The sequence below is a fragment of the Streptomyces sp. NPDC049879 genome, assembly GCF_044461265.1.
Taxonomy (GTDB): domain Bacteria; phylum Actinomycetota; class Actinomycetes; order Streptomycetales; family Streptomycetaceae; genus Streptomyces.
The window spans coordinates 1-56260 of sequence record NZ_JBITKT010000005.1 but is presented as its reverse complement, the minus strand read 5'-3'; the positions used below and the strand labels follow the sequence as shown (position 1 = coordinate 56260).

Below are 56260 nucleotides of genomic sequence, written 5' to 3'. Positions count from 1 at the left end.
TCTCCGGGTTCTGCTTGCGGTGGCGGCGGCCGAAGATCCGCTTGCCGATCATGCCGAGCGCGGCGGGCACCAGCGTCAGGGCGATCAGCACGGCCAGCGCGACGGCGGCACCCGCGGTGATGCCCATCTTCGTGAGCAGCGGCACGTTGACGATCGCCAGGCCGCACAGCGCGATGATGACGGTCAGACCGGCGAAGACCACGGCCGAACCGGCCGTGCCCACGGCGCGTCCCGCCGCCTCCTCGCGGCTGTGCCCCTCGACCAGCTCCGCGCGGTAGCGGGAGACGATGAACAGGGCGTAGTCGATGCCGACCGCGAGGCCGATCATCGTGGCGAGGATGCCGGTGGTGGCGGACAGGCCGAGGGTGGCGGACAGCGCCGCGATGCCCATCGTGCCGACGCCGACGCCGATCAGCGCGGTGAGCAGCGACAGACCGGCGGCGACCAGCGAGCCGAAGGTGATGACGAGCACGACCGCGGCGACCAGGATGCCGACGGCCTCGCCGCCGCCCATCTCCGTCGGGCCCATCGCGACCAGGCCGGACGCCTCGACCTCAAGGCCCTGGTCACGGCCGTCGTCCATGATCCCGACGAGGGTCTCGTGCTCCGCCTCCAGGTCCTCGTCCATGTGGAAGGCGTCGGTGTAGCTGACCGTGGCGAACGTGGTGGTCCCGTCGGGGCTGACGGTGCCGCCCCCCTCGGCGAACGGGTCGGTCACGTTGGCGACGAGGTCGTTGTCCGCGGCCTCGCGCAGGACGTCCTCGACGGCGGTGCGGTGCGCGCCCTCGGATATGGAGCCGCCGTCGGGCGCGCGGAAGACGATGCGCGTCTCGACGGCCTCGGCGTTGGCCTGCGGGAACTCCTCCGCCAGCACGTCGAACGCCTGCTGCGCCTCGGTGCCCGGCAGGGTGAACTCGTCTTCTGGCGGGTCTCCCGCGGTGGCGGCGCCGGTGCCTATGCCGACGAGTATCGCCAGCCAGGCGAGACCCACCCACCAGCGGCGCCGGAAGGCCAGTCGGCCGAGTTTGTACAGGAACGTGGCCACGGGGCAGGTTCTCCTGTCCGGATGTCGTGTCGTGTCGTGTCTTGGGCGATAGAGCGTGAAACCGGGAAGTTCACAGCTCATGGGGCGAGACGCCCGGCCGGTGCCCGGAAGGTGAGCCTCCGACCCGGATTGTGACTTGAATCACAAAGCGTTGGGCGGAAGGACTTGCCGGTGCAATCGGGGAACCGAAGCATGGGACATGTGAGTCACACATCCGAGCCATCCGAGCCAGACCTCACGGACATCCCCGCCACCGGCGACGGGACGGGCGGGTCCGACCCCGACGGGTATCTCCGCTTCCCCCACCTGGGCGGCGACATGCTCTGCTTCGTCGCCGAGGACGATCTCTGGCTGGCACCGTTGCCGAGCCGGGGCCGCGGCGCAGCGGAACGCGCCTGGCGGCTGACTGTCGATCGTACCCGGCTCGGTGCGCCGCGCTTCTCCCCAGACGGCCGCTCCATCGCGTTCACCAGCTGGCGCACGCTCGACCCCGAGATCCACCTCGCCTCGGCGGACGGCGGGCAGGTGCGGCAGCTCACGCACTGGGCGTCGTACGACACCCGCGTCTGCGGCTGGACGCCGCCGGACACGCCGGGCGGCAGCCGGGTCCTGGCTGTCGGGTCGCACGGGCAGCCGTTCGCGTACGTCACCTGGGCGTACACCGTGCCGGTCACGGGCGGCCCCGGCGACCAGCTGCCGTGGGGGCCGGTCGCGGGCATCGCGGTCTCCGGCGCGCACACGCTGCTGCTGACGGGCAAGGCGCCGCAGGAACCGGCCGAGTGGAAGCGCTACCGGGGCGGCGCGACGGGCCGGCTCTGGTACGACGGCGCCCGCCTCCTGGACGGGATCGGCGGCCACCTCGACAGCCCGATGATCGTCGGCGACCGGATCGCGTTCCTCTCCGACCACGAGGGGATCGGCAACCTCTACTCCTGCCGCCCCGACGGCGCCCAGCTGTGGCGGCACACCGACCACGACACGTTCTACGCACGGCACGCCTCCACGGACGGGCGGCGCGTCGTCTACCAGTGCGCGGGCGAGCTGTGGGCCGTGGACGAGCTGGTCCCCGGCTCGGTCCCGCGGCGGCTGCCCGTGCGCCTCGGCGGCCCGCGCACCGGCCGCCGCCCGTACCAGGTGCACACCGCCGCGCACGTGGACGGGCTCGCCGTGGACACGACGGGCCGCGCCAGCGCGGTGACGGTGCGCGGCGGCCTGTACTGGCTGACCCACCGCGACGGGCCCGCGCGCGCCATGGCGGTCACCGGCGGCGTACGGGTGCGGCTGCCCGAGATGCTCGGCGACACCGGGCGGGTGGCGTACCTCACGGACGCCGAGGGCGAGGACGCGATCGAGGTGGCCCACCTGCCGCGCGCCAGCGGCGGGCGCGACCCCGTGCGGGTGGCGGTGGGCGAGCTGGGGCGGGTGCGGGAGCTGGTGTCCTCGCCGGACGGCTCGGTGATGGCCGTGGCGACGCACGACGGGCGGCTGCTGGTCGTGCGGGTGCCCCAGCAGGAGGAAGAGGAGCAGCAAGAGGAGCAAGAAGAGCAGGAGGAGGAACAGGAGGAAGCGGCGGAGGAGGAGCAGGAGCAGGAGGAAGAGGGAGAGGGAGAGGAGGAGGCAGCGGAGGAGGCAGCGGAGGAGTCCGGCGTGGACGCCGGGGAGGTCGCCGAGGGGGTCGTGGAGATCATCCGCTCCGTCAACGGCCCGGTCCGCGACCTCGCCTTCTCGCCCGACTCCTCCTGGCTCGCCTGGGCCCAGCCCGGCGTCGGCCGCACGCTGACGCAGATCAAGATCGTCAAGCTGGCCCGGGGCGACCGGACCGTCCTCGACGTGACGGACGGCAGGTTCGAGGACGAGGAGCCCGTCTTCACGAGCGACGGCCGCTACCTCGCGTTCCTCTCCTGGCGCGGCTTCGACCCGGTCTACGACGTGCACACCGGCGACCTCTCCTTCCCCCTCGGCTGCCGCCCCTACCTGGTGCCGCTCGCCTCCGCGACCCGCTCCCCGTTCGCCATCACCCCCGAGGGCCGCCCGGCGGCGGGCGGCCTCGACCCGGACGAGGCGGGCGGCGAGGACGGCACCGTGCACGTGGAGGCCGAGGGGCTCGGCAGCCGCGTGACGCCGTTCCCGGTCGCCGCGTCCAAGTACTCCTCGCTGCGCCCGGTCGCCGGGGGCGGTCTGGTGTGGCTGCGCTGGCCGATCTCGGGCGCGCTCGGCGAGACGTTCGTCAACCCCGACCACACCTCGGGCAGGCCGACGCTCGAACACTTCGACCTCGCCAAGGCGAAGCGCACCGAACTGACCGACGACGTCGACTGGTTCGCCGTCAGCGGCGACGGGTCGCGGCTGGTCGTCAGCGAGGACAACGACCTGCGCGCCGTCCCCGCCACCGAGTCGGGCGACGGCGACTCGACGGTCCACGTGGACCTGCGCCGCATCGTGCACGTCGCCGACCCGGCGGCCGAGTGGCGCCAGTCGTTCGACGAGGCGGGGCGGATCGTCCGCGACCACTTCTGGGACCCCGGCATGTCGGGCGTGGACTGGTCGGCCGTCCTGGACCAGTACCGGCCGCTGGTGGAACGCGTCGCGAGCCCCGACGAGTTCGCCGACCTGCTGTACGAGGCGATGGGCGAGCTGGGCACGTCCCACGCGTACGTCACCCCGTCCCGCCGCGACGAGGGCCCGCCGCACTACCAGCGCGCGCAGGGCCTCCTGGGCGCCGACCTGTGCCGCACCAAGGACGGCGCCTGGCAGCTCCAGCGCGTCCTGCCGGGCGACTCGTCCGACTCCCGGGCGCGCTCCCCGCTGGCCGGTACGGGCGTGCGCGAGGGCGCGGTGCTGACGCATGTCGGCGGGCGGCCCGTCGATCCGGTGACGGGCCCGTGGCCGCTGCTGGCCGGCACGGGCGGGACGAGCGTGGAGCTGACGTTCGCCGAGGAGGGCAACCCGCGGGCGCGCCGCCGCATCGCGGTCGTGCCGCTGATCGACGACAGGTCGCTGCGCTACCAGGACTGGGTGGTGCGGCGCCGGGAGATCGTGCGCGAGCTGAGCGGCGGCGCGTGCGGCTATGTGCACATCCCGGACATGGGCGGCTCGGGCTGGGCGCAGTTCAACCGCGATCTGCGCCTGGAGTTCTCGCGGCCCGCGCTGATCGTGGACGTGCGCGGCAACGCGGGCGGCAACATCAGCGAGCTGGTCGTGGAGAAGCTGACCCGCACCATCCTCGGCTGGGACCTGACGCGCAACGAGCAGCCCGTCTCGTACGCGTCGAACGCGCCGCGCGGCCCGGTCGTCGCGGTGGCGGACGAGGCGACCTCGTCGGACGGCGACATGATCACGGCGGCCTTCCGGCTGCTGGGCATCGGCCCGGTCGTCGGCACGCGCACCTGGGGCGGCGTCGTCGGGATCACGGGCGACCACCGGCTCGGCGACGACACGGACATCACGGTGCCGATGAACGCGGCCTGGTTCGGGGAGTACGGCTGGGGCGTCGAGAACCACGGCGTCGCGCCCGACATCGAGGCGCTGCGCACCCCGCTCGACTGGGCCGAGGGCCGCCCGATGGTCCTCAAGGCCGCCGTGCGCGTGGCGCTCGAACTGCTGGAGCGCGAGCCCGCCGCCGAGCCGCCCGGCTACGAGGGCGTCCCCGACCGCAGCCGCCCCCCGCTGCCGCCGCGCACGGCCGAGGAGGCATAGGGTCGCACTTTTGTCCGAGAAAGTGCGGTACGTCCCCCAGCGTGCGACGCTGGTGACCCGGACCGACCCACCCGTGGAGGAGTGCGGCACATGGGCATCTCAGACCAGTTCAAGGACAAGGCCAAGGAACTCCAGAACCGGGCCAAGGAGGCCATGGACGAGCGCAACGACGACCGCTCCCGGGGCGGCGACCAGGGGGACGGGAACAAGCGCGACGACATGGTGAAGCGCGGCAAGGAGCAGGGCCGCAAGGCCGCCGACCGCGCCAAGCAGAAGCGCGACGAGCGCCGCGACGACGGCTCCGGCCACTGAGCCGGGACCACCGTGGGGCGCGTCCGGCAGCGGACGCGCCCCACAGTCGTACCGGGCGCCGCCCGCGCGCTGCCCCTCGGTGACGGAAGGGGGTACGGTCGGCACTGTGAGCGATACCAGCGACATCTCCGCCCCGCCGCCGGGCGAGGCCGCCGAGGTCAGGGCCGGGGTCGCGGAGGTCTGCGCCGACCTGGCCGGCATCCGCGACGTGCTGGCCGGGACGCCGGACGAGTCCGCGCTCGACGCCCTGCTGGCCGCCGTCAGGGACGGCACGCACGACGACCGCGCCGCCGCGCTCGACGCCCTGGACGAGGCGCTCCAGCGCGCGGGCGACGCCGCCGGGCTGTACGAGGACACCGCCGCCCGCCACTGGGGCGTGGACCGCGCGCCCGACCAGTCCGGGACCGATCCCGGGTACGGCGGACTGCCCGTCACCCCGCGCCCCGCCGCCGCCGTCTTCCTCTGCCCCACCGGCAGCTGCTCGCGCCGCTGGCTGCCGACCGCCGCCCAGGCCGCGCCGCCCTCCTGCGCCCTCCTCGGCGAGCCCCTGCGCTGGGAACGGCTCTGAGATGGGCGGTCTGCTGACCGAACTGGGCAAGCACCTGGCCGAACGCTGGCTCTCCCTGCTGGTCCTGCCAGGCGCCCTGTTCCTCGCCGCGCTGGCCGCGGCCGGGACGCTCGGTCACGCCGACCCGTTCGCCGTCGGGCAGCTCGCCGACCGGCTCGACACCTGGGCCGCGTCCCCGCGCTTCGACGGCACCGGCGGCCCGGCGCTCGTCCTCGTCGCCGTCCTGCTCGGCGCGGCCGGGGCGGGCCTCGCCGCGCAGGCGCTCGGCTCGCTCGCCGAGCGCTGGTGGCTCACGCCGGGCGCGGCGCCGCGCCGCCTGACCGCCCGGCGGCAGCGGCGCTGGGCCGCGCGCTCGGCGGCGTACGACGCGCGCGTCGCGGAGCTGGCCGACGCCCGCGCGACCGGCACCGCCCCGCCGCCGGGACCCGACCTGACGGCGGCCCGCGCCCGGGTGGACGCGATATCCCGCGAACGCCCCGAGCGCCCCACCTGGATGGCCGACCGCCTCAACGCGCCGGTGGTCCGCCTCGACCGCGAGTACGCGCTCGACCTCGCCAGCGTCTGGCCCCACCTGTGGCTGATCCTGCCCGACACGTCCCGCGTCGAGGTGACCGCCGCCCGCGAGTCCTTCCGCCGGGCCGCCACCCTCGCCGGCTGGGGCGTGCTCTACCTGGCCGTCGCCGCCCTGTGGTGGCCGGGCCTGCCGGTCGCCGCCGCGATCACGGCGACCGGCTGGCGGCGCGGCCGGGCGGCGGTGGACGCGTACGCGGCGCTGCTGGAGGCGACCGCGCGCCTCTACGCGCCCGAACTGGCCGCCCAGCACGGCCTCACGCCCGAGCCCGAACGGCTCACCGCTCGCACCGGCTGGCAGCTGTCCTGCCTGGCGCAGGGGCAGGGGCACCTCATCGCGCTGACCGACTCCGCCCCCAGGCCGCGCGCCGACCGATGACTTCCGGGCCGCCCCGCGGTCGTACGTACCGGATGAACCGTACGGACAGGGAAGGAACCGCTGGCACATGACACAGGAACAGCCGAGGGACCCCAGGACACGGGAACCGGTCACCGAACTCGACGCCCGCTACAGCTCGCCGGGCGCCGCCCCGACGTCCTGGCCGGAGGGACGCGCGCTGCTGGCGGCGGCGGAGGTCTACTGGCTCTCCACCGTCCGCCCCGAGGGCCGCCCGCACGTCACGCCGGTCCTGGCCGTCTGGCTGGACGAGGCGCTGCACTTCGTCACCGGGCCGCACGAGCGCAAGGCCCGCAACCTCACCGCCAACGCCCACTGCGTCCTCACCACGGGCGGCAACGAGCTGCGGTCCGGCCTCGACCTCGTCGTGGAGGGGACGGCCCGCCTGCTCCAGGACGACGCGGTCCTGCGCCGCGTCGCGGAGGCCGTCGAGGCGAAGTACTCCTCCGAATGGCATTTCGACGTGGCGGACGGCGCGCTGCACGGCGCGGGCAGCGGACGCGCCGTCGTCTACCGCGTGGCCCCGGAGACGGCGTTCGGTTTCCGGAAGGGCGACTACGCCCAGACGCGCTGGCGCTTCGGCCCCGCGCCCGCCTGACACCGGGCCGTCAGATCCCGTTGTCCTGGAGAAAGTCCGTGACGAGGGCGGCCCACCTCTCCGGCTGCTCGGCGAAGGGGAGGTGCCCGGTGGCCAGTTCGGCGTAGCGGGCGCCGGGGACGCCGTCGGCGAGCTGCCGGTGGTGGTGGGGCGTGACGAGCTGGTCGAGCGTGGTCGAGACGACGAGGGCCGGCACGGCGAGCGCGGCGAGGTCGGTGCGGACGTCGGCCTCGGCGAGGAGGAGGTCGATGTGGTCCGCCGTGCCGGGCGGGATGCCCGCCGCGGTGGCCGTGAGGGCGGCGTCGAGGCCGTCCTGTGCCGCGCCGTCCAGGACAGGGGCGCTGACGCCTATGAGGGACAGGAAGGCGGCCAGGCGCTCCGTCTCGCCGTCGCGGAGCAGGTCGCGCCACAGCCGGGCCGCGAGGAGGAGCCGCGGGCTGGGGTGGGCGAATCCGGCGGTGAGGACCAGCCCGGTGACGCGCCCGGGATGCCGGGTCGCGGCCCGGACGGCGACCGCGCTGCCCAGCGAGTACCCGGCGATGGCGAACGTGTCCACGCCCTCCTCGACGGCGGTGGCGACCAGTGCGTCGGCCAGGGTGTCGAGGCCGAGGGGCGCCGTGGCGCGTGGGGTGCGGCCCGTGCCGGGGTAGTCGGGGCCGACGACGGTGTGCCCGGCGGCCAGCGTGTCCATGAGGGGGCCGAAGTTGGCGTCGATGCCGCCGCCCGCGCCGTGGGCGAGCAGCAGGCCGGGTCCTGCGCCGCGCACGACGCGGCCGAGGCGGGAGGGGGACGGTGCGGTGGTCATGGTCTTCTCTCTTCTCTGCGGGGTCACTGCGGGGTCACTGCGGGGTCACTGCGGTACGGCCCGGTGCCGGCGGGCGGTCGCGGCCGCGAGGAGGACGGCGCCGCAGGCGAGCAGCGCGCCGATCCAGGGCAGGTCGGCGAGGCCGCGCCCCGCGTCCAGGGACCGCGCGCCGAGCTGGGAGCCGCCCGCGACGCCGAGGTTGAACGCCGAGGCGCTGATCGCCGTGACGAGGGTGGGCGCGGCGGGGGCGGCGGCCAGGGCACGGTCCTGGAGCAGGGGGATGAGGGTGGCGGCGGTCACGCCGAGGGCGAGCACGGTGACGGCGGCCGCCCAGCGGACCTGGCTCGTCGCCGTGAACGCCGCCAGTACGCCCGCCAGCGCGGTCAGCGCGGCGCACAGCCCCGTCCACGGGGCGCGTTCGGCCAGCCGTCCGCCGAGCACGTTGCCCGCGACCGCGCCGACGCCGAAGAGGGCGAGCAGCGTGGTGACGGCGGACGGCCCGAAGCCGCTGACCTGCCGCAGCAGCGGGGCGATGTAGGTGTACGCGGTGAACAGACCGGCCTGCGCGGCCACGATGACCGCCAGCACCAGCGCCACCCGGGGCCGCAGCACGCCCCGCACCTCGCCCCCGGGACCGGCGTCCTCCCGGGGCGCGGACGGCCGGACGAGCACGGCCACGGCGCACAGGACCCCGGCGGCGAGCGCGGCGATGGCCCAGAAGGTGGCGCGCCAGCCGTGGTGGTCGCCGATCCACGTCCCCAGCGGCGCGCCGAGGACCGTGGCCAGGTTCCATCCGGCGGTGACGACGGCGATGGCGCGTCCGCGCCGTTCGGCGGGCACCGTCGCCACGGCGAGGACCAGCGCCGCCGCGAAGGCCGTGCTGTGGGTGAGCGCGGTCAGCATCCGGGCCGCGACGAGGGCCGGGAAGCTGCCCGCCAGCGCTGCCGCGACGTTGCCCGCCAGGAACACGCCGAGCAGCGCGAGCAGCGCCCGGCGCCGCGCGAGACGCAGCGTCAGCACCGTCACGAGCGGCCCGGCGACCGTGACGACGAGGGCGTACCAGGTCACCAGGGAACCGGTCGCCGCCGGCGGCCGGTCCCAGGCGGCCGACAGCTGCGGCAGCAGCCCGACCACGACCCACTCGGCGGTGCCCACGGCGAACACGGTCGCGGTGAGCACCACCAGCGCCGCCGCACTGCGCGCGGCGGACGGGACGGGGGGATCGGCCGGGGCCGTGACGGACGCTGTGCCGGTGGTCATGACCGGCACGCTAAAGTCTCACACCGATGTGAGAGTCAACCCGGCCAAACCCGGCCCACGGCTCCCGACCCGCCGACCCGCCGACCCGCGACGGCAGTGGCCTTCGCTGCCCGGGGAGTTGGGGCGTGCGCCGCGCATACGGCCGTGCCAGGTCACCGCTCCGGGCGGGCTCGTTGCGTCGCCTGCGTCTGGCCAGGCCGCTGGGCCCGCCGATCTGCGACCCTGCTCGGGAAGGTGCGGCGCGCGTTCCACACGGGGCCACGGCTCCCGAGGTGCTCGTTCCGGCCAGGTCGGCGAGCCGGGGTGCCAGCCGCCGGATCTTCCGAAGCCCTGACGGCCCGCCTGTCAGCGATGGCAGCGGTCCCCGCAGTGGTCGGGGCCCGCTCCGCCGCCCGCGCCAGCCAGGCCGCCGTGCCGGTTGCCGCGTCTCCTGCTGTCCGGGCGGTTTGCCGATCTGGGGCAGTGAGGCGCGCTTTGCGTCCGGCCGTGCCGGTTACCGCTCCCGGTGGGCCCGTTCGGCCGCCGTGCCGCCCGCGCCGACCAGGCCGCGTTTTGCCAGGGTGCCGAGCCGGGGTGCCAGGCGTCGGATCTCCCGCTGGCCCAGCGGGCCGCCGATCAGTGACGGCAGCAGCCCCCGCAGCGGCTGCACACCCCGCAGCCACCGCTGCCCGTAGACATGCGGCGCGCGCCGCGCGATGCCGTCGGCGACGCGTTCCACCGCGGGCCCCAGCGGGTACGTGCGCCCGGCGGGCCAGGGCAGCCGTCCCCGCATCTCCCGCAGCACCGGGTCCTCGTCGGCCCCGCGCACCATGTCCGTGTCCGTCCAGCTCAGGTACGCGACCCCCACGTCCACCCCGTCGGGCGCGACCTCGGCACGCAGGCAGTGGGCGAACGCCTCCACGCCCGCCTTCGACGCGCAGTACGCCGTCATCAGCGGCGCCGGGGCGAGCGCGGCCAGCGACGCGACCTGCAGGTAGTAGCCCCGGCTCGCGCGCAGGGCGGGCAGGAACGCGCGGCAGGTCGCGGCGGAGCCGACGAGGTTCACCTCGACCACGCGCCGCCACGTCGCGGCGTCCGCGTCGGCGAACGGCCCCCCGGCCGCCACCCCGGCGTTCGCCACCACGGCGTCCACCGTCCCGAAACGTTCCCGCACCTCGCCCGCCACGGCCTCCATCGCGTCCGCGTCCGTCACGTCCGCCTCCCACCAGCCGCCCTTCAGCGGCAGGCTCCCGGCGACGGCGGCCAGTTCCTCCGGCTCAAGACCCACCAGCGCGACCCGCGCGCCACGCGCCGCGAGCGTACGGGCCAGCGCCGCGCCCACGCCCCGCGCGCCGCCCGTCACCACGACGACCCTGCCGCGCACACCCGCCCGCCTCACAGGTGCTCCTTCACCAGGCCGCGCACCACGTCCGCGACGCGGCCGGGCGCCTCGAACGGCGTCATGTGCCCGATGCCGGGCAGCTCGGCGAACTCCGGGCGGCGCGGCAGCAGCGCCGCGAGCCGGTGCGCGTGCACGGGCGGGGTGAGGCGGTCGGCCGTCCCCTGGAGCAGCGTCACCGGCAGGTCGAGCGCGGCGGCGCGCTCGGTGAGGTCGAGCGCCGAGAGCACGCGCCCCCACTCGGCGCGCGGCCGGGGCGCGCACGCCGACACCATGCGCGTCACCGCCGCCCGCTGCGTACGCGTCGCCCCCGGACCGAGGGTGATGCGGTGGACGAGGCGGCGGCTCAGCGGGGTCGGCGGCCCGTAGCGGAGCCGGTTGGTGAGCAGGAAGCGCTGCCCCGCCAGGCGGACGCCGCCGGGCCGCAGCGGCAGGACCGTGGACTCCCCGGTGAGCCGGTCGATGCCGGTGGAGCACAGCAGCGCGGCGGCGGCCCGTTCCGCCAGCTGCGGGCGGCCCGCCGCCGCGACGACCGTCATAGCGCCCATGGAGTGCCCGGCGACGACGGCGCGCGCGCCGTCCGGGACGGTCGCGTCGAGGACGGCGCACAGGTCGTCGGCGAGCGCGTCCGCGTCGCAGTTGCCGGGCGTGGGGGGCGTGCGGCCGTGGCCGCGCTGGTCGTAGAGGACCACCCGGTGGTCGGGGAGGAGGCGGTGTAGGACGCCGTGCCACAGCGCGGTGTTGCACGTCCAGCCGTGCACGAGGACGACGGTCGGGGCGTCGTCGGGCCCGTGTATCTCGGTGTGCAGGCGGGCGCCGCCCGTGGAGGGCACGATGCGGACGGCCCAGTCGCGGCGCGCGGACTGCTGCGGGAACGGCGGGTGGGCGGACGGCTCAGGCATGGCGCAGCACCTCGTATTCGGAGAGATCGACCTGCTGGGTGGCGATGCGGAACTCGCGGGTGGTGCCCGGCCAGACGGTGGTGTTGCGGCCGTGCGCGTCGAGGTACCAGCTGTCGCAGCCGCCGGTGTTCCACACCGAACGGGCGAGCCGGGCCTGGAGGCGGTCGTTCCACGCGGCGACCGCCTGGGGCCTGGGGGAGAGGGCGGCGCGGGGGCCGAGCCGGTCGAGGGCGCGCAGGTAGTCGGCGAGGTAGGCGAGCTGGGCCTCGATGATGAGGATCATCGAACTGTTGCCGAGGCCGGTGTTGGGGCCGATGACGGTCAGGAAGTTGGGGAAGCCGGCCGCCGTCGTGCCGCGCAGGGCCGCCATGCCGTCGCGCCACGACTCGGCGAGGGTCGTCCCGTCCGCGCCCTTGACGCGCCGGGCGATCGGCAGGTCGGTGACGCGGAAGCCGGTGCCGAACACGATCGTGTCCGCCTCGGTCTCCCGGCCGTCCTCCGCGACGAGCGTGCCGCCGCGTATCTCGCGCAGTCCCGCGTCGATGAGGCGGACGTGCGGCCTGGCCAGGGCCGGGTACCAGTCGTTCGACAGCAGGATGCGCTTGCAGCCGATGCGGTAGCCGGGCGTGAGGCGGCGGCGCAGGTCCTCGTCCTTGACGGCGCGGCGCATGTGGAGGAGGGCGAGCTTCTCCAGACCGCGCATCATGTCCGGGCGGGACGCGAACGCGCCGACCTGCATCTCCCGTATGCCCCACAGCAGTTGGCGGCGCGCCGCGCGGGTCGCGGGCAGCCGGGCGTGCAGGAGCCGTTCGAGGCCGCTGATGGGCCGGTCGGCGCGCGGCAGGACCCAGGGCGGGGTGCGCTGGAAGACGGTGACCTCCGCCGCCTCGCGCTGTATGCGCGGCACGAACTGCACGGCCGACGCACCCGTCCCGACCACCGCGACCCGCCGCCCCCGCAGCGGGTGCCCGTGGTCCCAGCGCGCCGAGTGGAACACCCGGCCGGGGAAGCCGTCCAGGCCCGGCACGTCCGGCAGCCTCGGGTCGGAGAGCGGGCCCGTCGCGGACACGACGACGTCCGCCGTCAGCGTGCCGCCGCCGCTCGTCTCCACGACCCAGCGCAGCTCGTCGCCGTCCCAGCGCGCCGACTCGACCCCGGCGCCCAGCCGCAGGTGCGGGCGCAGGCCGTACGTGTCGGCGACCCACTCCAGGTACGCCCTGATGTGCGGCTGCCCCGAGAAGGCGCGCGGCCAGCGGGGGTTGGGCGCGAAGGAGAACGAGTACAGGTGCGAGGGCACGTCGCACGCGCAGCCCGGGTACGTGTTGTCGCGCCACGTCCCGCCGACCGCGTCCGCCCGTTCGAGGACCACGAAGTCCGTGACGCCCGAGCGCCGCAGCCGCACCGCCGCCCCGAGGCCGCCGAAACCCGCGCCGATCACGGCGACCCGTACGTGCTCCGTCCCGACGACGCCCATGCGGCCGGCCTCCCTGGCGAGCGCTGCGATGCTGCCAGCGTTCACTGGCACAGTGGGAGCGTAGAGGAGGACCCTACCGATCGGTAGGGGGCGAACGCGCCTTTGCCGGACGCCCGTTCACCGCCCGTCCGCCTACACTCGCCGCGTGGCAGGCAGACGGGAGTACCGCGCGGCGGAGCTGGCCGAGGCGGCCGGGATCACCGAGCGGACCCTGCGGTACTACCGCGAACGCCGCCTCCTCCCGCCGCCCCGCCGCGCGGGCCGCGTCGCCTGGTACGACGAACGCCACCTCGCCCGGCTCCGCACCATCGACGGCCTCCTGGCGCGCGGGCACACCCTCGGCGGCATCGCCGAACTGCTCACCGCCTTCACCGAGGGCCGCGACGCCGGGCACACCGCCGAACTCCTCGGCCTGCGCGAGCCGCGCCCCTGGGCGGAGGAACGCCCCGTCCGCCTCACCCCCGAACGCCTCGCCGCGTACTTCGCCGACCCGGCGTCAGCCGACCTCGCGGCGGCCCTGGAGATCGGCTACGTGGCGGTGGACGGCGAGGAGCTGGTGCACGTCAGCCGCGACCTGCTGGAGGCGTCCGCCGCGCTGGCGGGGGAGGGCATCCCGCTGTCGGCGATGCTGGCGGCCGGGCGGCAACTGCGGGCGTACGCCGACGCACTGGCCGACATCTTCACCGGCCTGCTGCGGGAACACGTCCTCCCCGAGATCCTCGCCCCGGGCCACCGGCGCCCCTTGGCGGCGGAGGACGTGCGACGCCTGACGGAGGCACTGGAACGGCTGCGGCCGCTGGCGAAGAAGGCGGTCTACGCGGAGGTGTCCCTGGCCCTGGACCGCCGCCTCGACGAAGACCTCACCCCCGACACATGACCCCGCCCCGGGCCAAGGTAAAGCTAAGCAAAATCCACCCCTCACACCACCAAACCCGCAGTACAAAGACTCTGCTCCCCGCACACGCGGGGATGGTCCCCGTCCAGGACGCCTTCTTCGCGCCGCTCGCCGCTGCTCCCCGCACACGCGGGGATGGTCCCCAGCTCGGGGCCGACGAGCCCCACCCCCTCACCTGCTCCCCGCATACGCGGGGATGGTCCCGCCTCGGGTATCAGGGTCGCCTCATCCACGTACTGCTCCCCGCATACGCGGGGCTTGGCCCGGTGGGGTGGTCGGGGTCTCCGGCGGTCAGGTCTCCTGGGCGCCGGGGATGTCGATCGACATGATGCCGCGCAGGCCCTCCGCCACCACGGACACGTCCTGCTGGCCCAGCAGGGCCGACTGGAGCAGGTAGCCCTGTGCGCATGCCGCAAGGGTCCGCGCTACGTGTTCGGCCGGGATGTCGGGCCGCATCCAGCCGTTGCGCTGGTAGGTCTCCACGATGACCCGCCAGTGCCCGACGAGGCTGTTCAGCCCGGTCCGCAGCACCGTGGCCAGCTCGGGGCTGCGCACGGTCTCCGCCCAGACCTGCACGATCAGCGACGGCGGGAACGTGAGGAGGTCGGCCGCGCGGGTGAGCGCGTTGCCCAGGATGACGTCGGGGAGCGGCGGCCGCTCGGCGAGTGACGCGTCCCGGAACACGGCCGCGACCTCCCGCAGGACATCGTGCGCGAGGTCCACGATCATCGCGTCCTTCCCCGGGAAGTAGCGGTAGACCGCTCCGGCCGACAGGCCGGTCTCCTTGAGGATGTCCTGCATCGACGTGGCGTGGAAGCCGTCCCGCGCGAAGCAGCGGGCGGCGCCCTCCAGGATCTGTCGCCTGCGGGCCTCCATGTGTGCGGGGGATACGCGAGGCATAGGCGGAGCGTAAAACGAACGTTCGTTTCTTGACAAGGGGCGGCCCGGTGCCGCACGGTGGGGCGCGCAGAAAAACGAACGATCCTTCTTTTTGGAGGCACCCCGTGCAGGCAGCACCCCGCCCCTCCGTCCCGCGCAGCCGGCTGGCCGCGGTCGTCCTGGGCCTCCCGGTGTTCGTCGCCTTCGCCATCTGGGCCTTCGCGTGGCCCGCGGCACGCACCGCGCCGAACGACCTGCCCGTGGGCGTCGCCGGGCCCCCGGCCGCCGCCGGGCAGGTCGCGGACGCGCTCCGGGAGGCGGACGGCGCCTTCGACGTCCACGTCTACGACGACGGGGACGAGGCGCGCGCCGCCGTCGAGGACCGCGAGGTCTACGGCGCGTTCGTCCTGTCGGGCGGCCCCGGGGGCGGCGAGGGCCGCATGGACGTGCTGACCGCCACGGCGGGCGGGCCCGTCGTGGCCCAGCTCCTCACCCAGGCCGCCCAGGACCAGGCGCCTCCCGGCACCGACGTGCGGGTGACCGACGTCGTGCCCGCGCCGGAGGGTGACCCGCGCGGCGCCGCGTTCAACACGAGCGTCCTGCCGCTGGCCATCGCGGGCATCGCGGGTGGCGCGCTGGTCGTGACGATCGGCATCCGCGGGCTGACGGGTGTCCTCACGCTCGCCGCCGCAGCCGTGCTGGTCGGCGCCGTGGGCGCCGCGATCGGCCTGAGCTGGCTCGGCGTGCTGGCCGGGAACTGGTTCGCCGTGGCCGGGGTCCTCGCCCTGATGGTCCTCGCGGGCGGCGCCACCGTCGCGGGCATCGCCACGCTGATCGGCCCGGCCGGGATCGGGATCGGCGCGCTCATCGTGATGCTGCTCGGGAACCCCTGGTCGGGCGCCGGGTCAGCCCCCGAGCTGCTGCCCGAGCCCGCCTCCACCCTCGGCCGCCTGCTCCCGACCGGCGCGGGAACGTCCCTGCTGCGCTCGGTGTCCTTCTTCGACGGCGCCGGGGGCGCGTTCTCCCTCGCGGTCCTCGCCGTGTGGACGGTCCTCGGGATCGCGGCGATGCTGCTCGGCGCCCGCCGCGGGGCCCGTGGCCAGGATGGTCAGGGCAGCAGCGACTTGGCGAAGAACACGCTCTCGGGCGAGTCCCGGTAGGTCCCGAAGCCCTGCTCGAAGGGCAGCTCGGTGAAGCCGCTGCTGCGGTAGAGCCCGATGGCCTCCGGCTGCCGCGTGCCGGTCTCCAGGACCAGCCGCGTGCGGCCGGCGGCCCGCGCCTCCTCCTCCAGCCGGGCGAGCACCTTGCGGGCCAGCCCGCGCCCACGGGCCTCCCGCCGGACGAACATGCGCTTCAGCTCGGCGTCGCCCGGCGCGTAGCCCTCCTCGGCCGCCTCGTGCGCGCGCCACGCGCCGGTGCCCACGGGACGGCCCGCGTCGTCGTAGACCAGCAGGTAGAGCCCGTGCGGCGGGACGAACATCCCGGCGTCGAGCGGCGTGACGTCCCCCTCACCGCCGTACCGCTCGGCGTACTCCGCCTGCACGAGATCGTTCAGCATGCGCGCGTCGGGGTCGTCGAACCGGGCGGTCACTATCGTCATACGGCCATCGTACGAAGCCGCCGCCGGTGGCCCGCGCGGTCACCGCACGCCCCCGGCCGCCGGCACCCCGGCACGGTCCCGCACGTCCGCCAGGGCCGCCTCCACCCGCTGCCCCCCGGGCGACATGCCGCCCCGCTCGATCCACCACGGGACGCCCGCCCCCGACCCCGCCTCCGCGACCTCCCGGGCGGCCCGTTCGTACGGCCGCGCCTCCGCGCTGCCGGGCGCGGCGCCCTCGGGGGGTGTCGTGCCGCTCTCGATCAGCATCGCGGGGCCCGCGCCCGCCGGCCACGACCGCGACAGCAGCCCTTCGCGGAAGACCGGGTCGGTCAGCAGGGAGGCGGACAGCTCCTTGTCCGCCGACACGGCCCGCAGCATGTTGTCGGGACCGGCCAGGTCCTGCCGCGGGTCGGTCCACTCGCCCCAGTCCATGTCCGTCCGGTCCATGCGCCCCTGGAGGCGCACGGCCGCTTCCGCCATGTCCCTGCCCAGGTGCTCGCCGTGGGTGAGGCGCCCGGCCGACATGAGGTCGCCGAAGCCGGTGAGCTGCTGCATGTCCCAGATCTCCGCGCCGCTGGGGCGGTCGGTGACGGGCTTCAGCCACTCGATGTCCGGCTCTCCGTACACCCAGCGCCGCACGGAGGACGGGACGTCGTCGCGCGCGTCCGGGTCGCGCGGGTCGATGCCGCCGATCTCCGGGTCCAGCAGCATGGTCACGCTGTCGGCCAGCCGCTCGAACACGACCCGCCTGCGCCCCTCGTCCCCGGGGTCGAGCGGGACGAGTCCGGAGACGAGGCCGGTCAGGTAGTCGCGGCCGTACGGGCCGCCGTCCTCGCCCAGGATGCGGTGGAACGCGAGCAGGTAGCGCCGTTCCGCCGCCGTCATGTCCCGCAGTGGCGCGCCCGGCTCGTCCCCGCCGTAGACCGAGCGGAAGATCGCGTCGAGGCCGTCGGTGTACTGCGCCACCAGGCCGAGGTCGAGGGACCCGGCGTTCTCGAACTGCCCGATCAGCCCCTCCGCCGCCCAGGCCGCCATCTCCGGGGTGAGCCACATCCTCAGCGGCCCGCCCGTGAGGTCGAAGCCCGTCGGGTCGAGTTCGGCGGCGGCGGAGGCGAGGTCCTTGCGGTAGCTGTGGATGGCGTCGTGGATGTCCCACGCCGCGCCCTCGGCGTCCGCCACGGCCTCGTCGTAGTGGCGTTTCCTGAGCCGGGTGAGGACACCGGCGGCGGGGACGTACCCCTCGCCGTACGGTTCGGCGGTGAACGTGAAGCCGTTCACCGTCCGTGACAGGGGCTCGTCGTCGTACGGCTCGATCGGCGCTCCCAGCGCCTTCACCTCGGCCATGACCGCGTGGTAGTCGGCACGCGCCGCGGCCAGGTGTTTCTTGAACGTGTCCTCGCACTGTCCCGGGCCCCACACACGGTCGTGGACCTCCTCCTCGGCCGCGATCGCCCGGTTGACGGCCTTGAAGAGCGCGCGGACGGTCTCGTCCACCTCCCCCTTGCCGAGTGCCTGGTCCGTGGCCCTGATCCGTCCGTCGCCGTCGACGAGCGTGTCCCCGTCGACGGAGCCGGCGTCGGCGGCCAGTGCGGTGGCGCGGCGGGACAGGTCGCCGACGTCCGAGACCTCGCAGGCGGCCCGCAGGTAGGCCGCCGCGCTGTCGGCCATGTCGTCGGCGTCGATCTCGCTGCCGAACTTCTTGCTCATCGCCCATGGCCTGCTGCTCGGGTAGGAGTCGCTCTCCGCCTCGATCTCCTCCCGGCTGAAATCGACCGGTGTCTGCTCGGCCATGTCGCTCCCGCAAAGAACCCAGTGATGGTGAGTGCGGAGCCTACTCAGGAAAGCCCCCGCACCGTAAGCCTTTCCTGCCCCCGGAGTCCGGCAGCACCGCGCCGTCCATCCTTTGCCTTCCGCGAACGCCGCCTCACCGCGCCCCGGCGCGCTCCACCACGTCGTCCACCGCCTGCGCCAGCCGCCACGCCCCCGGCCGGACCGTCCAGCCGTCGCCGTCGCCCCGGGTGGCGCGCGCCGCGAACTCCTCGGTCGCGCGCTCGTACGGGCGCGCCGCCGCGCTGCCGGGCTCGACCCCCGGCGGGAGCGTCGTCCCGCTCTCGACCAGCAGCCCCGGGCCCACGCCCTCCTCCCACGGCACGCCGAGCAGGCCGTCGCCGAACGACTCGTCGGCCAGCAGCGCGGCGGACAGCGCGCCGTTCTCCGAGACCGCCCTGAGCATCCCCTCGGGGCCCCCGTCGCCGGGCCGCGGCAGGTCGTGCGCGGCCCAGTCCACCGGGGAGTCGATCAGCTCGTCCTGGATGCGCACCGCCGCCCCGGCCAGGTCGCGGCCGAAGTGCTCGCCGGGGCCGACGCTCGCCGTTCCCATGAGGTCGCCGAACAGCCGCAGGTCCTCCATGGCGCGCCAGTGCGCGTCCGCGCCGCCGGGGCCAGGCTCGGCGCTCCAGTCGTAGCGCGGCTCGTCGTAGACGAAGCGGCGCACCGAGGCCGGCAGGTCGTCGCGCGCGTCCGGGTCGCGCGGGTCGATGCCGCCGATCTCCGGGTTCAGCAGCATGGTGACGCCGTTGGCCAGCCGCTGGAAGACCTCCGTGCGGCGCCCCTCGTCGGCGGGCTCGGCGAGGGGCCCGCTCAGCGGGGACAGGGCGCTCATGCCCATGGCGTCCGTCTCCTGCCCCAGGGCCTTGTAGAAGGCGAGGAGGTACGCGCGTTCGTCCCGGGTCATGTCCCGCACCGGCGCGCCGGGGTCGCCGCCCGTGCCGAAGACCGAGCGGACGATCGCGTCGAGACCCTCCGTGTAGCGCAGGCGGTCCTCGGTGTTCCAGGCGCGCCCGTCTTCCAGCCGGGGGTGCTTCAGCCCCTCCGCCGCCCAGATCGCCATGTCCGGCGTGGTCCACAGCTTCAGCGGGCCGCCGGTGAGGTCGAAGCCGTAGGTGCTGTCGAGTTCCGCCGCGGCGGCGGTGAGGCCGCGCCGGTAGACCTCGATGGTGTCCGCGACGTCCTTGCCGGTGACCGCCGCGTCCTGGCGCGCGGCCGTCAGGTGGTGCCGCCGGATGCCGTCGGCCGCCGTCGCCGGGAGGGTGTACGCCCCGCCGGTCGCCTCGGCGGTGAACGAGAAGCCGGGCGTCGTGACCGGCCAGGGCGGCAGCAGTGCCTTGCCCGGCGGGATGTCCGCGTTCAGGGCGGCGATCTGCGACACGGCGCTCTTGTACGCGCCGCGCGCCGCCTCCAGGCGGTTCGCGAAGCGCTCGTCCAGCCTGCCGCCGCCGTGGACCAGTTCGGCCACCTCTTCCCCGGCCTTGAGGGCCTGGTTCATCGTGCGGACGAGGAGCCGCACGGTGCCGTCCACGCCGTCCTCGCCGAGTGCCTCGTCGGTGGCCCTGATCCGGCCCTCGCCGTCCACGAGGCTGTCGCCGTCGAGGCAGCCCGCGTCGGCGGCGAGTTCGGTGGCGCGGCGGGACAGGTCGCCGACGTCCGAGACCTCGGACGCGGCCCGCAGGTAGGCGGCGGCGGTGTCCGCCATGTCGTCGGTGTCCAGCTCGGCGCCGAACTTCTCGCTCGTCGTCCACGGGGCCCAGCCGCCGCGTTCGACATCGTCCCGGGTGAAATCCACCGGTGTCCGCTCGGTCACATCGCCCCCGCAAAGTGCACTGTCACGGTCTTCCCGGCAGCCTAGCGACCAAGTCGCCCGCGCGGTAACCACCTTGTGCGGTGCGGCACGCCCCGCGTCGGCGCGCCCCGGTCGTTTCGCGGAGCAAACGGGTACGGGACGCCCGTCCCGGCTCCCGTCCGCCCCGCGTAGGCTCGTCCCGTGCTCACCGTGACGACCGTGAATGTGAACGGCCTGCGCGCCGCCGCGGGCAAGGGCTACCTCCCCTGGCTCGCCGGGACGGACGCCGATGTCGTGTGCCTCCAGGAGGTCCGCGCCCTGGAGGACCAGCTGCCCGAGGCCGTGCGCCGCCCCGAGGGCTGGCACGCCGTCTGGGCCCCGGCCGCCGCGAAGGGCCGCGCGGGCGTCGCGCTGCTGACCCGCCGGGAGCCGGAGGCGGTGCGCGTCGGCTTCGGCGCGCCGGAGTTCGCCGCGTCGGGGCGCTATGTCGAGGCGGACCTGCCGGGCGTGACGGTGGCCAGCCTCTACCTGCCGTCCGGCGAGGTGGACACGGAGCGCCAGGCCGAGAAGGAACGCTTCATGGCGGCCTTCCTCCCCTACCTCACCGCCCTGCGCGCCCGCGCCGCCGCGGCGGGCCGCGAGGTCCTCGTCTGCGGGGACTGGAACATCGCGCACCGCGAGGCCGACCTCAAGAACTGGCGCGCGAACCGCAAGAGTTCCGGCTTCCTCCCCGAGGAACGCGCCTGGCTCACGCGCGTCCTGGCGCCGGACGACGGCGGCTACACGGACGTCGTCCGCGCGCAGTACCCGGCGCAGGAGGGCCCGTACAGCTGGTGGTCCTACCGCGGCCAGGCGTTCGACCGCGACACGGGCTGGCGCATCGACTACCACATGGCGACGCCTGGGCTGGCCGCCCGCTGCGTCAAGGCGTACGTGGAGCGCGCCGCGACCCACGCCGAGCGCTGGTCCGACCACGCCCCGGTCACCGCGGTCTACAACCTCCAGGCCACCCCGCCCGCCGCCTGACCCCACCCCGGGCGCCGAGGCACGGCGGCTTCACAGAAGGCAACGCTCGTCGGCGCCCTCGGGGCAGTAGGCCCGAGGGTCGAAGACCCGTGCGAAAACAGCTCGGCGCCCAGTACGATCCGCACCTCACCAACACTGCGGAGTTTGCGGGGGCGACATGGCTGACCATGCGGTCGATTTCAGCCGGAAAGACGTCGAGGGGGAGTGGAGGGCTCCCTGGACGGACAGCGGGAAGTTCGTGGCGGAGATCGACACCGACGACATGGCGGACGCCGCCGCCGCGTACCTGCGGGCGGCGTCCGAGGTCTCGAAGGTGAGCGACCTGTCCCGCCGCGCCACCGAACTCGCCGCCGACGCGGGCTCCGTCGACGGCGACAGCCTCGTGGACGCCGAGGGCCGGATCAGGGCCACCGACCAGGCACTGGGCGGGGACGACGTGGACAACACCGTGCGGCTGCTCATCAAGGTGATCAACCGGGCCGTCCGCGCCGAGGAGGAGGTCCGCGACCGCGTCCACGGACCGGGACAGCTCGACGACCGGTACAAGGAGCACCTCGCCAAGGCACGCGCCGACTACCGGGCGGCCCGGGGGAAGGTCGACGACATGAACGCGCTGTTCGGCGAGAACGCCGGCGGCGTCCCCGGCGAGCTGTCGATCCCGGTGAACGGGTTCTCCATCGTCCCCGTGGCGCGCGACGGGCGGTTCCACCTGAGCGAGGACGACATCTCCGAGATCAGGGGGCGCCACTTCTCGGCGGCCGTCGAGGACGCGGAGAAGGCCACCTCCGACATCGACGACGCCATCAACAGCTACCGGGGCTACCTCGCCTCCACGGCGGCCGAACTCGGTCCGACCGGCTTCGACCTCACGGGCGGGCCGCTGGACGTCTGGCTCAGCCCCGAGATGGCGGTCTGGGCCGCGGAGGGGCTGCGTGACCAGTTCGACTCGCGCGAGCCCATGGACCACGACCTGGCGCTGCGGTACTCCGCCGGCCTGGAGGCGATCTTCCGCTCGGTCTACGGCCCGGGGGACGAACCGGGCGCGGCACGCAGGGACCTGACCGAGGCCGAACGGGACTACCTGATCCTTCTGCACAGCACCCTGGGGAAGGACTTCGCCGGCGACCTGAACTTCGACAGCTTCTCCCCGGAAGCGCCTGACCCCGGGGAGCAGGGCCGCAGAAGAGTCGTGTACGAGCGGCTGGCCGACAGCGTGAACATGCTGCTGAACCCCGCGATAGGCGGCATCGATCCGCACGATCCGGACAGCGCGGACGACGTCCCGTACCTCGCGCGGCGCTTCGTCTACAACTCCAACCCCGGCTGGCTCCAGGAACCGGCCCCCGCACTCAGCTCCGATCCCCTGGAGCCGTCCGAGATGGGCCTCTTCAGCGACCTCATGGCGTCCGCGCGCGTCGCTCCCGGCGACCACTGGGGCCGCGATCTGGCGACGGTGGCCGTCGCCGCCATGGGGCCGGCGGAGTCGCCCGAGGACGCCCGGAACAGCATGTTCGGCAGACCGGTGCAGGGGACCGTCCACTACACGATCGGCGACGTGCTGCACACGGTGTCGTTGAACAAGGAGCTGTCCGCCGAACTGCTGGCCGACCCCGCCTTCCGCGACAGCCTGCTGTCGCAGTCGGTGTCGGACGACGCGGGCCCCGCGGCGCTGGTCACGAGCGGCACCACGGCTCCCGAGGGCGCCGAGCCCGGCAGCAAGGAGGCGAAGCCGTACGAACAGGCCGCCCGGGACGTCGTGGAGTCCGCCGGTCCTGGTGTCCCGTGGTGGATCGACGGGGGGCGCGAGTCCACCGACGGGCGGCCCATGGCGGCGGCCCTGGACGAGCTGCGCCACCGCGTCAAGGCGTACTGAGTACGGCGGGCCGGGCGGCTCCGGGACACCGGCACGGCCGCCGCCCGCGCCGTCGTACGCGCCGCCGCGCGGCCGGTGGCGGTCCGCGCCCCCGGCGCGCGGCATTCGTACGCTTTGGCGCAAACACTCCCTTCCCGGCACTCCGCGACCGGCGGACACTGGATGGTGCCACGTCGGCCGAGGTCTGCCCGTGCAGGAGCGGCGGCCGGTGCGGTGCATCGCAAGGTGCCGGATCGCCCTCGTGCCGGGCGCACTTGGGTGAGGCGGCAGCGCAGCGAGGTGCCGTGCCGTGCGTCGCGACGGGGGCGGACCTCGGCAGCGAGGCACCAGGACAGGGGAGGGGCCGGGACGCCCCTTGACCGCCCTCTGCCGACTCCATCCGCACCCGGCCCGCCGTGGCCCTTCGTCGTGCCCCAGAGGAGTTCCGCATGAGCACGAGGCCCCTCCCGCGCGGAGACACGTCCGCGTCCGCCCCACCCCGCCCCGCGGCGGCCCGCGAGTAGCGGTCGCGTCAACGGCGGCGCGCCGCGCGTCAAGGGCCTGTCAGCGCCCCGCCGCACCCGTGGAACCGCGCATAACGTCGCATGTACGCCGCCCCGAGCGGGCGGCGGGCACCCGCAGCACGTCACGCATTCCTGGAGCGCACACGATGCCTCTCCGTACGAACACTCGTACGACTCCCGCCTCGTCCCCCGGCGACGCCGCCGGGGACCCGGGGGAAGCCGACCCCTGCGATCGGGGCCCGGCCGGACCCCTCTGGGTACCCGTCCGGCCGGGTCCCGCCGGATGCGTGGTCCGCCTCTTCCGCGACCCCGAAGGCGTCCGCACCGCCGTCGCCTTCACCACGGAAGCACGCCTGACCGCCGCGCTCGGCCCCTGGCAGGGCTGGATCCGCCTGTCGGAACCCGCCCTCCGCGCGCTCACCGCGCCCCTCGGCACCACCGCACTCACCCTTGACCCGCAGCTCGCCGCCCCGGCCGCCAACCGCGCGCCGCGCCGGGCGCTCGCTGCCGCGTGACGGGAGGTCCACCCGCATGACCACACAGATCAGTCCGCAGCAGACCCGCTCCCAGCTCCCCCCGGCCGCCCCGCGCGTCCCCGCGCAGGCGAGGTCCCACGGCCCGCTCCGCGTCCCCGACCTGGCCGTCTGGCCGCACTCCGCCCAGTTCGCCGCGGACGGCGGCGACATGCTCGTCGGCGGCGTCCGCCTCGCCGAGCTGGCCGAACGGCACGGGACGCCCACGTACGTCCTGGACGAGACGGAGATCAGGCACCGCTGCCGCGCCTACCGCGCGGCCTTCCACGACACCGACCTCTACTACGCGGCCAAGGCGTTCCTGTGCCGCGCCCTCGTCCACTGGATCGAGGAGGAGGGCTTCGGCCTCGACGTCTGCTCGGCGGGCGAGATGGAGCTGGCCGTCGTCGCCGGCTTCCCGCCGGAGCGCATGGTGCTGCACGGCAACGCCAAGAGCCCCGAGGACCTGCGCGCCGCGCTGCGCCTGGGCGTCGGCCGGATCGTGATCGACAGCACGCAGGAGATCGTGCGGCTGGCCGCGCAGGTCCCGCGCGGGTCCCGCCAGAAGGTGCTGCTCCGCGTGGCGCCCGGCATCGCGGCCGGGGCGAACGAGAAGGTGCGCACGGGCACGCTCGACCAGAAGTTCGGCCTCGCGCTGCCGGACGGCTCGGCGCAGCACGCCATCGGGCGCGTCCTGGCGCAGCCGCGCCTCGAACTGGTGGGCCTGCACTGCCACCTGGGCTCGCAGATCACCTCGCCCAAGCCGTACCTCTCGGCGGTGCGCCGCCTCGTCGGGCTGCTCGCCCGGGTCCGCGACCAGTACGGCGCGGTCCTGCCGGAGCTGAACCTGGGCGGCGGCCACGGCGTCGCGTACCGGCCTGGCGACGAGGAGCTGGACATCCGCGCCCTCGCGCCGCGCCTGCGGGCCGAGCTGATGGAGAGCTGCGCGGCGAACGGCCTGCCCGCGCCGCGCCTGGCCGTCGAGCCGGGCCGCGCCGTGGCGGGTCCGGCGGGCGTCGCGCTCTACCGGGTCCTGACGGTCAAGCACGGCGTGGCGGACCGCACGTACGTCGCGGTGGACGGCGGCATGAGCGACAACCCGCGCCCCGCCCTGTACGGCGAGCGGTACGCGCCCCGGCTCATCGGCCGCCGCCCGGAGGCCGGCCCACGGCCGGTGACGGTCGTCGGGCGGCACTGCGAGGCGGGCGACGTGCTCGCCCGCGACGTGCCGCTGCCGGGCGACGTGCGGCCGGGCGACCTGCTGGCGCTGCCGGTGGCGGGCGCGTACCACCTGTCGATGGCGTCCGCGTACAACATGGTCGGCCGCCCGCCCGTGGTGGGCGTGGGGGAGGGGCGGTCGCGGCTGCTGGTGCGCCGGGAGTCCCTGGACGACCTGGCGCGGCGCGACCTGGGCTGAGAGCCGGGCGCGCCGCCGTCAGATCGGGATGTTGTCGAACGGGGCGGTCAGCACCCGCAGGAGGGTGGCGAGTTCGCGGCGCTGCTGGGCGGTCAGGTCGCCCAGCAGGGCGCGTTCCTGGGTCAGCAGCCCGGCGAGCGCCTCGTCCGCCTGGCGCTGGCCCGCCTCCGTCAGCCGGACGAGGACGCCGCGCCGGTCGCTGGGGTCGGGCAGCCGCTCGACGAGGCCCTTCTTGGCGAGCCGGTCGATGCGGTTGGTCATGGTGCCGGAGGTGACGAGGGTCTGCGTCAGCAGCTGGCCGGGGGAGAGCTGGTACGGGCTGCCCGCGCGGCGCAGCGCGGTGAGCACGTCGAACTCCCACGGTTCGAGGTCGCGCTCGGCGAACGCGAGGCGCCGCGCGCGGTCCAGGTGCCTGGCCAGTCTGCTGACGCGGCTGAGCACCTCCAGCGGTTCCACGTCCAGGTCGGGGCGCTCGCGCCGCCAGGCCGCCACCAGCCGGTCAACCTCGTCCTCCATGGGCACAGTCTAGTTGTTGTGTCGATATGAAGTCTCACGACATAAAGTCTCATCACATCAAGTTTCTTGACGTCGAGAGACAAGCGGTGCAGCATGCCGTCATGACGTCCCGAACCCCCGCGCCCGGCCCCGGCCCCGTCGAGTGGAACCCCGCCCAGTACCAGCGCCACAGCGGCCACCGGACCCGCCCGCTGTACGAGCTGCTCGCCCGCGTCCCCCCGCTGCGCCCCGCCGCCGGGGCGGGCCCGCGCGTCGCCGACCTCGGCTGCGGCCCCGGCAAGCCCAGCCTCGTCGTCGCCGAGCACCTCCCCGCCGCCCGCATCACCGGCTACGACAACTCGCCCGCCATGCTCGCCGAGGCCCGCGCGTACGCCGGCCCGCTCGCCGGGGGCGGCTCCCTCGACTTCGCGCACGCCGACCTCGCCACCTGGCGGCCCGACGGGACGTTCGACCTGATCGTCTCCAACGCCGCGCTCCAGTGGGTGCCGGGCCACGTGGACCGCTTCCCCGACTGGACCGCCGCCCTCGCCCCGCACGGCGTCCTCGCCTTCCAGGTCCCCGGCAACTTCGACGCGCCGAGCCACGTCCTCCTGCGCGAGCTGTGCGCGTCCCCCCGCTGGCGCGACCGCCTCGGCGGCGTCCTGCGCCACCCGGACGCGACGCACTCCGCCGCCGCCTACTTCGACGCCCTGGCCGCGCTCGGCTGCGACGTCGACGCGTGGGAGACGACGTACCTCCACGTCCTGCCGGGCGAGGACCCGGTCCTCGACTGGGTGAAGGGCACGGGGCTGCGCCCGGTCCTCACCGCGCTGGACGACGACCGCGCCGAGCGTGACGCGTTCCTCGCCGAGTACCGCGACGCCCTGCGCGCCGCCTACCCGGCCGGGCCGCACGGCACCGTCTTCCCGTTCCGCCGGATCTTCGCGGTCGCCCGGCGGGGGTGACGCCGTCACCCGTGCGGGACGGCAGGTCAACGAGCCGCCGCGAGAAGCCCCGGATTGGTCGGAACGGGTGAACGGCGGCAACCGAATCCCTCCGTACGCGTTGTTCAGGTCGCTCCAAGAACAGGGCACCCCGTCATTCGGAAGGACAAGCCAGTGATCAAGAAGACGCTTGCCACGGTTGCCGTCGCGGCCTCCGCCCTCGGCGTGGCCGGTGCCGTGGCCACCCCGGCCATGGCCATCGGCGGCGACGCCAACGGCCCGCAGACGGTCAACGGCAACGGCGCCGGCCAGGCGTACGGCAACACCACCACCGGTGGCTACATGAGCCCGAACATCTCCCTGGTCAACGGCTCGCTGAACAAGCCCTGCATCGCCGTGCCGCAGATCGAGGCCCAGAGCCTGGTGGCGCTGGTCAACGTCGGCGTTCAGGACCTCCTCAACAACAAGGCGTTCCAGAACTGCTCCGACAACTCCACCCAGGTCCAGGGCGACGCTCCGCTGTCGCACCTCCTGTCGGACCTGTCGGTCCTGTCGGAGAACGGCGTCTCGCGCCACTGAGGACCGGCGGACCCGGCTTCTTCGGCCTTCTGACCGGTGCTCCGCAAGCGGCGGCCCCCTCCCCACTTCACCCCGGGGAGGGGGTCGCTCCGCGTTCACGGGCCGTGCCGCGCCCGGCGCAGGCGCGTCGTCGCTCAGGTGCGGCGTCTGCCGACGAGCTTCGGGTCGTGCTCCAGGCCTTGGAGGCCGTGCCACGCCAGGTTGACCAGGTGCGCGGCGACCTCGCCCTTCTTCGGGCGGCGCACGTTCAGCCACCACTGCCCGGTCAGCGCGACCATGCCGACCAGCGCCTGCGCGTACATCGGCGCCAGCTTCGCGTCGAAGCCGCGGTTCTTGAACTCGCGGCCGAGGATGTCCTCGACCCGGGTGGCGATGTCCCCGATGAGGGACGCGAACGTGCCGGTCGCCTGCGCCACCGGGGAGTCGCGCACCAGGATGTGGAAGCCGTCCGTCGACTGCTCGATGTAGTCGAGCAGGGCGAACGCCGCCTGTTCCAGCATCTCGCGCGGGTGCCCGGCGGTCAGGGCACTGGTCACCATCTCCAGCAGCCGGGTCATCTCACGGTCCACGACGACCGCGTACAGCCCTTCCTTGCCGCCGAAGTGCTCGTACACCACGGGCTTGGAGACCCCGGCCTTCGCCGCGATCTCCTCCACCGACGTGCCGTCGAAGCCGCGCTCGGCGAAGAGCGTGCGCCCGATGTCCAGCAGCTGTTCCCGGCGTTCCGTGCCGGTCATGCGCCGACGGGCCCGCCTCGCGGGGCGGGCGGGCCGGTCGTTGCCGTCGTTCTTGATGCTGTTGTCGGTCGCCACGCTCCCCATCATGCCGCGTGGGCCGCGGGCGTTTCCTTGCGGTTTTGTTCCGCTTCCGCACCATCGCTGTCCGGATTGCGTCGCTTGGCGTCGATACGTGCCTGCTTCGGCCAGCGGACGTCGTACACCCAGCCCGCCTTCTCGAACCAGCTGATCAGCCGCGCGCTGGAGTCCAGCTGCCAGCGGTCCACGCCGTGCCGCGCGCACGTCGGGTCGGCGTGGTGCAGGTTGTGCCAGGACTCGCCGCACGACAGGACGGCGAGCCACCACACGTTCCCCGAGCGGTCGCGCGACGTGAACGGGCGCTTGCCGACCGCGTGGCAGATCGAGTTGATCGACCACGTGACGTGGTGCAGCAGCGCGATCCGGACCAGCGAGGCCCAGAAGAACGCGGTCACCGCGCCCTGCCACGACCAGGTGATCAGCGCGCCGAGCGCCGCCGGTGTGAGCAGGGACACCACCGTCCACAGCACGAACTGCCGCGAGATCCGGCGGATGTCCCGGTCCTTGATCAGGTCGGGCGCGTACTTCTGCTGGTTCGTGTGCTCGGTGTCGAACATCCACGCCATGTGGGCCCACCACAGGCCCTTCAGCAGCGCGGGCAGCGACTCGCCGTAGCGCCAGGGGGAGTGCGGGTCGCCCTCGGCGTCCGAGTGCTTGTGGTGCTTGCGGTGGTCGGCGACCCACCGGACGAGGGGCCCCTCCACCGCGAGCGACCCGGCGATGGCCAGCGCGATCCGCATCGGCCGCTTGGCCTTGAACGCGCCGTGCGTGAAGTAGCGGTGGAACCCGATCGTGATGCCGTGGCAGCCGATGAAGTAGAAGACCGTCATCAGCGCCAGGTCCACCCAGCTCACCCCCCAGCCCCAGGCCAGGGGCACCGCCGCCACCAGGGCGACGAAGGGGACGACGATGAAGAGCAGCAGCGCGATCTGCTCGGCCGAGCTGCGCTGCTCGCCGCCGAGGGTGGCGGACGGCGGGCCGCCGGGCTCGTGCTGCGGGTCGCGGGTGGCGGAAGGCGGCGCCAGATCAGGGGAAGAGCTCATGAACGTCCTCGGGTGGAGCGTTGCCGGAGGGTGTCCGGCGGGGGAATTCGGGGAGATGTGCGAATCCGTGGGGAATCGGCGGGAATCGGGGGATCGGCCGGGGAGTTGGTGGGGGATGTCTGTGGGGGAGCGCCGCGCGGGGCGGGGCGGCCGCCGACGGCCGCCGGTCCGGCGGGCGACCGTAACCTACGGTGTCGTAAGTATTGCAGTACGCGACGGCGCCACACGGCCTCCGACCGGAACCGACCGCGCCCTTCCGGTCGTGTGACCGGGGCTGACTACGATTGACCCACCGGACAGCGCGGTCCGCCCACGTGCCAACGATCCGCCGAGAGAACGAGCTGCGAGGAGCCGCACCCGTGAGCAGTCCAGACAGCAGGAGAGCGCCGGAGCCCCTGGGCGTGTCAGACATCCCGGACACGAAGGGCGCCCCGGAAAGCAGTACCGCGCTGCGTGCCGACATCCGCCGTCTGGGCGATCTTCTGGGCGAGACCCTCGTCCGGCAGGACGGTCCCGAGCTGCTCGACCTGGTCGAGCGCGTCCGGCTGCTGACCCGCACCGACGGCGAGGCCGCGGCCGCGCTGCTGGGCGACACCGACCTCGCCACCGCCGCCAAGCTGGTCCGCGCCTTCGCGACGTACTTCCACCTCGCCAACGTCACCGAGCAGGTGCACCGCGGGCGCGAGCTGAGCGAGCGCCGCGCCGCCGAGGGCAGCGTCCTGTCGCGCACCGCCGACATGCTGAAGGACGCCGACCCGGCGCACCTGCGCCAGACGGTCGCCAACCTCGGCGTGCGCCCCGTCTTCACCGCGCACCCGACCGAGGCGGCGCGCCGCTCCGTCCTCACCAAGCTCCGCAAGATCGCCGAACTGCTCGACCGCCCCGCCTCGGAGGCGCGCTCGACCGACCTGCGGCTCGCCGAGTACATCGACCTCATCTGGCAGACGGACGAGCTGCGCGTCGTCCGCCCCGAGCCCGCCGACGAGGCGCGCAACGCCGTCTACTACCTGGACGAACTCCAGGCCGACGCCGTCGGCGACGTGCTGGAGGACCTCACGATCGAGCTGGAGCGCGCCGGCGCCCCCCTGCCGTCGGGCAGCAGGCCGCTGACCTTCGGCACCTGGATCGGCGGCGACCGCGACGGCAACCCGAACGTGACGCCGACCGTCACCTGGGACGTCCTCCTCCTCCAGCACGAGCACGGCATCAACGGCGCGCTGCACCACATCGACCAGCTGCGCAGCGCCCTGTCCAACTCGATCCGCAACTCCGGCGCGAGCCAGGAGCTGCTGGACTCCCTCGCCGCCGACCTGGAGCGCCTGCCGGAGATCACGCCGCGCTACAAGCGGCTGAACGCGGAGGAGCCCTACCGGCTCAAGGTCACCTGCATCCGGCAGAAGCTCCAGAACACCAGGACCCGCCTCGCCGAGGGCACCCCGCACGCCGAGGGCCGCGACTACCTGGGCACCGGCGAGCTGCTCGCCGACCTCGCCGTCGTCCAGCGGTCGCTGCGCGAGCACCGGGGCGGGCTGATCGCGGACGGCCGGGTCGAGCGCGTGATGCGGACGCTGGCGGCGTTCGGCCTCCAGCTCGCGACCATGGACGTGCGCGAGCACGCCGACGCGCACCACCACGCGCTGGGGCAGCTCTTCGACCGCCTGGGCGAGGAGTCCTGGCGGTACGCGGACATGCCGCGCGAGTACCGCACGAAGCTGCTGGCCCGCGAGCTGCGCTCCCGCCGCCCGCTGGCGCCGACGCCCGCGCCGCTGGACGCCGCGGGCGCCAAGACCCTCGGCGTCTTCGAGACGGTCCGCAGGGCGCTGGACACCTTCGGCCCGGAGATCGTCGAGACGTACATCATCTCCATGTGCCAGGGCGCGGACGACGTGTTCGCCGCCGCCGTGCTGGCGCGCGAGGCGGGTCTGGTGGACCTGCACGCGGGCTGGGCGCGGATCGGCATCGTGCCGCTGCTGGAGACGACCGACGAGCTGAAGATCGCCGACGAGCTGCTCGATTCGATGCTGTCGGACCCCTCCTACCGGCGGCTCGTCTCGCTCCGGGACGACGTGCAGGAGGTGATGCTCGGCTACTCGGACTCGTCCAAGTTCGGCGGCATCACGACGTCGCAGTGGGAGATCCACCGGGCGCAGCGGCGGCTGCGCGACGTCGCGCACCGGCACGGCGTGCGGCTGCGGCTGTTCCACGGCCGGGGCGGCACGGTCGGCCGGGGCGGCGGCCCGACGCACGACGCGATCCTCGCCCAGCCGTGGGGGACGCTGGAGGGCGAGATCAAGGTGACCGAGCAGGGCGAGGTCATCTCGGACAAGTACCTCGTCCCGGCCCTGGCCAGGGAGAACCTCGAACTCACCGTCGGCGCCACCCTCCAGGCGTCCGCGCTGCACACCGCGCCGCGCCAGGCCGTGGAGGACCTGACGCGCTGGGACGCCGCGATGGACACCGTCTCGGAGGCGGCGCACGGCGCGTACCGGCGGCTGGTCGAGGACCCGGACCTGCCCGCGTACTTCTTCGCCTCCACGCCGGTGGACCAGCTCGCCGAGCTGCACCTCGGGTCGCGCCCCTCGCGCCGCCCCGACACCGGCGCGGGGCTCGACGGGCTGCGGGCGATCCCCTGGGTGTTCGGCTGGACGCAGTCGCGGCAGATCGTGCCCGGCTGGTTCGGCGTCGGCACGGGTCTCGCGGCGGCGCGGGAGGCGGGGCTCGAGGACGTGCTCACCGAGGCGTACGCCGAGTGGCACTTCTTCCGCAACTTCCTGTCCAACGTCGAGATGACCCTCGCCAAGACGGACCTGCGCATCGCGCGGCACTACGTCGAGACGCTGGTCCCGCAGGAGCTGCGGCATGTCTTCGACGTCATCACGGCCGAGCACGAGCGCACCGTCGCCGAGATCCTCCGCATCACCGGCGAGCAGGACCTGCTGGACTCCGACCCGGCGCTCCAGCGCACCCTGCACACCCGGGACGCCTACCTCGACCCGATCTCGTACCTCCAGGTCACGCTGCTGCACCGGCAGCGCGAGGCGGCGGCGCGGGGCGAGGAGCCGGACCAGCTGCTGGCGCGTGCGCTGCTGCTGACGGTCAACGGTGTGGCGGCCGGGCTGCGCAACACAGGCTGAGCCGGGCCCGGGCGGCGGGGGCCGGGGTCAGCGCCAGCTCATCTCGCCGGTGGCGACCTTGGCCCCGAGGTCGAGGTTCAGCATGCCGTCCAGGCCGGGGAAGCGGCGCCGCATCGCGTCCGTCAGCGCGGCGGCGCCGTCCGTCCCGGCCAGCTCCTCGTCGAACGCGGCGAGGTACGCGCGGGTGAACGCGATGGCGGACGCGTCGGTGGCGGTGTCGGGCGCGCGGTGGCCGGGGACGACGTAGCCGGGCTGGAGGTCCTGGGCCTCGGCGAGGGCGCGGTCCCAGTCGGCGCGTTCCTCGGGGGAGCGCGTGTCGGCGGTCCAGACGTGCAGTCCGGCGAAGAGCAGGACGCCGCCGAGCAGCGCCCGGTCCTCGGGCTGCCACAGGTACTGGGTGCGGGCCGCGAGCGCGGGGTCGGCCGGGTCGCCGCCGCGCACCTCGAACGTCCTGCCCTCCAGGTCGAGGGTCGTGCCGGTCATGGCCTCGGGGACGATGATGTCGGTGGCCAGGTTGGGGCCGAGGTTGCGCCAGGTCTCGCGCTTCTCGGCCCAGCTGGCGGCGATGCGCTCGACCGTGCCGGGCATGGCGACGATCCGCGCGTCGGGGAAGGCGGCGGCGACCACTTCGAGCCCGAAGTAGCAGTCGGGGTCGGGGGCGCTGACGAAGACGGTGGTGAGCCGCTTGCCGCTGTCCAGGACGGCCGCCACGACGCGGTGCTGCTCGGCGACGGTGAACTGGCCGTCCACGAGGAGGGCCTCGCGGTCGCCCATGACCAGCACCGACGCCTTGTTCAGGCCGGGCCCGCCCGCGGTGTGGATGGCGTAGGAGAGAGACGTAGGCGACACGTTCCCAGGACACCACGGGCCGGGGGATCGCGCATTCCGGCGGCGTGGTCAGCCGGTCGCGCCGCGGAACGTGCGGCGGTAGGCGCTGGGGGAGACGCCGAGGACGGCGCCCATGTGCTGCCGCAGGGACGCGGCCGTGCCGAAGCCCGCCCGTTCCGCGACGCGCTCGACGGGCAGGTCGGTCTCCTCCAGCAGGCGCCGCGCCCGGTCCACGCGCCGCAGGGTCAGCCAGCGCTGCGGCGACACCCCGGTCTCCTCGCGGAACCTGCGGGTGAACGTGCGGACGCTCGTCCCCTCCTGTCCCGCCAGGTCGCGCAGCGTCAGCGGCCGGTCGAGCCGGTCGAGGGCCCACGCGCGCGCCCTGCCGGTCGCGTCGGCGCGGGGGGCGGGGACGGGCGGTTCGGTGTACTGGGCCTGGCCGCCCTCGCGGTGCGGGGGGACGACGGTGCGGCGCGCGACCGCGTTGGCCGCCGGGGCGCCGAAGTCGGAGCGCACGAGGTGCAGGCACAGGTCGATGCCCGAGGCGACCCCGGCCGAGGTGAGGATCTGGCCGGTGGGGCCGGTGTTCTCGGTGTAGAGGATGTCGGGCTGGACGTGGACGGCCGGGTGGAGCGCGGCGAAGTGGGCGCACGCGCTCCAGTGCGTCGTGGCGCGCAGCCCGTCGAGCAGTCCGGCGGCGGCGAGGACGTACGCGCCGGTGCAGATGGAGGCGATCCGTGTGCCGGGACGGACGCGGGCCAGGGCGGCGGCGAGCGGGCCGGGGAGGGCGCCGGGGCCGTACTGCTCGTCGGCGTCGTGCGCGGCGGGGACGATCACGGTGTCCGCCTGGGCGAGCGCCTCGGGGCCGTGCGGGACGTTGACGGTGAAGTCGGCGTCGGTGGCGACCTCGCCGGGGGTGACGGCGCAGGTGCGCACGTCGTAGAGCCGTCGTCCGGAGGCGTCGGCGGCGCGGCCGAGGATGCGGTGCGCGATGCCCACCTCCAGGGGCAGCATGCCGTCCCTGACCAGGACGGCGACGCGGTGCGGGTGGGCGGGCATGGCCCGATCCTTGCACATGATGGCCTTCGGGCCACTCGTGGGAGCGGGCCGCCGCCGGGACGATCGTCGGGTGATCTCTTCGCAGACCGGGGCGCCGCCGCGCGTCCATCCCGCCTGGTGGGTGGCCGCCGTCGCGTTCCTGGTGCTGATCGGGGCCGCCGGGTTCCGGGCCGCGCCCGGTGTCCTGATCGACCCGCTGCACGACGAGTTCGGCTGGTCGCGCGGCAGCATCTCGTTCGCCGTGTCCGTGAACCTCGTGCTCTACGGCCTCACCGCGCCGTTCGCCACCGCCCTGATGGAGCGCTATGGCATCCGCTCCGTCGTCTGCGGCGCGCTCGTGCTCATCTCGGCGGGCAGCGGCCTGACCGTCTTCATGACCAGCCAGTGGCAGCTGGTCCTGTGCTGGGGGGTGCTGGTCGGGCTCGGCTCGGGCTCGATGGCGCTGGCGTTCGCGGGGACCGTCGCGAACCGCTGGTTCGTCGCGCGGCGCGGCCTGGTCACCGGCATCCTCACGGCGGGCGGCGCGGCGGGCAACCTCGTCTTCCTGCCCGTCGTCGGCCTGCTCGCCGAGGGGCCCGGCTGGGAGGCCGCCGCGCTCACCGTCTCGCTGGCGGCGCTGGCGGTCGTGCCGCTCGTGCTGTGGCGGATGCGGGACCGGCCCGAGGACCTCGGCGTGCTGCCGTACGGCGCGGGGCCGGATCACGCGCCCGCGCCCGCGCCCCCGCCGGGCGCCGCCCGCCGTACGCTGCGCGCCCTCGCCACCGCGTCCCGCAGCGGCGTCTTCTGGCTGCTCGCCGGCACGTTCGCCATCTGCGGCGCGTCCACGAACGGCCTGATCGGCACCCACTTCGTGCCCGGCGCGCACGACCACGGCATGGAGGTCACGGTCGCCGCCTCGCTGCTGGCCGTCGTCGGGGTCTTCGACCTGGTGGGCACGGTGTTCTCCGGCTGGCTCACCGACCGGTACGACTCGCGGCGCCTCCTGGCCGTCTACTACGGGCTGCGCGGCGTCTCGCTGCTGTTCCTGCCGGTGCTGCTGAGCGACAGCGTGCACCCGCCGATGCTCTTCTTCATCGTCTTCTACGGCCTGGACTGGGTGGCGACCGTCCCGCCCACGATCGCGCTGTGCCGGGAGCACTTCGGCGCGGACGGCGGTGTGGTCTTCGGCTGGGTGCTGGCGTCGCACCAGATCGGCGCGGCGGTCGTCGCGTACGCGGCCGGGGCGATCCGGGACACCACCGGGTCCTACGACCTCGCGTGGACGTCGGCGGGGGTGCTCTGCGCGCTGGCCACCGTGATGGTGATGGTGATCCGCCGCCCTCGCGCCGCCCTGCCGGAGGCGCCCGTGGTCACATCGCCAGCGCGAACGTGACGCCGAGCGCCGTCAGGGACACGGCGGCGAGCGACCACGCCGTCCGCTGCCAGCGCAGGCCGCCGCCGATGACGACGGCGGCGAGCAGCAGGGCGCCGGTCAGCGGCAGCCAGGCGACGAGGGCACCGGCGGCGCCCGTCCGCACGGCCACGTCGCCCTCCGGCTTGAGCGCGACCGGCAGCGTCTCGCCCGGCTCGCGCCCGATGGCCTGTTCCAGGACGGCGGTCCTGCCGTCCGGCGCGAACAGGCCGCTGCACACCTCGCGGTCGCAGGCGGTCAGCAGCAGGTCGCCCTGCTCGCGGTCGCCGGGGAACATGGCGTGCGGCACCAGGTCCCACGACTCCCGGACGCCACCGGCGACCAGCAGGGCCGCGACGAGGAGCAGGAGCACGTTGCGGGTCAGCAGCAGCGCGCCGAAGGCGCTTTCACCGGCCCGGCGGGCGGAGCTGCGGCGCGTTTCAGCCATGACGGGCATCCTTGGCCACGGCTGTGCGCGCGGTCAACCCCCGACGGGCTCTCAGCCGTTGTACGCGCCCTGGGCCCGTTCGAGGCCCTGGGTGATCAGCGCTTCCACGGCGTCGGCGGCGCGGTCCACGAAGTAGTCGAGTTCCTTGCGCTCGGCGGTGGAGAAGTCCTTGAGGACGAAGGCCGCGACGTCCATCCGGCCGGGCGGGCGGCCGACGCCGAAGCGCACGCGGTAGTAGTCCTTGCCGAGGGAACCGGTGACGGACTTCAGGCCGTTGTGCCCGTTGTCCCCGCCACCGCGCTTCAGCCGCAGCACGCCGTAGTCGATGTCCAGTTCGTCGTGCACGACGACGAGCCGCTCGGGCGGCACGCGGTAGAACGTGCTCAGCGCCGTCACGGGCCCGCCGGAGAGGTTCATGAACGTCTGCGGCTTCGCCAGCACGACGCGCGGCGCGTCCGTGCCGGGTGCGCCGAGGCGCCCCTCCAGCACGCCGGCGCGCGACTTGTGCGCCTTGAACGAGCCCCCGATCCGCTCGGCGAGCAGATCGACGACCATGAAGCCGACGTTGTGCCGGTTGGCGGCGTACTGCGGCCCGGGGTTGCCGAGCCCGGCGATGAGCCAGGGTTCGTCGTTCACACCCCGCATTCTGTCAGCCGGGGGAACGGCGACGGGCCGCCGGGGGAACCGGCGGCCCGTCGTGGTGCGTGCGGCGCTGGGCGCGTCAGGCGTTGGCGGTCTCCTCGGCCTGCTCCTCGCCGGCCTCCTCCTCCGCGGCCTCGGCGCCCTCGGCGCCCTCGGCCTCGGGGGCCGGCTCCTCGCCCTGCGGCTGGAGCACCTGGATGACGACGTCCTCGCCGTCCACGGCGAGCGTGGTGCCCTTGGGCAGCGAGATGTCCTTGGCCAGGATGGAGGCGCCCGGCTCCAGGCCCTCGATGGAGACGGTGACGGACTCGGGGATGCTGGTGGCCTCGGCCTCGACCGGCAGCGCGTTCAGCACGTGCTCCAGCAGGCCGCCGCCCGGCGCCAGCTCGCCCTCGGTCAGGACCGGCACGTCCACGGTGACCTTCTCGCCGCGCTTGACGATCAGGAGGTCGAGGTGGACGAGGAAGCCGCGGATCGCCTCGCGCTGCACGGCCTTGGGGATCACCAGCTCCTGGCGGCCCTCGATGTCCAGGGTGATCAGGACGTTCGGGGTCTTGAGGGCGAGCATCAGCTCGTGGCCCGGGAGGATCACGTGGACGGGGTCGGTGCCGTGGCCGTAGATGACGGCGGGGACCTTGCCCGTGGCGCGGATGCGGCGGGCCGCGCCCTTGCCGAACGCGGAACGGGTCTCGGCGCTGATCTTCACGTCAGCCATGTGTGCACTCCTCGTGACGGGGACCGTCGGTTGTCGGTCGTCTGGTCACCCGGCCCGGAAACGGACCTGCTACAAGGAGCGCGCGTCGATTACGGCCGAACCACAGGGGTCCTTCCCTCGCCGAGCAACCCTTCCAGCGTACCCCGCCTCCCGTGGTGCCCCGTCCGGGCGGTCAGGCGGGCGGGCCGAGGCGGATGCGGCGCGTGCCGGGGGTGAAGGCGCCGAGGGAGTGCGCCCAGCGCTGGCCGGGCCAGTGGTAGGTGGCGGTGCCGTGCGCCGGGCGGTAGTCGGCGGTGTAGAGGGTGCCCCAGCCGCCGGTGAAGTCGCCGCCGTGGAGCGGCGGGCTCAGCAGGGCGGCGACGACGCTGTCCGGGGTGTCCCCGGCGTCGCGGACGGTGCGCAGGCGCAGCTGGGTGCGGGTGGCGCGTTCGTGCTCGTCGGACACGGGGAGGTGCTGGTGGTTGGCGGCGCAGGCGCCGGTGGCGGCGTCGGTGTCACTGCCGACGGTGGTGTCGATGTCGGGCCCGAGGTGGACGACGGCCGACCGCTTCTGATCGGTGAGGACCACGTTCTGCACGGTGCAGACCGGGATGCCGCGCAGGGTGTCCACGGCCTCGTCCACGGTGCCGCAGCTCTCCAGCAGGTGGCGCAGGACGACGGGGATGCCGAAGCCGGGGCCGCGCACGTCGCGTCCGCCCCAGGTCAGGGCGACGGCGAGCCCGGCGTCGTTCATCCCGTCGAGCAGCCCGAGCATGCCCTCGCGCACGCCGATCACCTCGCGGCGGAACGCGGAGCGGACGATGGCGCGGTCCGAACGGTCCAGCGGCCAGTCGTAGTTGCGCACGAGGGCGCCGCCGAGGGCGCGCACGGTACAGCCGGACAGGGACGGGAAGCGGCCGGAGACGGTGTGCAGCGCGAGGGCGGCCTCGGTGCCGAGCGGCGCGGCGAGGCGTTCGACCAGGGGCAGCAGGCCGGGCATGTGGGCGGCCAGCGCGTCGCGTACGGCGGCGGCGCCCGCCTCGTCGGTGACGCGGGACGGCTCGGGCACCCAGCGCGCGATGACCTCCCGCAGGTCGGGCAGCGCCGCCGCCGTCTCGTCCGTCCACCGCGCGTCGCGGCCGTCGCCGAGATCGACGGCCCGCAGGACCATCTCGGTGCTCGCCATGTTTCCCCCACCGGTCGTTCGTGATCAGGTCTGCGCAGCGTAGGGAGATTTCCGGCGACTTTTCCAGCGTGCCCGGTTCCGGAACCTCAGGACGCCTCGTCGAGCACGCGGAGGGCCCACTGGTTGTTGGCGCTGTTGTAGCCGCGGATCTCCTCGGCGGCGACGGGCAGGTTGAGGAGCGCGGCGTGCATCACCCCGTCGCTGCCGGAGCGCTCGTCCAGCTCCCAGCCCTTGCGGTGGCTGACGATGGCGGTGGACACGAGGTCCTCGGTCATCCGCCGGGTGGGGGTGACGGTGGCGTAGCCCATGACCTCGCCGAACTTCTGGAAGTCGCCCCACCACCCACCGGTCCCCTTGTACCTGTAGACCTGGAAGAGGCGGGCCATGGAATCGGGCATGCGGACGGTGTCGTGGCCGTAGGCGGTGAGCATGCCGTCGGCGAAGGCGCCCGCGATGCCGCTGAGGCGGTCGTCGTCGGCGGGGGGCAGGCGCAGGTCGTCGCGGCGGAGGAGGAGCCGTCCGAGGTCCACGAACGCGTCGCCGCCGCCCGCGTGCTCGTAGAACGCATCGAGGTAGCGGTATTCGGCGGGGGTGAGGTCCGCGTTCTTGCCCCGGGCGATGATGGCGAGGAGCGGTTCGAGGTTGCGGAGGGCGAAGTCCCAGTCGATGTCCCCGGGGCGGTCCGCGGACTTCGCGAGTTCGAGCCGTACGCCCTCCGCGAGGAACGCGGCGTTGCCCGGTGTGAGCCACAGGTCGAGGGCGCCGTCGGTCACGTCGTAGCCCTGGGCGGCGAGTTCGGCGGCGCGGCCGGTCATGCGGGTGCGGTAGCCGTCGACGGCGTCGGTGAGGTCTCCGGCGACCGCCGACGCGTCGCGTACGGCGGCGCGCAGGTGCCGTTCCCTGATGGTGTCGGCGGCGTCGTCGGGGATGTCCACCTGGCAGATGGCGAACTCCCAGTCCTGCTGCGCCGCGGCGATGTGCCGCCGCACCGTCGCGTGGAGGCCGTCCGGCCCGTCCAGCAGCTCGGCGACGGCGGTCCTGGTGTCCATCGCGTCGGCCATGGCGAGGCGCAGCGTGTCCACGACCTCGTACATGCCCGCGGCGCCTTCGCCCTGGAGTCCGCGCGCGGTCTCGGCGAGGCGCTGCTCGGCGTCGGTGAACGGGACGCCGTCCGCCGCGCCCGACCTCTCGCTCAGCTCCTCCGAACGCGCCGCGAGCTGTCCCGAGTTGACCGCCTCGCCACCGGCCCGCGCGTAGACCACGGCGGTGTCGCTCATCTCCTCCGGGTCGATCTCCCGCAGGAACGCGGGACCGGTCTTCCAGGCGTCGGGCCCGCCGTCCGCCGTCACGGCCGCCCTGACGTCCTCCTCGGTGAACCCCCGGTAGTCCATCGCCACCGCCCTCCGCCGCCGCACATACCCGACCGTATGGTAGCGCCGCGCCCCGGACGGCCCGTAGCGTCGGGGGCGTGACACGCGTGCTGGTGGTGGGGGACGTCCACGGGAACTTCGAGGCGCTGGCCGCCTGGTCGGCCGCCGTCCGCGCGGCGCACGGCCCGGTGGACGCGATCCTCGCCGTCGGCGACGTCGAGCCCAACCGCGACGACGCGGAGGCCGCCGGGGTCCACGGCCCCGCCAAGTACCGCAGGACGGGCGACTTCCCGTACGTCCACCACGGCCTGCTCGACCTCGGCGCGCCGCTCCACTTCATCGGCGGCAACCACGAGCCGTGGCCCGCGCTGGACGCCGCGGGACCCGGCAGGTGGAGCGGCGACGTGTACTTCCTGGGCCGGGCGGGCACGGCCGAAGTCGCCGGGCTGCGCGTCGCGTTCCTCTCCGGCATCCACTCGCCGCGCGTCAGCGAGGCCGCGCGCCCGCGCCGCGAGACCCTCAAGGACCGCACGTACTACAGCGCCGGTGAGCTGGCCCGCGTCCGCCGCGCCGACCGCCCGCACATCCTCCTCACGCACGACTGGCCCGCCGGGATCGGCGACGGCCTGCCCTACGACTCGGTCGGCCGCCCCGAACTGCTGGACCTGACACGCCGGTTGCGCCCGCGCTGGCATTTCTGCGGCCACATGCACCGCCGCCACCACGCCACCGTCGGCCCCACCGAGGTCGTCTGCCTCGCGCACATACGCGACGGGGCGCCGGCGTTCGCGCTCATCGAGCCGGGCCCCGACGGCGAACTCGGGCTCGCCCCGGTCGAGGCCGCCGCGCCCGCCTGACGGCGCACATCAGCGTGCCGCCTCCAGGCGCTTGTCCGCCCAGTAGTTGTCGTACCGCCCGATCTCCTCGGCCGCGACCGGCAGGTTCTGGAGCGCGGCGTGCAGCACGCCGTCGCTGCCGGTGTTGCCGTGCTGCGAGCGGATGCCGACGATGGCCGTGGACACCAGGTCCTCCACCATCCGCCGCGTCGGGGTCGCCGAGGCGTAGCCCATGACCTCGCCGAACTTCTCGAAGTCGTGCCAGGCGGAGCCGCTTTCGCGCCACTGGTAGACCTTGAACAGGTGGGCCATCGAGTCGGGCATGCGGACGGTGTCGTGGCCGTACGCGGTGAGCATGCCGTCCGCGAAGGCGCCCGCGATACCGCTCAGCCGGTCGTTGTCGGCGGCGGACAGGTCCAGGTCGTCGCGCTCCTGGAGGAGGCGGCCGAGGTTGACGTACGCGTCGCCGCCGCCGGCGTTCTCGAAGAACGCGTCCAGGTAGCGGTACTCGTCGAGCGTCAGGTCCCCGCCCCTGCCCCGGGCGATGACGGCCAGGAACGGCTCCAGGTTGCGCAGCGCGAAGTCCCAGTCGATGTCCTCGGGGTTGTCCTCCGCCTTCTCCAGTTCGAGCCGCACGCCCTCCGCGAGGAACGCGGCGTTGCCCGGCGCGAGCCACAGGTCGAGGGCGCCGTCCGTCACGTCGTAGCCCTGGGCGGCGAGTTCACCGGCGTGGCCGACCAGGCGGGTGCGGTAGCCGTCGATGGCGTCGGCGATGTCACCGGCGATCACGCGCGCGTCGCGCACGGCGGCCCGCAGGTGCTGCTCCCTGATCGTCTCGGCGGCGTCGTCGGGCATGTCCACCTGGCAGATGGCGAACTCCCAGGCGGTCTCGGCGGCGGCGATGTGCCGCCGCACCGTCGCGTGCAGGCCGTCCGGCGCGCTCAGCCGGTCCGCGACGGCGCCGCGCGTGTCCATCGCGTCCGCCATGGCCAGGCGCAGGGTGTCCACGACCTCGTACATGCCGTCCGCGCCCTTGCCCTGGAGTCCGCGCGCGGTCTCGGCGAGGCGTTCCTCGGCGTCGGTGAACGGGACGCCGTCCGCCGTGCCCGACTTCTCGCTCAGCTCCTCGGAACGCTCCGCGAGCTGGAGGGAGTTGACCGACTCGGCCCCGGCCCGCGCGTAGACCACGGCGGTGTCGCTCATCTCGTCGGGGTCGATCTCGCGCAGGAACGCGGGACCGGTCTTCCAGGCGTCGGGCCCGCCGTCCGCCGTCACGGCCGCCCGCACGTCCTCCTCGGTGAAGCCCTTGTACTCCATCGCCGCATCCCCCCGCCGTCACGACCGGACCGGACCGTACCCGACCGTATGGTAACGGGCCCCGGCGCGCCACCGCCCGCCACGCCCCGGTGGGACACGGCGGGCGGCGGGGGCGTGCCGGGCGCGGGTCAGATGAGTATCCAGCCCGTCCACGGGGTGCAGTCCTGCTCCCGGCCCTCGGCGCCCTTCTGGATGCACGTCTTGAAGTGGATGTGCTTCTTCTCCGCGAAGTTGTAGTCGCAGATCACCGTCCAGCCCTCGCCCAGGGCGTTGTGGCACGAGCCCTCGCGGCCGTAGTCCGTCTCCCACTTGACCACGGCGCGGAAGCCGTCCGCCCAGGTGTCCTTGACCGTGATGTCGTCGCCGTTGTGCTGGAAACAGCCGATGGCGACGATGATGTCGACCTGGTTGTGCCAGTTCGTCATGCAGGCCTGGGCGTCCCGCGCCTGGGCCGGTGAGGCGGCGACGCCGCCCGCGATCAGGGCCGCGGCACCGACGGTGCCCGCGAGACGGGTGAGCGTTCTCATCTGGTCGTTCCTCCTGGTGACAGTGGGTGCGCCCCGCCGGTGGGACCGGCCGGGCGCGGAGCGAGAAGATGACAGGCGGGCCCGGGACGGCGGTGTGCACACAAAGGGTCACGGATGCGAAGTCCCGGGCGAGCCAAGGGTCAACGCGTCCCCCGACATCCCCGTCAACGTGCTGTCTACCAGAGCGGACAGGCGGGGCACAGGCTGTTTCCCCCAACAGGAAACAGCGGATCGGGCCGCAGGGAGTTCTTCGCGGTGGCGAACCCCGGTCGTGGCGCGGCTCACACGCCGATGGCGTCGCCCAGCGCGTGCGCGTACGCCCGGCAGGTCGCCTTGGCGGCGGCCGGGGTCGGCGCGTCGGGGCGCAGGATGCCCGGCAGGTGGGCGACGCGCCACATGCGGAACGTGTCGCGCAGCGCCGCGTCCCCGTCCCGCCCCAGCAGCCCGGCCACCAGGCGCACCGCCTCGGCGACGAGCGGCACGTTCTCCGCGAGCCCGCCGCCCCGCACCCCGGCGGCCCCCACGAGCGCGTGCAGGAACGCCGTCAGCACGAGGTCGCCGCCCATCCCCAGCATGCGGTCCACCACGGCCGGGTCGGCCATGTCCGGCGGGTAGTCCTCGATCGCCCCGGCGTGCAGCAGCAGGTAGAGGCCCGCCTCGTCGGCGCTGCGCTCCGTCGGCCAGCCCGCCTCGTGGAAGATCGCCATCGTCCCCGGCTGGAACCGCCCGATCCGGCGCACGAGTTCGAGCACGCGCGCCAGGACGTCCCCGTGCGCCTCGGCGAACGCGGCGGGCGAGACCGTCGTCACCGGCCGCCCGGCGGCGCGCACGCTGCCGACGTCCACGGCCGCCCACAGGGGGCCGAAGATGTCGTGGCCGAGGGTGGTCTCGGAAATGGGCGGGAGGGCGTCCGTCATGAGCGCGCGTTCTCTGCTTTCTTTTCCTGGCGGCCGGTCAGAAAGTACCGGCGAAATTGCGTCCGATGGCTTCCATGGTCGGCAGGATCTCGGTGATTCCCTCGTTGACGATCGCGAGGCCCTCGGGCGTGTTGACGAAGAATTCCGGCTGGTTCCCGTTCGGCCCGCCCATCTGCCGGATGGATGCGGCGAATTCCTCCGGGACCTTGATGCGGACGACGTGCCCGCCACGGCCGTAACCGGTGGCCGCGCGTGTGAAGTCGTCCGTCATGTAGACGCCCGCCTCCGGTGTGCCGGGCCGTTTCGCCGTCTGCGAGAGATCGAGCGCGAATTCCGTGCCCTGCCAGTTCATCGAGCCATGGTACAGAATCGTGTAGGGGCCGAGACCGAGCGGATCGGTCTGCTCCAGCGGATTCCGCACGTAGGTGTGGGGATTGGGCGCCGGGTCGAGTCCCAGGGGGTCCTGGGAGAGATAGCGGGCGGTCTCCGGGTCGTAATAGCGGTGGTAGTTGTAGTGGAGTCCGCTCTCCGGGTCGTGGTACTGGCCGGGAAAGCGCAGCGGGGTGTGCGCGGAGCTGCCCGCCGGCCAGGCGGTGAGGCCCCACAGCGTGCGGTGGCCGCTCCACGCGATCCGCCCGTCCTCGTCGACCAGTTCGGTGGGCGTGCCCACCAGGTCGGAGACGATCGCGAAGAACCGCGCGTCCGTGTCGTCGTCGGTGTCCGCCCCCGCGCCCGTACGGCGTTCCGTCTGCGTGACCGGCGCGAGACCGTCGTGCTCCCACGTCAGGCTGACGGGCCGCGCCATGCCGGGCCCGCTCGTCGTCTGCTCGACCAGCGTCGTCCCGTCCCAGGTGAACGCGGTCTCCTCGGCGACCGTCACCCCGTCCGCCGCCAGCCGCTGCTTCGCCGTCCGGCGCCCGAACGGGTCGTACAGGTAGCGCCACACCGTCCCGTCCGGCGTCGTCAGCGCGACGAGCCGGTCCTCCGCGTCCCACGCGTACCGCCACACGTCGGGCTTGCGCGACAGCCGCGTCCTGCGCCGCAGCGTGATGCGGCCCGCCTTGTCGTACTCGTAGTGCACCGCGCCCGCGCGCCGCAGGCCCGTGCCCCGGTAGGTGCGGTCGCCCTGCGACTCGACGCCGGGGCGGTGGCCCGACCAGGAGGCGTGCGTCTGGTTCCCGGCGGGGTCGTACGCGTACGACTCGACGCTGTCGCGCCCGCGCACGTCGGTGACGCGCCCCGCCGCGTCGTGCGTGAGGCGCGTGTCGCCGCGCAGCGCGTCCCGCACCCCGGCCAGGCCGCCGCCGGGGCCGTACGCCCAGCCGAGGCGCTGGAGCGCGTCGCCGCCGGACGTGACCGCCAGGTCCGTCGGCCGCCCCGCCGGGTCCCAGGCGCGGGCCAGGGACAGGGCGTCGTCCACGCGGCGGCCGGTCTCGCGGCCCACCGGGTCGTGGTCGAACGACACGGTGTGCCCGGCCGCGTTGAGCCGCACCCGCCGCCCGGCGGCGTCCCAGTCGTACGAGCTGGCCACCCCGGACGGCGTGCGGCGGGACACGCGGCGCCCGGCGGCGTCGTAACCGAACGACAGCGTCCGCCCGTTGACCGTCTCCGAACGGACGCGGCCGAGCGCGTCCCGCTCCCACGCCATCGTCAGCCCGGGGCCCGTCACCCGCGCCATGCCGCCGCCGCGGAAGTGCTCGAACGCGTAGGCCACGCCGTCGAGGGTCTTCCCGGTGAGGCGGCCCAACTCGTCGTAGGCGAACGTGACGGTCTGCCCCGCCGCGTTGGTGCGCGCCACGAGGCGGTCGGCGGCGTCGCGGCGGTAGGTGGTCGTGCGGCCGTCGAAGTCCCGCTCCGCCGCGAGCCGTCCGGCCGCGTCGTACGTGTACTCCCAGGCGCGGCCCCGCGGTCCGGTGACCGAGGTGAGGCGCAGCGACGCGTCGTGCGTGAACGTGTGGCGCGCGCCGTCCGGGTCGGTGCGCGCCGTGAGGAGGTCGAAGTGGCCGTACTCGAAGGCGGTCACGCCGCCGTCGGGCGCGGTGTGGCGGACGCAGTTGCCCTCGCCGTCGTACTCCCAGGCCTCCGTCGCGCCGTCCGGTCCGCGCCGGGCGGCGGGGTGCCCGTCCGCCGTCCACCGCACGGCGACCGTGGCGCCCAGCGCGTCCGTGTACTCGGCGACCCGGCCGAACGCGTCGTACCGCCGTGTCGTGCTGTGCCCCAGCGGGTCGGTGATCAGGACGGGCAGTCCGGCCGCGTCGCAGCGCAGGCGGGTCGTCGCGCCGAGCGGGTCGGTGACGGCGGCGAGGGCGCCGCGTGCGTCGTACGCGTAGCGGGTGGTGGCGCCGGAGGGGTCGGTGACGGCGACGCAGTTGCCCCGTTCGTCGAACTCCCGCAGCCAGCTCCCGCCCGGCAGCGCGGCCGTCGCGGTCCGCGTCGCCCCGTCCCACACCGAGCGGGACACGGCGCCGTCCGGGTACGTCACCTCGACGGGGCGCCCGGCGGGGTCGAGGGTGACGCGGGTGGTGCGGCCGAGGGCGTCCGTCCAGGCGGTGACGTGGTGGTGGGCGTCGTAGCGGGTGCGGGTGGTGTGGCCCAACGGGTCGGTCTCGGCGACGACTTGGTACGCGTCGTTGACGACGAAGCGGGTGACGTCCCCGGCGGCGGTCGTCAGCGTCGTGACGCGGTGGCCCGGCCAGGCGGGGTCGGTGCCGTCGTACTCCAGGGTGACCGCGATGTGCCCGGCCTCGCCGCCTTCGGAGACGCAGCGGTCGCGGGCGTCGTAGGCGTAGTCGTAGCGGCGGCCGTTGGAGTCCGTCCAGGAGGTGACGCGCAGCCGGTGGTCGTAGGCGAGGCTCAGCAGGCGGCCGGTGGGGCCGTGGACTTCGGTGAGGTCGCCGTCCGTGTAGTGGTAGCGGCGTACGGCGGTGCGGGTGCCGTCGGCGTGGAGCAGGTCGAGGGCGGTGACGCGGCCCTGGTCGGTGGTGAGCGCGAGGTGGTAGCCGCCGGAGTGGCGGATGGCGGTGGGGGCGCCGTCGCCGTCGCGGTCGAAGTCGGCGTGGTTGCCATTGCGGTCGGACAGGCGGACGAGCCACGCGGTTCCGGTGCGGTCGGGCGGGGGGAAGTGGCGGACGAGGCCGGTGGCGGGGTCGGTGAGCGTGCAGCCGCCGTCCGGCGTACGGGCCAGCGGGCGCCGGGGGCCGACCTCGGGGAGGACGGGGGCGCCGGACTGCGGCGGGTGGGGGTAGGCGAGGAGCATGCCGTCCTCGGCGAGGAACACGACGCCCTCGCGGTCCGTTTCGAGCCGCTCGTCCACGGTGGACGACCACGTGGGGCCGAACCAGCGCCCGGCCCGGTAGCCCGAGTCCACGCGCCGGGTGAACGCGAACGGCAGCGTGCCCGGCAGGGTGAGGTCCGTCTGCGGCAGGAACATGCGGCCCGTCGCCATGTCCACGGGGTCGCTGCCGGTGGTGCGGAGGATGCTGCGGAAGCGGGACTGGAGGGCCTGGGCGCCGTGGGAGAGCATGGCGCGACCGCGGGTGGCGAGGCCACGGACGCCCTGGGCAATGCCCCGCAGCCCGGTACGGGCGGCGGCAAGGCCGCCTCTCAACCCTCGGGCGAGACCGCCTAGCGTGGTGAGCCCCTTCATGCCCGGGATGCAGTCCAGGGCCGCGAACGCGACATCCCACAACGACGCTTCCCCATTGGCGTACTTGACCAGTGTGTCCGCCAGCACGACCAGCGCCGCCGCGAGCACGACCCACGCCAGTGGCCCGCCGATGATCATCACCACGACCCCGAGGACGGCGACGATCACCTTGCACACGTCAACTATCGTGTCCCAGTTCTCCGTGACCCAATGAACCGCCTTCTGCCACCACTTGCGGTTCTGGATCCCGGCATCGGACGCCTCGTCGATGTCACGCGCCGCCTCCCGGGCAGCCTCCTCACGCATCTCCCTGGCCTGCCGCGCCAACTCCCGCGCCGCATCCAAAGAGTCCTGCGCCGTGTCCACCCGGGCCTGTGCGGACTCCCGCGCCTGATCAGCCGCCTGCCGATCCCGCGTGGCCGCACGCACCTCCGCCTCATCCGGCGCAGGCGCACCCGCCCGCTCCCCCTCCCGCTGAAGGCGCTCCGCCTCCTCACCAGCCCTGCCAACCCAGTCCTGCGCATCCCCCAACGCACCCTGCGCCGACGTCAGATCAGCCTGCGCAGCAATGGCACGATCCAGCGCGCGGTCGGCCTGCCCCTGCGCCGCCTGCAACTTCGGCCAGTACGTCCCCAACGCCTGCGCACACAAGTCGTACGAGTCCCGCAGCTTCTCCAAGTTGCCCGGCACACCGTCGAACTCGCTGCGGAACGCCTCCGCCGACAACCCCGCCCAGTCCTGCACCGCACGATCCGACGCCAGACCCCGGACCTTCCCCAGCGCCTCCGCCACATCATCGGAGAACGCCTGCAACTCATCCGCCAGCAGCCGCACCTCCTCCGGATCACCCGGCGTCGGATCAGAATCCATCCCCACCGGAGACCAATCAGAAGGACGTGCCACGGCCGAACCCCCATGCCCCGTAAGCGTCGTGCGATGGAGACACGGTAGGGACGCGGCCCTCAGAGGATCAATGACCGTTCTGTCACAGGACATCCACGATCGAACCCCGACGACTCACGGGCGTCCGCTCGCCGACTGTTCGTCAGCCCTCATGCGAGAAACCGGTGTCGCGGGGCTGGGCAACGGGTTGAGACTGGTCGCATGAACGATGTGGCGGTGGCCGACCGCAGACCTCGGCTCGCGGTCCTCACCGGGGCCGGCATCTCCGCGCCCTCGGGGCTTCCCGTCTACCGGGGCGGCGACGGCATGTGGGACCGCGATCCGGACGTCGCGAAGCTCACCACCGCGTCCCGCTGGCGCGGCAGGGCCCGACAGGCGTGGGACCACTGGAACGAACTGCGCCACGCCTCCGCCCTCGCCCGGCCCAACCCGGCACACGCCGCGCTGGTCGCCGCCGAGGCCTTCTTCGACGTGCACATCGCCACCCAGAACATCGACGGGCTCCACAGCAGGGCCGGGTCCGCCTCCGTCACCGAACTGCACGGCAGCGTGTTCCGCACCCGCTGCTCGGGAAAGGCCTGCCACGCCCGCAACGGTGCCTGGCCCGACGAGGACATCCACGAGACGCTGCCCACCTGCCCGCACTGCGGACGCCTCGCCCGCCTCGACGTCGTCCTGTTCGGCGAACGCCTCCCCGCCAAGAAGATGCGGGCCTCGATCGACGCCGCACGGCATGCCGACGTGTGGATGGCCATCGGCACATCCGGCACGGTCTTCCCCGCCGCCAGCCTCATCGACCACTGCCGCCCCGACACACTCCGGGCACTCGTCAACGCCCAGCCTTGGACCGACAGCACAGCGACATTCGACCGGGAGACACTCGGCGACGCCGCCACCGTCCTGGCCGACGTACTCCACGACCTGCACACCGCCACCGTCCGGTAACGGGAACAGCCGCAGCGAGGAGAGGGCCAGAACCCGGCACGAGGGCGGCTGGCTCGTGGATGAGTGCCGCATCAGCGCTGACGCGTCGAGTCCCCCCGCGCACTACGCTGCGGGCGCATGGACCCGATCTTCCGACTTCCGGCCAATTCCCCGCTGGCCGTGACCGCTTCCGGGGATGGGGGCCTGATCCCGTTGCGTGTCCCGGCCGGTTGGAATGTCATCTACAACCAGCTGTGGGTTCGACGCCTGCCGGATGGAAGGGTCAGGATCAACGACTCCGAGGACCTGTACTGGGCGCGTACCGCACCACCGCCGTGGCTGACCGCGGAGGAGGTGGCCGAGAAGGGCGGCCTGCGGGCTCGGGAGATCACCATAGACGCCGGCTGGTACGGGCGCCACGGCTTCCGCATCGCCGTCCTCGATCCCGGCTGGGAGCACGAGCGGGCCGCGCACACCACTGCGGACCTCGACGAGTTCGTCGCCACCCTGGAGACGTGGATGCGGATGATCACCGTGCAGGGAAAGCTCCCCGAGTCGTGAGCGACGCGTCGTCCGCGTACGTACCTGGGCGAGCGCTCTCGACGTCAACCTGACCATCCACTACCGCGTCAGCCACGCTGTCACCTCGGGGACGGTCGCCGACAGTGGGGGCGCATCATCAACGTCTCCAGCGTCAACGCCCGTGCCGAGCGCCCCGGCCTGACCGCATACAGCACCGCAAAGGCCGGGACCATCGGCTTCTCCCGGTCCCTGGCCAGGGAACGTGGTCCCCACGGCATCTGTGTCAACACTGTCGTCCCCGGCGCCATCCAGGCCGACGCCGAGACCACCCTGCCATGCCCGTCGGCTCCGACGGCGGGGGCGGATCAACGGCGGCGCGGGGCTCAGTGCGGTATGCCTTCGGTCAGGCCTCGGGCGCCCTGCCTCAGGAGGTCGGCCCAGACCCGCCCTCCCTTCACGCCCCGGTCCGCTGTGCTCCGTCGCTGTGCTTCCCTGCGCCCTGCCCCGACGCCAACCCGGTGCTTACGGTGGGCAGGCCGGCATCCCACCGTGGAGTAGCTGATCCCAGTGTTCTTCCCTCCGAACAAGCAGCCGACGACCTGTATGCCGGATCAGATGAAGATCCACGATGACGTTCGGTTCGACGATCGGGACCGTCGGGTTGGGAACATGCGGGACAGGGCCGGTGCCACGGGGCGCGTGCTCATCCCCTACGGACGCGGTCCGTTGGCGATGACCGACTCAAGGAAGATCTCCCACATTCCGGAGGTATTGATGTTCGCCCACTCGGACCGGATGCCCCAGGGGACTCCGCTCCCCAACGGCATCGCCACACCGGTGCCATGGGGTCTGCGTCGTATGGCTCCGTACCCCGCGCAGTCTCGTGGATACGCAACGGTCGAACTCGACCCCGCGACGCAGACGGGCCGTTACTTCGACGAGGGCGGCCAGCCCCTGATGATGCCCGGCCATGGCACCAGCACAGGCACCAACCCGGCCACGAACACGGGCAACCCGTCGGACGGACAGAGCGGTGGCGGGGACGGCGGCGGGGACCAGGACACGGGTAACGACTCCGACCAGTGACAGATCTCGGTCCGGTCCTGGTCGTCACCAACCTGGACGACCCCACGACCGACCTGGTGATTGACGAGCTGTACGACCGGGGCGTCCCGGTCGTACGGTTCGACTCCGGGGACTTCCCCACCACCCTGTCGATCGCGGCGCACATCACTCCGCACGGTATGCACGGGTCGCTGACGACTCCGACCCGCACCGCGGACCTTGCACGTGTCAGGTCGATGTACTACCGCCGGCCCTCGGGCTTCACCTTCCCGCACCTGGACGAGCAGACCGCGCGGTTCGCGATCACACAGGCCCGTTATGGGCTCGGCGGGGTCCTCGCCTCGCTGCCGGACTGCCTGTACGTGAATCACCCTCACAGGATCGGAGACGCCGAGTTCAAACCCTCCGGCCTGGCGGCTGCCGTGGCGAGCGGCTTCCACGTCCCGGCGACGCTGATCACTTCGGAGCCGATCGAGGCACGCGAGTTCGTCCGCCGGTACCGGTCGGTCGTCTACAAGCCTCTCTCGACGCCCCTGTACCGGGTCGATGGCGTGTCATCGACAGTCAGGATCGAGAGGGTCGCGGCGGACGAGATCGATGAGTCGGTCTCGGGCACGGCGCACCTCTTCCAGCACGTCGTGGACAAGGTGGCGGATGTCCGCCTGACGGTCATGGGAGAGCGGATCTTCGCCGTTCGTATCGACTCGGGCCTCTTGGACTGGCGCACCGATTACTCAAAGCTCGCGTACTCGGTGGTCGAGGTTCCGGAGGGCGTCGAGAAGCCGATCCGGGCCTATCTCGAACATTTCGGGCTGGTCTTCGGCGCATTCGACTTCGCCATCGACGCCGTTGGGCGATGGTGGTTCCTGGAGTGCAACTCATCCGGCCAGTGGGCGTGGCTGGAGCCGGAGACGGGTCTGCCCATGACCGCGGCCATGGCTGACCTGCTGGAGAGGAAATCGGCATGAGCGACAAGGAGCAGGAGTGGAGACTCCAGCTCGCACGGACGCTGGACGAAGGCGGGTCTCTGCGGACGAAGCCCTGGCGCGAGGCCGTCGAGGCTGTGCCCCGGCACGAGTTCCTGCGCGGCGGGTTCTTCGAGCGGATCGACGGGGACGGGCCGACCGCCTGGACCCCGGTCATGTCCGACGATCCCCAGTGGATGGCGCGCTGCTACGAGGACGCATCCCTGGTCACCCAGATCGCCGGGACCATTGTGCCCGGTGACCTGCGAGGCCGGATCATGCGCGCCCCCACGTCCTCAAGCACCCTGCCGGGCCTGGTGGTCCGCATGTGGGAAGACCTCCAGGTGGAGGACGGCGATCGGGTGCTCGAAGTCGGCACCGGCACGGGCTACTCGACGGCACTCGGCTGCCACCGCTTGGGTGACGAGCTGATCACATCGATCGAGATCGATCCCGGCGTATCCGGTCGAGCGGGAACGGCTCTGGCGCGGGTCGGCTTCCACCCCGACCTCATCGTGGGTGACGGCTTGGCCGGCCATGGGGAAGGCGCCCCGTACGACAGGGTGATCGCCACGTGCGGGCTCGTCTCGATCCCCTACGACTGGATCAGGCAGACACGGCCCGGAGGCATCATCGTTGCCACCCTCGGCGGGTGGATGTACGCCTCCGAGCTTGCGCGGCTCACCGTCGGCGAGGACGGAACGGCCTCGGGGCCGTTCCTCGGTGGGCGGATCTCCTTCATGCTCGCCCGGCCCCAGGCGCCGCCGCCGCTCGGACTGCTGCCCGACATGAGTGAGGGAGAGGAACGCGTGGCGGCCCTCGGGGCTGAGGTGATCAACGACTGGGACACGCGGTTCGTCGCTCAGATCGCAGCTCCCGGCGCACAGCGGATCAGCCTCGACCGGGATGGTCGGACGGAACATGTGCTGATCGATGTGGACGAAGGATCATGGGCCGCGTTGACCGAGACAGGCGGGCGATGGACTGTCCGCCAGGGTGGCCCCGCTCGGATCTGGGACGACATCGAGGCGCACGTCTTCCTCTGGCGTGCGGACGGGGCACCGACTCTGGACAAGTTCGAGATCACGATCACCCCGGACGAACAGAGCATCACCTGGCGGAAACCCTGATCAGAGCAGTTCCGTGCGACGGAAGACGCAGCCGACCGCCGACCGCGCGCGTCGGGTCTGCGGCCCGCGGACGGGTGCGGGCATGGCGAGCCGGCGAGGTCCCCACCCCGCCCATGCCCCAGCTCATCGCCGAATTCCTCAGCGACCGTACGGGTGTCCTGCTGACCAGCGCGGACCTGGCCTTCCCCGACCGGCGGGCCCCCGTGGTGACGGGCCCCGCGATGGCCTGGCAGCCCGCGCCCACCGTGGCCGCGATCGACCACCTGACCAGGAGCGAGATGATGGTGCCGCACAGCCGTGACTCCGACGAGGCCCGGGACGTACACACCGGCGACGACCTGCTCGTGCCCCTGCACCAGTGGGCCACCGCCACCCCGTCCGCCCTCGCCGCGCGCCGCGGACGGATCGGGGCCACGGACGTCGAGGGCATCCGCGCCGTCACCACCGTGTTCCGCGACGCGGACAACCGGCACGGCGGAGTCCTCTCCCGCCGCGCCGTCGTCGCACAGATGGCCGACGCCAACGACCTTCTCAAGACCGTGAGTTACCGCGACGAGGACACCGCCCGTGCCCTGTTCGCCGCCGTCGCCGACCTCGGCTCCGTAGCGGGCTGGATGACCTTCGACGCGGGCAAGCACCGCAGCGCCCAACGCCTCTTCATCACCGCCCTGCACGCCGCGAGCGAAGCAGGCGACCGTGCCTTGGGCGCGCACATCCTCCAGTGCATGGCCCGGCAGATGTCCCACCTCGGGCACTACCGGGAAGCCCTCGATCTCGTGAGCCTCGCCGAATACGGCGCGCGTCACGAGGCGACCCCCGCGACCCGCGCCATGCTCGCCGCCCTCCGTGCCCGCTTCCACGCCATCCTCGGCCAGATCCCGGAGAGCGAACGGGCGGCGGGCACGGCGCAACAACTGTTCACCACCGTCGATCCGGCCGTCGAACCCCCGCACATGGCGTTCTTCGACGAGGCCGAGCTGTGCGCGACGCTCGGTGTCGTCCACCAGATCGCGGTCAAGCACGACCGCGGGCCCTCCCGCCGCGTCCGCGCGCAGTCCTCGCTCGAACTCCTCGGCCGTGCCCGGGACCTCCGCCCCGAGCACCGCGTACGGTCCGCCGCTTTCGACGCCATCGGCCTGGCCCGCACACACCTCGCCATCGGCGACGTGGACGCCGCGCTCGCGCAGACCCACCGCGCCCTCGGCGTCTTCCGCAGCATCGGCTCACCACGCGTGGGCGACAGCCTGAGCGACCTGCACCAGGAGGCCGCACCGTACGGGACCAGCCGGGCCGGGACGGAGCTGCGCGAACTGCTCGCCGAAGCGCTCACGCCGTGACGCCGCCCCGAAGACGGCCACGGTCAGCCCCCGATCTGCCCGGCCAGGACCTCGACCGTCAGACCGTGGTCAGTCCTTGACGAAGCCGATGAACGCGCGCCAGGCGGGGGTGGGGGTGATCAGGATGCGCTCGGGGGCCTTGGAGTCCCGGACGGGCACGACCTGCGCGAAGCCGTCAGCGACCTCGACGCAGTTGTCTTCTCCCCAAGTGCTGTAGCTGGATTTGTGCCAGTGCGCGTTGCTGAGGTTCGGGTGTTCGATCCGCATCATTTCGGACCACCTTTCATCAGCTGATGCGTTCCCGGAGGCTGTCTCGCTCAGTCCTTGACGAGGCTGATGAACGCGCGCCAGGCGGGGGTGGGGGTGATCAGGATGTGCTCGGGCGCCTTGGAGTCTCGGACGGGCACGACCTGCGCGAAGCCGTCGGCGACCTCGATGCAGTTTTCTTCTGCTCCGGAGCTGTAACTGGACTTGCGCCACAGCGCGGTGTTCGCGTTGGCCGGGGTGACTGGCATGAGCTTTAGCGGTCTTTCATCAGTCTGCGAATGAACTCCAGGGAGTCCAGTGGGGAAAGCGCGCGAGCGCTCACCTCATCGTAGGAGACGCGAAGCTCTTCCACATCGCTCGGCTCCTCGATCGTTTCGCCCGCTCTGTTGCCTTCCAGATAGGCGGCGGAGGTTCCGTCGGGGAGCCAGAGGAGGGACAGGGAACCGGCCATCAAGTTGTGGAGGCCAGTGCTCAGAGGGAGCACCTGAACGGTGATGTTTGGGAGCTGGGCGTCATCGAGCAGGCGCTGGAGCTGACGGTCCCAGGCATCGCCGTCCTTCAGGCGGCGCCCGAACGCCGATTCGTCCAGCACGACGCGAAGGTACGGGGGGTGGTCCTCCCGGCGTAGCATCTGCTGGCGGCTCATTCGAAGCGCCAGCCTCGCCTCCAAGATTTCCTCCTCGGCAGGGCGATGCGGTGCCGACCACATCAGCTCCCGGGTGTACTCCTCGGTCTGGAGGAGCCCGGGGATCACCTGCTGAACGTACTTGTGGATGATTCGAGCCACATCCTCCAGCTCCATGTATCGCTGGTTGCGGGTGGGATGAATGTCATCCTTGGCGAGCGCCCAGAGGTTCTGAAGACCGCGCCCGGTCCCGTACACCTCGTCGAGGCGTTTGGCGGTCTCCAGGTCACCGATACGCTCTCCGCGTTCCAGCCGGTTGAGGTAGGAGCGGTCGTACCGGGCTCGCTCGGAAAGCTCTCCGAGCGACAGTTTGGCCTCGGCGCGCAGAGTGGCCAGCTCGTTCATGAACTGCCTGCGCGCCGGAGGAATCGGTTTGGTTTCTGGGCTTGGTCCAACCATCGACGTCCCTCACAGAGCAGAAACTCGTTGTCGGGTCAAGAGGCATCAGCTAACCCCTGGTCAGCGTAGCTCTGCGCCCGCGAGGCTTGTAGCCGTTTCGTCACAGACGGCCAAGGAAGCCCTCCCATGCCCCCACCCCGCTACCTGCTCCAACCCCGTTCCACAGGTGTCACGTTCACCTGGGACCTGTATGCCCATGCCCGGCGGATCGAGACCTGGCGCCGTACGGTGAGCCTGGTCCTGACCTCCTGGGGTGCGTCGGACGCCACGGTCGAGGTGGCCCGCGTCGGAGTCTCGGAACTGCTGAGCAACGTCGTCCGGCACGCCGGTGATCCGTACTGCTGTCTGTCGGTGGTACGGGCTGGCGAACGGGTGACGGTTCGGGTGGGGGACCGGTCCTCGTGTGTGCCGAAAGTCGCCGAGCCTGCCTGGGACGCGGAGTCCGGGCGCGGGCTGTGGATGCTGCGGGCGATGTCCCTCGACTTCGGCTGTGATGCCGAAGTCGGCGGCAAGAGCATGTGGTTCAGCCTTGACCTCGATCCGGTGGACGAGGGGGCGGTGGCGTGATGGCGGCGTTGCGGTGTGTCGGGAGTGTCCTCGGGGTCGTGGCTGTGGTGGGTGGTGGTGTGCTGCTCGGGTTGGTTGTCGCGTTCCTCTGCCTGCTGCGTGTGCTTGCCAGGGCTGGGAAGGGCGAGGGGTGAGTGTGCAGGAGTGGTTGGTGGGTGCGTGCTGGTTCTGGTGTGGGCATCGGGTCACGCTCGTCACCCGTGTTGGGGATGTTGCGGTGGCGTCGCCGCCGGGTGAGGCGCCGCTGTATGCCTGTGGGCGGTGTGTGGAGCAGCTTGAGGCGTCCGTCGCTGATTT

Annotated in this window: 51 protein-coding genes (1 of these 51 cut by a window edge); 24 read left to right on the top strand and 27 right to left on the bottom strand. The window is 73.4% G+C overall.

Going from position 1 to position 56260, the window contains the following annotated elements; all coding sequences use genetic code 11:
* Positions 1–1045 carry the start of an MMPL family transporter gene (locus ACIBPC_RS18170; RefSeq protein ID WP_362958260.1) on the bottom strand. It extends 1217 nt beyond the left edge of the window, so 1045 of the gene's 2262 nt are visible here — the first part of the coding sequence; the start codon lies at positions 1043–1045; its stop codon lies beyond the left edge, outside the window.
* Between the two features lie 318 nt (positions 1046–1363).
* Here ACIBPC_RS18170 and ACIBPC_RS18165 point away from each other — a divergent pair, with 318 nt between their 5' ends.
* From ACIBPC_RS18165 to ACIBPC_RS18145, 5 genes are all read left to right on the top strand, one after another.
* A complete protein-coding gene (locus ACIBPC_RS18165) occupies positions 1364–4741 on the top strand; it encodes a S41 family peptidase (protein ID WP_398846558.1) in 3378 nt (1125 codons plus the stop codon).
* A 90-nt stretch (positions 4742–4831) separates the two neighbouring features.
* The gene (locus ACIBPC_RS18160; RefSeq protein WP_362958258.1) at positions 4832–5053 is read left to right on the top strand and encodes a hypothetical protein; all 222 of its coding nucleotides are present in this window, start codon (positions 4832–4834) and stop codon (positions 5051–5053) included.
* A 106-nt stretch (positions 5054–5159) separates the two neighbouring features.
* Positions 5160–5621 carry a hypothetical protein gene (locus tag ACIBPC_RS18155; RefSeq protein ID WP_362958255.1) on the top strand — a complete coding sequence of 154 codons (462 nt, stop codon included), beginning with the start codon at positions 5160–5162 and terminating at the stop codon, positions 5619–5621.
* Between the two features lies 1 nt (position 5622).
* Positions 5623–6570 carry a hypothetical protein gene (locus tag ACIBPC_RS18150; RefSeq protein WP_398845754.1) on the top strand — a complete coding sequence of 316 codons (948 nt, stop codon included), beginning with the start codon at positions 5623–5625 and terminating at the stop codon, positions 6568–6570.
* Between the two features lie 67 nt (positions 6571–6637).
* Positions 6638–7186 carry a pyridoxamine 5'-phosphate oxidase family protein gene (locus ACIBPC_RS18145; RefSeq protein ID WP_362958249.1) on the top strand — a complete coding sequence of 183 codons (549 nt, stop codon included), beginning with the start codon at positions 6638–6640 and terminating at the stop codon, positions 7184–7186.
* A gap of 10 nt (positions 7187–7196) precedes the next feature.
* Here the strand turns inward: ACIBPC_RS18145 and ACIBPC_RS18140 are convergent, their stop codons facing one another.
* The 5 genes from ACIBPC_RS18140 to ACIBPC_RS18120 all read right to left on the bottom strand — a co-directional run bounded on the left by ACIBPC_RS18140 (position 7197) and on the right by ACIBPC_RS18120 (position 13005).
* Complete coding sequence (locus tag ACIBPC_RS18140) at positions 7197–7991, bottom strand: alpha/beta fold hydrolase (protein ID WP_398845751.1); 795 nt, start codon at positions 7989–7991, stop codon at positions 7197–7199.
* A gap of 45 nt (positions 7992–8036) precedes the next feature.
* Positions 8037–9251, bottom strand: coding sequence for an MFS transporter (locus tag ACIBPC_RS18135; protein WP_398845749.1), 1215 nt, complete (start codon positions 9249–9251; stop codon positions 8037–8039).
* A 493-nt stretch (positions 9252–9744) separates the two neighbouring features.
* A complete protein-coding gene (locus tag ACIBPC_RS18130; RefSeq protein ID WP_398845746.1) occupies positions 9745–10629 on the bottom strand; it encodes a short-chain dehydrogenase/reductase in 885 nt (294 codons plus the stop codon).
* Positions 10626–11531 (bottom strand): alpha/beta fold hydrolase, encoded by a 906-nt coding sequence (locus tag ACIBPC_RS18125; protein ID WP_398845743.1) that lies wholly within the window; start codon positions 11529–11531, stop codon positions 10626–10628. Before ACIBPC_RS18125 ends, ACIBPC_RS18130 begins: the two co-directional genes overlap by 4 nt.
* A complete protein-coding gene (locus tag ACIBPC_RS18120) occupies positions 11524–13005 on the bottom strand; it encodes an NAD(P)/FAD-dependent oxidoreductase (protein WP_362958652.1) in 1482 nt (493 codons plus the stop codon). Before ACIBPC_RS18120 ends, ACIBPC_RS18125 begins: the two co-directional genes overlap by 8 nt.
* Positions 13006–13150: 145 nt before the next feature.
* Between ACIBPC_RS18120 and ACIBPC_RS18115 the strand changes: the two genes are divergently transcribed.
* Complete coding sequence (locus ACIBPC_RS18115) at positions 13151–13882, top strand: MerR family transcriptional regulator (RefSeq protein ID WP_398845740.1); 732 nt, start codon at positions 13151–13153, stop codon at positions 13880–13882.
* Between the two features lie 309 nt (positions 13883–14191).
* On the opposite strand, the gene ACIBPC_RS18110 is transcribed toward ACIBPC_RS18115, so the two are convergent.
* Positions 14192–14800, bottom strand: a complete 609-nt coding sequence (locus ACIBPC_RS18110; RefSeq protein ID WP_362958233.1) for a TetR/AcrR family transcriptional regulator — start codon at positions 14798–14800, stop codon at positions 14192–14194.
* Between the two features lie 104 nt (positions 14801–14904).
* Between ACIBPC_RS18110 and ACIBPC_RS18105 the strand changes: the two genes are divergently transcribed.
* Positions 14905–15939: an ABC transporter permease gene (locus ACIBPC_RS18105; protein WP_398845737.1), complete on the top strand. Its 1035-nt coding sequence runs from the start codon at positions 14905–14907 to the stop codon at positions 15937–15939.
* Here the strand turns inward: ACIBPC_RS18105 and ACIBPC_RS18100 are convergent.
* From ACIBPC_RS18100 to ACIBPC_RS18090, 3 genes are all read right to left on the bottom strand, one after another.
* Positions 15888–16379 carry a GNAT family N-acetyltransferase gene (locus tag ACIBPC_RS18100; protein WP_398845734.1) on the bottom strand — a complete coding sequence of 164 codons (492 nt, stop codon included), beginning with the start codon at positions 16377–16379 and terminating at the stop codon, positions 15888–15890. The two genes, ACIBPC_RS18105 and ACIBPC_RS18100, sit on opposite strands and share 52 nt — an antisense overlap.
* A gap of 39 nt (positions 16380–16418) precedes the next feature.
* Complete coding sequence (locus ACIBPC_RS18095) at positions 16419–18170, bottom strand: hypothetical protein (protein ID WP_398845731.1); 1752 nt, start codon at positions 18168–18170, stop codon at positions 16419–16421.
* 133 nt (positions 18171–18303) lie between these two features.
* Positions 18304–20001, bottom strand: coding sequence for a hypothetical protein (locus ACIBPC_RS18090; protein ID WP_398845728.1), 1698 nt, complete (start codon positions 19999–20001; stop codon positions 18304–18306).
* Between the two features lie 198 nt (positions 20002–20199).
* Between ACIBPC_RS18090 and ACIBPC_RS18085 the strand changes: the two genes are divergently transcribed.
* The 4 genes from ACIBPC_RS18085 (at position 20200) to lysA (ending at position 25329) form a co-directional block, all read left to right on the top strand.
* A complete protein-coding gene (locus ACIBPC_RS18085) occupies positions 20200–21024 on the top strand; it encodes an exodeoxyribonuclease III (RefSeq protein WP_398845725.1) in 825 nt (274 codons plus the stop codon).
* A gap of 157 nt (positions 21025–21181) precedes the next feature.
* Positions 21182–22897: a hypothetical protein gene (locus ACIBPC_RS18080; RefSeq protein WP_398845722.1), complete on the top strand. Its 1716-nt coding sequence runs from the start codon at positions 21182–21184 to the stop codon at positions 22895–22897.
* A gap of 649 nt (positions 22898–23546) precedes the next feature.
* A complete protein-coding gene (locus tag ACIBPC_RS18075; protein ID WP_362958214.1) occupies positions 23547–23915 on the top strand; it encodes an SAV_915 family protein in 369 nt (122 codons plus the stop codon).
* A gap of 16 nt (positions 23916–23931) precedes the next feature.
* Positions 23932–25329, top strand: a complete 1398-nt coding sequence (gene lysA / locus ACIBPC_RS18070; protein ID WP_398845718.1) for a diaminopimelate decarboxylase — start codon at positions 23932–23934, stop codon at positions 25327–25329.
* Positions 25330–25347: 18 nt separating this feature from the next.
* Here lysA and ACIBPC_RS18065 read toward each other — a convergent pair whose 3' ends face one another.
* Positions 25348–25845, bottom strand: a complete 498-nt coding sequence (locus ACIBPC_RS18065) for a MarR family transcriptional regulator (RefSeq protein ID WP_362958208.1) — start codon at positions 25843–25845, stop codon at positions 25348–25350.
* A 101-nt stretch (positions 25846–25946) separates the two neighbouring features.
* Between ACIBPC_RS18065 and ACIBPC_RS18060 the strand changes: the two genes are divergently transcribed.
* Positions 25947–26789 carry a trans-aconitate 2-methyltransferase gene (locus tag ACIBPC_RS18060; RefSeq protein ID WP_398845715.1) on the top strand — a complete coding sequence of 281 codons (843 nt, stop codon included), beginning with the start codon at positions 25947–25949 and terminating at the stop codon, positions 26787–26789.
* A 153-nt stretch (positions 26790–26942) separates the two neighbouring features.
* Positions 26943–27347, top strand: coding sequence for a rodlin (locus ACIBPC_RS18055; RefSeq protein ID WP_362958202.1), 405 nt, complete (start codon positions 26943–26945; stop codon positions 27345–27347).
* Between the two features lie 134 nt (positions 27348–27481).
* On the opposite strand, the gene ACIBPC_RS18050 is transcribed toward ACIBPC_RS18055, so the two are convergent.
* A complete protein-coding gene (locus ACIBPC_RS18050) occupies positions 27482–28171 on the bottom strand; it encodes a TetR/AcrR family transcriptional regulator (RefSeq protein ID WP_362958199.1) in 690 nt (229 codons plus the stop codon).
* A complete protein-coding gene (locus ACIBPC_RS18045) occupies positions 28168–29205 on the bottom strand; it encodes an acyl-CoA desaturase (RefSeq protein ID WP_398845710.1) in 1038 nt (345 codons plus the stop codon). Before ACIBPC_RS18045 ends, ACIBPC_RS18050 begins: the two co-directional genes overlap by 4 nt.
* Before the next feature lie 359 nt (positions 29206–29564).
* Between ACIBPC_RS18045 and ppc the strand changes: the two genes are divergently transcribed.
* Positions 29565–32339, top strand: coding sequence for a phosphoenolpyruvate carboxylase (gene ppc / locus ACIBPC_RS18040; protein ID WP_398845707.1), 2775 nt, complete (start codon positions 29565–29567; stop codon positions 32337–32339).
* A gap of 27 nt (positions 32340–32366) precedes the next feature.
* On the opposite strand, the gene ACIBPC_RS18035 is transcribed toward ppc, so the two are convergent.
* Both ACIBPC_RS18035 and ACIBPC_RS18030 read right to left on the bottom strand, forming a co-directional pair.
* Positions 32367–33188: an MBL fold metallo-hydrolase gene (locus ACIBPC_RS18035; RefSeq protein ID WP_398845704.1), complete on the bottom strand. Its 822-nt coding sequence runs from the start codon at positions 33186–33188 to the stop codon at positions 32367–32369.
* A 48-nt stretch (positions 33189–33236) separates the two neighbouring features.
* Positions 33237–34226: a GlxA family transcriptional regulator gene (locus ACIBPC_RS18030; protein WP_398845701.1), complete on the bottom strand. Its 990-nt coding sequence runs from the start codon at positions 34224–34226 to the stop codon at positions 33237–33239.
* A 19-nt stretch (positions 34227–34245) separates the two neighbouring features.
* On the opposite strand from ACIBPC_RS18030, the gene ACIBPC_RS18025 reads away from it, so the two are divergent.
* On the top strand, positions 34246–35598 hold the full coding sequence (locus ACIBPC_RS18025; protein WP_398846556.1) for an MFS transporter: 1353 nt from the start codon (positions 34246–34248) through the stop codon (positions 35596–35598).
* On the opposite strand, the gene ACIBPC_RS18020 is transcribed toward ACIBPC_RS18025, so the two are convergent.
* From ACIBPC_RS18020 to ACIBPC_RS18000, 5 genes are all read right to left on the bottom strand, one after another.
* Positions 35576–36064, bottom strand: a complete 489-nt coding sequence (locus ACIBPC_RS18020) for a hypothetical protein (RefSeq protein WP_398845699.1) — start codon at positions 36062–36064, stop codon at positions 35576–35578. The two genes, ACIBPC_RS18025 and ACIBPC_RS18020, sit on opposite strands and share 23 nt — an antisense overlap.
* A gap of 51 nt (positions 36065–36115) precedes the next feature.
* On the bottom strand, positions 36116–36709 hold the full coding sequence (pth, locus tag ACIBPC_RS18015) for an aminoacyl-tRNA hydrolase (RefSeq protein ID WP_362958181.1): 594 nt from the start codon (positions 36707–36709) through the stop codon (positions 36116–36118).
* Between the two features lie 76 nt (positions 36710–36785).
* A complete protein-coding gene (locus ACIBPC_RS18010) occupies positions 36786–37421 on the bottom strand; it encodes a 50S ribosomal protein L25/general stress protein Ctc (RefSeq protein ID WP_398845696.1) in 636 nt (211 codons plus the stop codon).
* A gap of 172 nt (positions 37422–37593) precedes the next feature.
* Positions 37594–38586, bottom strand: coding sequence for a C45 family autoproteolytic acyltransferase/hydolase (locus ACIBPC_RS18005; RefSeq protein WP_398845693.1), 993 nt, complete (start codon positions 38584–38586; stop codon positions 37594–37596).
* 86 nt (positions 38587–38672) lie between these two features.
* Positions 38673–40001, bottom strand: a complete 1329-nt coding sequence (locus ACIBPC_RS18000) for a hypothetical protein (protein ID WP_398845690.1) — start codon at positions 39999–40001, stop codon at positions 38673–38675.
* 53 nt (positions 40002–40054) lie between these two features.
* Here ACIBPC_RS18000 and ACIBPC_RS17995 point away from each other — a divergent pair, with 53 nt between their 5' ends.
* Entirely contained in the window at positions 40055–40813 is a 759-nt protein-coding gene (locus tag ACIBPC_RS17995) for a metallophosphoesterase (RefSeq protein WP_398845688.1), read from the top strand.
* Positions 40814–40822: 9 nt separating this feature from the next.
* On the opposite strand, the gene ACIBPC_RS17990 is transcribed toward ACIBPC_RS17995, so the two are convergent.
* From ACIBPC_RS17990 to ACIBPC_RS17975, 4 genes are all read right to left on the bottom strand, one after another.
* The gene (locus ACIBPC_RS17990) at positions 40823–42109 is read right to left on the bottom strand and encodes a hypothetical protein (protein ID WP_398845685.1); all 1287 of its coding nucleotides are present in this window, start codon (positions 42107–42109) and stop codon (positions 40823–40825) included.
* 128 nt (positions 42110–42237) lie between these two features.
* A complete protein-coding gene (locus ACIBPC_RS17985; RefSeq protein WP_362958165.1) occupies positions 42238–42636 on the bottom strand; it encodes a hypothetical protein in 399 nt (132 codons plus the stop codon).
* 281 nt (positions 42637–42917) lie between these two features.
* The gene (locus ACIBPC_RS17980) at positions 42918–43553 is read right to left on the bottom strand and encodes a hypothetical protein (protein ID WP_398845682.1); all 636 of its coding nucleotides are present in this window, start codon (positions 43551–43553) and stop codon (positions 42918–42920) included.
* Positions 43554–43590: 37 nt separating this feature from the next.
* Positions 43591–48069, bottom strand: coding sequence for a DUF6531 domain-containing protein (locus ACIBPC_RS17975; protein ID WP_398845679.1), 4479 nt, complete (start codon positions 48067–48069; stop codon positions 43591–43593).
* A 234-nt stretch (positions 48070–48303) separates the two neighbouring features.
* Between ACIBPC_RS17975 and ACIBPC_RS17970 the strand changes: the two genes are divergently transcribed.
* The 7 genes from ACIBPC_RS17970 (at position 48304) to ACIBPC_RS17940 (ending at position 54045) form a co-directional block, all read left to right on the top strand.
* A complete protein-coding gene (locus tag ACIBPC_RS17970; protein WP_398845676.1) occupies positions 48304–49047 on the top strand; it encodes an SIR2 family NAD-dependent protein deacylase in 744 nt (247 codons plus the stop codon).
* 117 nt (positions 49048–49164) lie between these two features.
* Entirely contained in the window at positions 49165–49587 is a 423-nt protein-coding gene (locus ACIBPC_RS17965) for a hypothetical protein (RefSeq protein ID WP_398845673.1), read from the top strand.
* Positions 49588–49611: 24 nt separating this feature from the next.
* A complete protein-coding gene (locus ACIBPC_RS17960; protein ID WP_398846554.1) occupies positions 49612–50106 on the top strand; it encodes an SDR family NAD(P)-dependent oxidoreductase in 495 nt (164 codons plus the stop codon).
* Positions 50107–50322: 216 nt separating this feature from the next.
* Positions 50323–50634: a putative ATP-grasp-modified RiPP gene (gene tgmA, locus ACIBPC_RS17955; protein WP_398846553.1), complete on the top strand. Its 312-nt coding sequence runs from the start codon at positions 50323–50325 to the stop codon at positions 50632–50634.
* Positions 50631–51581, top strand: coding sequence for an ATP-grasp ribosomal peptide maturase (tgmB, locus tag ACIBPC_RS17950; protein ID WP_398845670.1), 951 nt, complete (start codon positions 50631–50633; stop codon positions 51579–51581). Before tgmA ends, tgmB begins: the two co-directional genes overlap by 4 nt.
* The gene (tgmC, locus tag ACIBPC_RS17945; protein ID WP_398845667.1) at positions 51578–52708 is read left to right on the top strand and encodes an ATP-grasp peptide maturase system methyltransferase; all 1131 of its coding nucleotides are present in this window, start codon (positions 51578–51580) and stop codon (positions 52706–52708) included. Before tgmB ends, tgmC begins: the two co-directional genes overlap by 4 nt.
* Positions 52709–52821: 113 nt before the next feature.
* Complete coding sequence (locus ACIBPC_RS17940) at positions 52822–54045, top strand: transcriptional regulator (RefSeq protein WP_398845664.1); 1224 nt, start codon at positions 52822–52824, stop codon at positions 54043–54045.
* 69 nt (positions 54046–54114) lie between these two features.
* On the opposite strand, the gene ACIBPC_RS17935 is transcribed toward ACIBPC_RS17940, so the two are convergent.
* From ACIBPC_RS17935 to ACIBPC_RS17925, 3 genes are read right to left on the bottom strand one after another with little or no spacing between them, the layout of a single operon-like run.
* Positions 54115–54315: a DUF397 domain-containing protein gene (locus ACIBPC_RS17935; RefSeq protein ID WP_362958134.1), complete on the bottom strand. Its 201-nt coding sequence runs from the start codon at positions 54313–54315 to the stop codon at positions 54115–54117.
* A gap of 47 nt (positions 54316–54362) precedes the next feature.
* A complete protein-coding gene (locus tag ACIBPC_RS17930) occupies positions 54363–54560 on the bottom strand; it encodes a DUF397 domain-containing protein (RefSeq protein ID WP_398845660.1) in 198 nt (65 codons plus the stop codon).
* 5 nt (positions 54561–54565) lie between these two features.
* Positions 54566–55342, bottom strand: coding sequence for a helix-turn-helix transcriptional regulator (locus tag ACIBPC_RS17925; RefSeq protein WP_398845657.1), 777 nt, complete (start codon positions 55340–55342; stop codon positions 54566–54568).
* Positions 55343–55522: 180 nt separating this feature from the next.
* Between ACIBPC_RS17925 and ACIBPC_RS17920 the strand changes: the two genes are divergently transcribed.
* Positions 55523–55963: an ATP-binding protein gene (locus ACIBPC_RS17920; RefSeq protein ID WP_398845654.1), complete on the top strand. Its 441-nt coding sequence runs from the start codon at positions 55523–55525 to the stop codon at positions 55961–55963.
* Positions 55964–56260: the final 297 nt, after the last annotated feature.

Bases quoted from the DNA above. Each gene is read 5' to 3' on its own strand.
- ACIBPC_RS18165 (WP_398846558.1), top strand. From the start codon at position 1,364: ATGCTCTGCTTCGTCGCCGAGGACGATCTCTGGCTGGCACCGTTGCCG.
- ACIBPC_RS18160 (WP_362958258.1), top strand. From the start codon at position 4,832: ATGGGCATCTCAGACCAGTTCAAGGACAAGGCCAAGGAACTCCAGAAC.
- ACIBPC_RS18150 (WP_398845754.1), top strand. From the start codon at position 5,623: ATGGGCGGTCTGCTGACCGAACTGGGCAAGCACCTGGCCGAACGCTGG.
- ACIBPC_RS18145 (WP_362958249.1), top strand. From the start codon at position 6,638: ATGACACAGGAACAGCCGAGGGACCCCAGGACACGGGAACCGGTCACC.
- ACIBPC_RS18140 (WP_398845751.1), bottom strand. From the start codon at position 7,991: ATGACCACCGCACCGTCCCCCTCCCGCCTCGGCCGCGTCGTGCGCGGC.
- ACIBPC_RS18135 (WP_398845749.1), bottom strand. From the start codon at position 9,251: ATGACCACCGGCACAGCGTCCGTCACGGCCCCGGCCGATCCCCCCGTC.
- ACIBPC_RS18125 (WP_398845743.1), bottom strand. From the start codon at position 11,531: ATGCCTGAGCCGTCCGCCCACCCGCCGTTCCCGCAGCAGTCCGCGCGC.
- ACIBPC_RS18120 (WP_362958652.1), bottom strand. From the start codon at position 13,005: ATGGGCGTCGTCGGGACGGAGCACGTACGGGTCGCCGTGATCGGCGCG.
- ACIBPC_RS18110 (WP_362958233.1), bottom strand. From the start codon at position 14,800: ATGCCTCGCGTATCCCCCGCACACATGGAGGCCCGCAGGCGACAGATC.
- ACIBPC_RS18100 (WP_398845734.1), bottom strand. From the start codon at position 16,379: ATGACGATAGTGACCGCCCGGTTCGACGACCCCGACGCGCGCATGCTG.
- ACIBPC_RS18095 (WP_398845731.1), bottom strand. From the start codon at position 18,170: ATGGCCGAGCAGACACCGGTCGATTTCAGCCGGGAGGAGATCGAGGCG.
- ACIBPC_RS18080 (WP_398845722.1), top strand. From the start codon at position 21,182: ATGGCTGACCATGCGGTCGATTTCAGCCGGAAAGACGTCGAGGGGGAG.
- ACIBPC_RS18075 (WP_362958214.1), top strand. From the start codon at position 23,547: ATGCCTCTCCGTACGAACACTCGTACGACTCCCGCCTCGTCCCCCGGC.
- lysA (WP_398845718.1), top strand. From the start codon at position 23,932: ATGACCACACAGATCAGTCCGCAGCAGACCCGCTCCCAGCTCCCCCCG.
- ACIBPC_RS18065 (WP_362958208.1), bottom strand. From the start codon at position 25,845: ATGGAGGACGAGGTTGACCGGCTGGTGGCGGCCTGGCGGCGCGAGCGC.
- ACIBPC_RS18060 (WP_398845715.1), top strand. From the start codon at position 25,947: ATGACGTCCCGAACCCCCGCGCCCGGCCCCGGCCCCGTCGAGTGGAAC.
- ACIBPC_RS18050 (WP_362958199.1), bottom strand. From the start codon at position 28,171: ATGATGGGGAGCGTGGCGACCGACAACAGCATCAAGAACGACGGCAAC.
- ACIBPC_RS18045 (WP_398845710.1), bottom strand. From the start codon at position 29,205: ATGAGCTCTTCCCCTGATCTGGCGCCGCCTTCCGCCACCCGCGACCCG.
- ACIBPC_RS18030 (WP_398845701.1), bottom strand. From the start codon at position 34,226: ATGCCCGCCCACCCGCACCGCGTCGCCGTCCTGGTCAGGGACGGCATG.
- ACIBPC_RS18025 (WP_398846556.1), top strand. From the start codon at position 34,246: ATGGCCTTCGGGCCACTCGTGGGAGCGGGCCGCCGCCGGGACGATCGT.
- ACIBPC_RS18020 (WP_398845699.1), bottom strand. From the start codon at position 36,064: ATGGCTGAAACGCGCCGCAGCTCCGCCCGCCGGGCCGGTGAAAGCGCC.
- pth (WP_362958181.1), bottom strand. From the start codon at position 36,709: ATGCGGGGTGTGAACGACGAACCCTGGCTCATCGCCGGGCTCGGCAAC.
- ACIBPC_RS18010 (WP_398845696.1), bottom strand. From the start codon at position 37,421: ATGGCTGACGTGAAGATCAGCGCCGAGACCCGTTCCGCGTTCGGCAAG.
- ACIBPC_RS18005 (WP_398845693.1), bottom strand. From the start codon at position 38,586: ATGGCGAGCACCGAGATGGTCCTGCGGGCCGTCGATCTCGGCGACGGC.
- ACIBPC_RS17990 (WP_398845685.1), bottom strand. From the start codon at position 42,109: ATGGAGTACAAGGGCTTCACCGAGGAGGACGTGCGGGCGGCCGTGACG.
- ACIBPC_RS17985 (WP_362958165.1), bottom strand. From the start codon at position 42,636: ATGAGAACGCTCACCCGTCTCGCGGGCACCGTCGGTGCCGCGGCCCTG.
- ACIBPC_RS17980 (WP_398845682.1), bottom strand. From the start codon at position 43,553: ATGACGGACGCCCTCCCGCCCATTTCCGAGACCACCCTCGGCCACGAC.
- ACIBPC_RS17975 (WP_398845679.1), bottom strand. From the start codon at position 48,069: ATGGATTCTGATCCGACGCCGGGTGATCCGGAGGAGGTGCGGCTGCTG.
- ACIBPC_RS17970 (WP_398845676.1), top strand. From the start codon at position 48,304: ATGAACGATGTGGCGGTGGCCGACCGCAGACCTCGGCTCGCGGTCCTC.
- ACIBPC_RS17965 (WP_398845673.1), top strand. From the start codon at position 49,165: ATGGACCCGATCTTCCGACTTCCGGCCAATTCCCCGCTGGCCGTGACC.
- tgmA (WP_398846553.1), top strand. From the start codon at position 50,323: ATGTTCGCCCACTCGGACCGGATGCCCCAGGGGACTCCGCTCCCCAAC.
- tgmC (WP_398845667.1), top strand. From the start codon at position 51,578: ATGAGCGACAAGGAGCAGGAGTGGAGACTCCAGCTCGCACGGACGCTG.
- ACIBPC_RS17940 (WP_398845664.1), top strand. From the start codon at position 52,822: ATGCCCCAGCTCATCGCCGAATTCCTCAGCGACCGTACGGGTGTCCTG.
- ACIBPC_RS17935 (WP_362958134.1), bottom strand. From the start codon at position 54,315: ATGATGCGGATCGAACACCCGAACCTCAGCAACGCGCACTGGCACAAA.
- ACIBPC_RS17930 (WP_398845660.1), bottom strand. From the start codon at position 54,560: ATGCCAGTCACCCCGGCCAACGCGAACACCGCGCTGTGGCGCAAGTCC.
- ACIBPC_RS17925 (WP_398845657.1), bottom strand. From the start codon at position 55,342: ATGAACGAGCTGGCCACTCTGCGCGCCGAGGCCAAACTGTCGCTCGGA.
- ACIBPC_RS17920 (WP_398845654.1), top strand. From the start codon at position 55,523: ATGCCCCCACCCCGCTACCTGCTCCAACCCCGTTCCACAGGTGTCACG.